The 56,022-nt window shown below is 65.5% G+C and carries 53 protein-coding genes and 2 pseudogenes (2 of these 55 running past the window's edge); 39 read left to right on the forward strand and 16 right to left on the reverse strand.

The window, feature by feature from the left end; translation table 11 throughout:
- The 6 genes from epsC to QX051_RS20610 all read right to left on the reverse strand — a co-directional run.
- Positions 1-394: the 5' end (the start) of a serine O-acetyltransferase EpsC gene (gene epsC / locus QX051_RS20585; RefSeq protein ID WP_315739254.1), read on the reverse strand. 566 nt of this gene lie to the left of the window's left edge; 394 of the gene's 960 nt are visible here — the first part of the coding sequence; it begins with the start codon at positions 392-394; its stop codon lies off the left edge, out of view.
- A gap of 28 nt (positions 395-422) precedes the next feature.
- The gene (locus QX051_RS20590) at positions 423-995 is read right to left on the reverse strand and encodes a flavin reductase family protein (RefSeq protein ID WP_315777393.1); all 573 of its coding nucleotides are present in this window, start codon (positions 993-995) and stop codon (positions 423-425) included.
- 62 nt (positions 996-1,057) lie between these two features.
- Positions 1,058-2,287 carry an acyl-CoA dehydrogenase family protein gene (locus QX051_RS20595; RefSeq protein WP_315777394.1) on the reverse strand — a complete coding sequence of 410 codons (1,230 nt, stop codon included), beginning with the start codon at positions 2,285-2,287 and terminating at the stop codon, positions 1,058-1,060.
- Between the two features lie 40 nt (positions 2,288-2,327).
- A complete protein-coding gene (locus QX051_RS20600; protein WP_315777395.1) occupies positions 2,328-3,344 on the reverse strand; it encodes an NrtA/SsuA/CpmA family ABC transporter substrate-binding protein in 1,017 nt (338 codons plus the stop codon).
- A 24-nt stretch (positions 3,345-3,368) separates the two neighbouring features.
- On the reverse strand, positions 3,369-4,082 hold the full coding sequence (locus QX051_RS20605) for an ABC transporter ATP-binding protein (RefSeq protein ID WP_315777396.1): 714 nt from the start codon (positions 4,080-4,082) through the stop codon (positions 3,369-3,371).
- Positions 4,079-4,936 carry an ABC transporter permease subunit gene (locus QX051_RS20610; RefSeq protein ID WP_315777397.1) on the reverse strand — a complete coding sequence of 286 codons (858 nt, stop codon included), beginning with the start codon at positions 4,934-4,936 and terminating at the stop codon, positions 4,079-4,081. Before QX051_RS20610 ends, QX051_RS20605 begins: the two co-directional genes overlap by 4 nt.
- A gap of 301 nt (positions 4,937-5,237) precedes the next feature.
- Between QX051_RS20610 and QX051_RS20615 the strand changes: the two genes are divergently transcribed.
- From QX051_RS20615 to QX051_RS20645, 7 genes are all read left to right on the forward strand, one after another.
- Entirely contained in the window at positions 5,238-6,332 is a 1,095-nt protein-coding gene (locus QX051_RS20615) for an LLM class flavin-dependent oxidoreductase (protein ID WP_315777398.1), read from the forward strand.
- 251 nt (positions 6,333-6,583) lie between these two features.
- On the forward strand, positions 6,584-7,675 hold the full coding sequence (locus QX051_RS20620; RefSeq protein ID WP_315777399.1) for an ABC transporter substrate-binding protein: 1,092 nt from the start codon (positions 6,584-6,586) through the stop codon (positions 7,673-7,675).
- A complete protein-coding gene (locus tag QX051_RS20625; RefSeq protein ID WP_315777400.1) occupies positions 7,653-8,666 on the forward strand; it encodes an ABC transporter permease in 1,014 nt (337 codons plus the stop codon). Before QX051_RS20620 ends, QX051_RS20625 begins: the two co-directional genes overlap by 23 nt.
- Positions 8,660-9,451 carry an ABC transporter ATP-binding protein gene (locus QX051_RS20630; RefSeq protein WP_315777401.1) on the forward strand — a complete coding sequence of 264 codons (792 nt, stop codon included), beginning with the start codon at positions 8,660-8,662 and terminating at the stop codon, positions 9,449-9,451. Before QX051_RS20625 ends, QX051_RS20630 begins: the two co-directional genes overlap by 7 nt.
- Complete coding sequence (locus QX051_RS20635; RefSeq protein WP_315777402.1) at positions 9,445-10,629, forward strand: acyl-CoA dehydrogenase family protein; 1,185 nt, start codon at positions 9,445-9,447, stop codon at positions 10,627-10,629. Before QX051_RS20630 ends, QX051_RS20635 begins: the two co-directional genes overlap by 7 nt.
- 21 nt (positions 10,630-10,650) lie before the next feature.
- Positions 10,651-11,754 carry an LLM class flavin-dependent oxidoreductase gene (locus tag QX051_RS20640; RefSeq protein WP_315739265.1) on the forward strand — a complete coding sequence of 368 codons (1,104 nt, stop codon included), beginning with the start codon at positions 10,651-10,653 and terminating at the stop codon, positions 11,752-11,754.
- Positions 11,751-12,692 (forward strand): ABC transporter substrate-binding protein, encoded by a 942-nt coding sequence (locus QX051_RS20645; RefSeq protein WP_315739266.1) that lies wholly within the window; start codon positions 11,751-11,753, stop codon positions 12,690-12,692. The genes QX051_RS20640 and QX051_RS20645 overlap by 4 nt, the downstream gene beginning before the upstream one ends.
- A 381-nt stretch (positions 12,693-13,073) precedes the next feature.
- Here the strand turns inward: QX051_RS20645 and QX051_RS20650 are convergent, their stop codons facing one another.
- Both QX051_RS20650 and QX051_RS20655 read right to left on the reverse strand, forming a co-directional pair.
- On the reverse strand, positions 13,074-14,654 hold the full coding sequence (locus QX051_RS20650; RefSeq protein ID WP_315777403.1) for an endonuclease/exonuclease/phosphatase family protein: 1,581 nt from the start codon (positions 14,652-14,654) through the stop codon (positions 13,074-13,076).
- Positions 14,655-14,678: 24 nt separating this feature from the next.
- The gene (locus QX051_RS20655) at positions 14,679-15,416 is read right to left on the reverse strand and encodes a hypothetical protein (protein WP_315777404.1); all 738 of its coding nucleotides are present in this window, start codon (positions 15,414-15,416) and stop codon (positions 14,679-14,681) included.
- A 171-nt stretch (positions 15,417-15,587) separates the two neighbouring features.
- Between QX051_RS20655 and QX051_RS20660 the strand changes: the two genes are divergently transcribed.
- The 6 genes and pseudogenes from QX051_RS20660 (at position 15,588) to QX051_RS20685 (ending at position 19,040) form a co-directional block, all read left to right on the forward strand.
- Positions 15,588-16,238, forward strand: coding sequence for a hypothetical protein (locus QX051_RS20660; RefSeq protein WP_315712575.1), 651 nt, complete (start codon positions 15,588-15,590; stop codon positions 16,236-16,238).
- 643 nt (positions 16,239-16,881) lie between these two features.
- Entirely contained in the window at positions 16,882-17,238 is a 357-nt protein-coding gene (locus tag QX051_RS20665) for a hypothetical protein (RefSeq protein WP_315777405.1), read from the forward strand.
- A gap of 177 nt (positions 17,239-17,415) precedes the next feature.
- A pseudogene (locus QX051_RS20670) lies at positions 17,416-17,664 on the forward strand (PIN domain-containing protein); the annotation flags it as partial.
- A 159-nt stretch (positions 17,665-17,823) separates the two neighbouring features.
- Positions 17,824-18,279, forward strand: a complete 456-nt coding sequence (locus QX051_RS20675; protein ID WP_315777406.1) for an RbsD/FucU family protein — start codon at positions 17,824-17,826, stop codon at positions 18,277-18,279.
- Positions 18,280-18,509: 230 nt separating this feature from the next.
- Positions 18,510-18,764, forward strand: a complete 255-nt coding sequence (locus QX051_RS20680) for a type II toxin-antitoxin system ParD family antitoxin (RefSeq protein ID WP_315777407.1) — start codon at positions 18,510-18,512, stop codon at positions 18,762-18,764.
- A gap of 24 nt (positions 18,765-18,788) precedes the next feature.
- Entirely contained in the window at positions 18,789-19,040 is a 252-nt protein-coding gene (locus QX051_RS20685; protein ID WP_315770961.1) for a type II toxin-antitoxin system RelE/ParE family toxin, read from the forward strand.
- A gap of 327 nt (positions 19,041-19,367) precedes the next feature.
- Here the strand turns inward: QX051_RS20685 and QX051_RS20690 are convergent, their stop codons facing one another.
- Positions 19,368-21,590: a right-handed parallel beta-helix repeat-containing protein gene (locus QX051_RS20690; RefSeq protein ID WP_315777408.1), complete on the reverse strand. Its 2,223-nt coding sequence runs from the start codon at positions 21,588-21,590 to the stop codon at positions 19,368-19,370.
- A gap of 716 nt (positions 21,591-22,306) precedes the next feature.
- Here QX051_RS20690 and QX051_RS20695 point away from each other — a divergent pair.
- Entirely contained in the window at positions 22,307-22,642 is a 336-nt protein-coding gene (locus tag QX051_RS20695; protein ID WP_315777409.1) for a hypothetical protein, read from the forward strand.
- Positions 22,643-22,920: 278 nt separating this feature from the next.
- On the opposite strand, the gene QX051_RS20700 is transcribed toward QX051_RS20695, so the two are convergent.
- Positions 22,921-23,298, reverse strand: a complete 378-nt coding sequence (locus QX051_RS20700; protein ID WP_315770966.1) for a hypothetical protein — start codon at positions 23,296-23,298, stop codon at positions 22,921-22,923.
- 1,052 nt (positions 23,299-24,350) lie between these two features.
- Positions 24,351-25,556 carry a M20/M25/M40 family metallo-hydrolase gene (locus QX051_RS20705; RefSeq protein WP_315777410.1) on the reverse strand — a complete coding sequence of 402 codons (1,206 nt, stop codon included), beginning with the start codon at positions 25,554-25,556 and terminating at the stop codon, positions 24,351-24,353.
- Positions 25,557-25,699: 143 nt separating this feature from the next.
- Between QX051_RS20705 and QX051_RS20710 the strand changes: the two genes are divergently transcribed.
- From QX051_RS20710 to QX051_RS20735, 6 genes are all read left to right on the forward strand, one after another.
- A complete protein-coding gene (locus QX051_RS20710) occupies positions 25,700-26,458 on the forward strand; it encodes an SDR family oxidoreductase (RefSeq protein ID WP_315777411.1) in 759 nt (252 codons plus the stop codon).
- 44 nt (positions 26,459-26,502) lie between these two features.
- Positions 26,503-27,363 carry a sigma-70 family RNA polymerase sigma factor gene (locus QX051_RS20715; RefSeq protein ID WP_409998119.1) on the forward strand — a complete coding sequence of 287 codons (861 nt, stop codon included), beginning with the start codon at positions 26,503-26,505 and terminating at the stop codon, positions 27,361-27,363.
- A gap of 81 nt (positions 27,364-27,444) precedes the next feature.
- Positions 27,445-28,011 (forward strand): cytochrome b, encoded by a 567-nt coding sequence (locus QX051_RS20720; RefSeq protein WP_315770973.1) that lies wholly within the window; start codon positions 27,445-27,447, stop codon positions 28,009-28,011.
- A gap of 140 nt (positions 28,012-28,151) precedes the next feature.
- Complete coding sequence (locus QX051_RS20725; protein WP_315777508.1) at positions 28,152-28,556, forward strand: OsmC family protein; 405 nt, start codon at positions 28,152-28,154, stop codon at positions 28,554-28,556.
- Positions 28,553-29,254 carry a VIT family protein gene (locus QX051_RS20730; protein WP_315739274.1) on the forward strand — a complete coding sequence of 234 codons (702 nt, stop codon included), beginning with the start codon at positions 28,553-28,555 and terminating at the stop codon, positions 29,252-29,254. Before QX051_RS20725 ends, QX051_RS20730 begins: the two co-directional genes overlap by 4 nt.
- Positions 29,255-29,601: 347 nt before the next feature.
- Positions 29,602-30,336, forward strand: a complete 735-nt coding sequence (locus tag QX051_RS20735) for an HlyD family efflux transporter periplasmic adaptor subunit (protein WP_315777413.1) — start codon at positions 29,602-29,604, stop codon at positions 30,334-30,336.
- Between the two features lie 35 nt (positions 30,337-30,371).
- On the opposite strand, the gene QX051_RS20740 is transcribed toward QX051_RS20735, so the two are convergent.
- On the reverse strand, positions 30,372-30,677 hold the full coding sequence (locus QX051_RS20740; RefSeq protein ID WP_315739276.1) for a hypothetical protein: 306 nt from the start codon (positions 30,675-30,677) through the stop codon (positions 30,372-30,374).
- 391 nt (positions 30,678-31,068) lie between these two features.
- A pseudogene (recQ, locus tag QX051_RS20745) lies at positions 31,069-32,875 on the reverse strand (DNA helicase RecQ).
- Between the two features lie 223 nt (positions 32,876-33,098).
- Between recQ and QX051_RS20750 the strand changes: the two are divergent.
- The 13 genes from QX051_RS20750 (at position 33,099) to dhaK (ending at position 44,403) form a co-directional block, all read left to right on the forward strand.
- Entirely contained in the window at positions 33,099-33,986 is an 888-nt protein-coding gene (locus QX051_RS20750; protein ID WP_315777414.1) for a 4'-phosphopantetheinyl transferase, read from the forward strand.
- A 331-nt stretch (positions 33,987-34,317) separates the two neighbouring features.
- On the forward strand, positions 34,318-35,649 hold the full coding sequence (locus QX051_RS20755; protein WP_315777415.1) for an ABC transporter substrate-binding protein: 1,332 nt from the start codon (positions 34,318-34,320) through the stop codon (positions 35,647-35,649).
- A 124-nt stretch (positions 35,650-35,773) separates the two neighbouring features.
- Positions 35,774-36,736, forward strand: a complete 963-nt coding sequence (locus QX051_RS20760; protein ID WP_315739280.1) for a sugar ABC transporter permease — start codon at positions 35,774-35,776, stop codon at positions 36,734-36,736.
- Positions 36,733-37,686 carry a carbohydrate ABC transporter permease gene (locus QX051_RS20765; protein WP_315712568.1) on the forward strand — a complete coding sequence of 318 codons (954 nt, stop codon included), beginning with the start codon at positions 36,733-36,735 and terminating at the stop codon, positions 37,684-37,686. Before QX051_RS20760 ends, QX051_RS20765 begins: the two co-directional genes overlap by 4 nt.
- A 17-nt stretch (positions 37,687-37,703) precedes the next feature.
- Positions 37,704-37,901, forward strand: a complete 198-nt coding sequence (locus QX051_RS20770; protein ID WP_315739282.1) for a hypothetical protein — start codon at positions 37,704-37,706, stop codon at positions 37,899-37,901.
- Between the two features lie 4 nt (positions 37,902-37,905).
- Positions 37,906-39,018, forward strand: coding sequence for an ABC transporter ATP-binding protein (locus QX051_RS20775; RefSeq protein ID WP_315739283.1), 1,113 nt, complete (start codon positions 37,906-37,908; stop codon positions 39,016-39,018).
- Positions 39,011-40,021 carry an ABC transporter ATP-binding protein gene (locus tag QX051_RS20780; protein ID WP_315777416.1) on the forward strand — a complete coding sequence of 337 codons (1,011 nt, stop codon included), beginning with the start codon at positions 39,011-39,013 and terminating at the stop codon, positions 40,019-40,021. The genes QX051_RS20775 and QX051_RS20780 overlap by 8 nt, the downstream gene beginning before the upstream one ends.
- A gap of 3 nt (positions 40,022-40,024) precedes the next feature.
- Positions 40,025-40,630, forward strand: a complete 606-nt coding sequence (gene dhaL / locus QX051_RS20785; protein ID WP_315777417.1) for a dihydroxyacetone kinase subunit DhaL — start codon at positions 40,025-40,027, stop codon at positions 40,628-40,630.
- 2 nt (positions 40,631-40,632) lie between these two features.
- Positions 40,633-41,031 carry a dihydroxyacetone kinase phosphoryl donor subunit DhaM gene (gene dhaM, locus QX051_RS20790; RefSeq protein ID WP_284416623.1) on the forward strand — a complete coding sequence of 133 codons (399 nt, stop codon included), beginning with the start codon at positions 40,633-40,635 and terminating at the stop codon, positions 41,029-41,031.
- A gap of 12 nt (positions 41,032-41,043) precedes the next feature.
- Positions 41,044-41,346, forward strand: coding sequence for an HPr family phosphocarrier protein (locus QX051_RS20795; RefSeq protein ID WP_315739286.1), 303 nt, complete (start codon positions 41,044-41,046; stop codon positions 41,344-41,346).
- Positions 41,347-41,348: 2 nt separating this feature from the next.
- Entirely contained in the window at positions 41,349-42,968 is a 1,620-nt protein-coding gene (gene ptsP / locus QX051_RS20800) for a phosphoenolpyruvate--protein phosphotransferase (RefSeq protein ID WP_315777418.1), read from the forward strand.
- Positions 42,965-43,417 (forward strand): hypothetical protein, encoded by a 453-nt coding sequence (locus tag QX051_RS20805; RefSeq protein WP_315777419.1) that lies wholly within the window; start codon positions 42,965-42,967, stop codon positions 43,415-43,417. Before ptsP ends, QX051_RS20805 begins: the two co-directional genes overlap by 4 nt.
- A complete protein-coding gene (gene dhaK / locus QX051_RS20810) occupies positions 43,414-44,403 on the forward strand; it encodes a dihydroxyacetone kinase subunit DhaK (RefSeq protein WP_315777420.1) in 990 nt (329 codons plus the stop codon). Before QX051_RS20805 ends, dhaK begins: the two co-directional genes overlap by 4 nt.
- A 12-nt stretch (positions 44,404-44,415) precedes the next feature.
- Here dhaK and QX051_RS20815 read toward each other — a convergent pair whose 3' ends face one another.
- The gene (locus tag QX051_RS20815) at positions 44,416-45,192 is read right to left on the reverse strand and encodes a GntR family transcriptional regulator (RefSeq protein WP_315777421.1); all 777 of its coding nucleotides are present in this window, start codon (positions 45,190-45,192) and stop codon (positions 44,416-44,418) included.
- 66 nt (positions 45,193-45,258) lie between these two features.
- Between QX051_RS20815 and QX051_RS20820 the strand changes: the two genes are divergently transcribed.
- The 6 genes from QX051_RS20820 to QX051_RS20845 are packed head-to-tail and all read left to right on the forward strand — an operon-like array spanning position 45,259 to position 52,717.
- Positions 45,259-46,590: a M20 family metallopeptidase gene (locus QX051_RS20820; RefSeq protein WP_315777422.1), complete on the forward strand. Its 1,332-nt coding sequence runs from the start codon at positions 45,259-45,261 to the stop codon at positions 46,588-46,590.
- Positions 46,578-48,128, forward strand: coding sequence for an ABC transporter substrate-binding protein (locus tag QX051_RS20825; RefSeq protein WP_315777423.1), 1,551 nt, complete (start codon positions 46,578-46,580; stop codon positions 48,126-48,128). The genes QX051_RS20820 and QX051_RS20825 overlap by 13 nt, the downstream gene beginning before the upstream one ends.
- 15 nt (positions 48,129-48,143) lie before the next feature.
- Positions 48,144-49,091, forward strand: coding sequence for an ABC transporter permease (locus QX051_RS20830; protein WP_315777424.1), 948 nt, complete (start codon positions 48,144-48,146; stop codon positions 49,089-49,091).
- Entirely contained in the window at positions 49,084-49,914 is an 831-nt protein-coding gene (locus QX051_RS20835; RefSeq protein WP_315777425.1) for an ABC transporter permease, read from the forward strand. The genes QX051_RS20830 and QX051_RS20835 overlap by 8 nt, the downstream gene beginning before the upstream one ends.
- Positions 49,911-51,485, forward strand: a complete 1,575-nt coding sequence (gene nikE / locus QX051_RS20840) for an ABC transporter ATP-binding protein (RefSeq protein ID WP_315777426.1) — start codon at positions 49,911-49,913, stop codon at positions 51,483-51,485. Before QX051_RS20835 ends, nikE begins: the two co-directional genes overlap by 4 nt.
- Before the next feature lie 17 nt (positions 51,486-51,502).
- The gene (locus QX051_RS20845; protein WP_315777427.1) at positions 51,503-52,717 is read left to right on the forward strand and encodes a M20 family metallopeptidase; all 1,215 of its coding nucleotides are present in this window, start codon (positions 51,503-51,505) and stop codon (positions 52,715-52,717) included.
- A 7-nt stretch (positions 52,718-52,724) separates the two neighbouring features.
- Here QX051_RS20845 and QX051_RS20850 read toward each other — a convergent pair whose 3' ends face one another.
- A complete protein-coding gene (locus QX051_RS20850) occupies positions 52,725-53,084 on the reverse strand; it encodes a carboxymuconolactone decarboxylase family protein (protein WP_315739298.1) in 360 nt (119 codons plus the stop codon).
- Positions 53,085-53,093: 9 nt separating this feature from the next.
- Positions 53,094-56,022 carry the 3' portion of an efflux RND transporter permease subunit gene (locus QX051_RS20855; protein WP_315777428.1) on the reverse strand. Its footprint extends 293 nt past the window's final position, so 2,929 of the gene's 3,222 nt are visible here — the last part of the coding sequence; its start codon lies off the right edge, out of view — the gene reads right to left on this strand; it ends in the stop codon at positions 53,094-53,096.

The raw sequence follows: 56,022 nt of genomic DNA on the forward strand, positions 1-56,022 counted from the left end.
GCAGCCCAGCCGCGAAGCGGCGGGTCAGCTCCACAGCCTCGGGCTGGCGGAAGCCCGGGATCAGCTCATCGCCGACGAACAAAGCGGAGCGGTGGATCTGATCCGACAGCAGATCGAGCCCGATGCTGAGCCGGTGGCCGACGAAATAGTCGATGTTCTCGCCGTCGAGATCGTATTGGCCATAGTGGCGCGGGAACATCGCTTCGGTGAGCGCGGAGACGATCTGCGCCAGCTTGTCGCGCGATGGCGGCCGGTGGATGACGCCGTCCTTGCGGATGCTGTGCGTCTCCTCGCGTGACACGCGCAGCTCCGCAACGAGCCGGTCGAGACCCCAGCGTTCGCCTGCAGAGGTGGCGTTGTCCGGACCCGATCCCGTGGTGGGGCGAGAGCTCATGCCGTTTCCTCCGTGCGCATGCGCGTCATCACCGGACATGGGTCAAGGGCACGCTGACCTCGGCGAGCAGGTCGAGATCCGCATTGCGGTCGACCTCGACATACTGGTCGTTCCAATACAGCAGGCTCGACAATTTGGGCGCAAGCTCGACGCTGTCGGGGCGACCGACGATGATCGCATGCGCGTAGCGCTCGATAATCTCGTCGACCTCGCACGCGATCGCTGCCTGGGCGTGCTGCAGCAGCGGGACGCCGGCCGGGCCGCGCGACCAGTCGATGCCCTCGAACTTCTGCTGTCCCGACAGATGCGGCGTGCTGAAGCGATCAGCGAGCGCGAGCTGGTCCGAGCTGAGGATGTTGATGCTGAACCAGCCGTCGCGAGCGATCAGCGGGAACGCTGACGACCGGCTGCCGAGACTGATCATGAGCCGCGGCGGCTCTGATGACAGCGAGATCAGCGAGGCGATCGTCACCCCGGTGATCTCCTCGCCGCGGCCCGCGGTCACGACGCTGACGCCGGCCGCGACACGGCGCAGGGCCGAGTGGAAGTGCTGGGGATCGAACGCGGTCTCAGATACGAGATGAAGGTCACGCTTGCTCATCCGTCGCCTCCCTCGGGCACGCGCCGTATTGGCCGTGTCCCTCGTCGCGGCAGCGCCGTCGGTCAGAAGAAGCCCTTGGCCGGAAGCGGCGTGCCGTTGATCAGATACTGCCCGATCGCCCGCTCCTTGTAGGTGACCGGGTTGTGCGACGACAGGGTGCGGGCGTTGCGCCAGTGCCGGTCGAAATTGGTGGCCTTCTTGGTCGACGAGGCGCCGCCGACGTCGAAGATGTGTCCGCCATTTTTGATGGCCGCATCATCCGCGATGATCTTGGCCTGCGCCGACAGCAGTGCAGCCCGGTGGGCCAGCTCCTCGGCATCGGCGCGTCCGGCATCGAACGCCTCCGTGGCCGCGTCGAGCGCTTCGGCCGCGACAAGGACGACCGTCTCCGCGGCATGCGCCGCGCTCGCGATCTTGCCGATGGTCTCCTGCAGCAGCGGGTCCTCGGTCGGCTTTTCATGCGGCGCATAATAGAACGTGCGCTTGCGCGAGCGGACCAGCGCGATTGCGTCGCGCAGGGCGGCGCGGCTGATGCCGGCGACGGCGGCGGTCAGGAACAGCTGCGCGAACGTGTTCGAATAGGGCACGCCGTAGCCGATGTCCGGAGCGTCGAACACGATCTCCTGCCGCTTGACCCTGACGTTGCGGAAATGGGTGGTGCCGGTCGCCGTCAGCCGTTGCCCCATGCCGTCCCAGTCGTCGATCAGCTCGATGCCGTCGCGGTTGACCGGGATGATCGTGGCGCCGGGACGGCCGCTCGGATCGGCCGCGCGCACCAGCACGAGGTCGGAATATAGGGTGCCGGTGCTATAGTATTTGGTGCCGTTCAGCAGATAGTCGTCGCCATCAGGCGTGAACGTCGTGTTCGGCGTGATGTTGCCGACCTGGGGGCTGTCGAGCTCGGTGGTGGCAAGCCCGATGATCGCGCCGTCCGCGACCGCTTTCTGCCATTCGGCCGCCTGGTCGTCGCGCGGATTGCGGACCAGCCGTTCCACGACGCTGAAATGATTGCGCAGGATGTGCGCCACATTGGCATCGGCCTCGGCGAGCCGGATGACGATCGCGAACAGATCGCGGATCGCGCTGCCGGCCCCGCCTGCCGCGACGGGTAGCCGCAGCGCCCCGAGGCGCGCCTGCTTGATCAGCGCAATCTGCTGGTGCGGCAGGATGCGCTCGCGCTCACGGTCCGACTCGCCCTCGGCGATCGTGGCCAGCAGGGCATCGAGCGCGCCGGGAGTGAGCGGAAGGGTTGATTCGGCGGTGAAGGTCTGGGTGGGCAGCGGCTTGTTCATGACGGACCCGAACGATAGCGAGAAGAGGGGAGAGAGCGGCTCAACGCTGCGGCGCCGGCTCGTCGATCTGGGCGAGATAGTCGGCGACCTTGACCGGCTCGGGCAGCACCTTGCGCTCGACCAGCCAGTCGGCGGCCTTCTGCAGGTCGGCGACGAACTGTCTGTCGTTGACTGAGAAGTAGCGGTACTTGCGGTCCAGCGCGATGAACTGGTCGCGGATCTGGTCGCTGTATTTTCCGGCCTTCTGCGCGATGTATTCGGCGTCCTTGCTGTTCTCCGAGATCCATTTGCCCTCGGCACGGAACGCCTCGTTGACGGCGCGCACCAGGGCCGGGTTCTCGGTCGCGAACTTGCGGGTGGTCAGATAGGACGTGTAGTCGATCTGGAATTCGAGATCGCGTCCTTCCAGGAAGATGTCGTGCGCCTTGTAGTCGAGCCGGGCGATGTCGACGCCGGGGCTCCACATCGACCACGCATCGACCTTGCCGGACGCCAGCGCCGGCGCTGCATCCGGCGGGTTGAGATAGACGAACTTGACCTTGGAGCGGTCGACCTTGTGCTTCTCGAGTGCGGCGACCAGCAGGAATTCGCCGAGGCCGGAGCGGTTGACCGCGACCGACTTGCCGACGAGGTCCTCGACCTTGTTGATGCCGGAATCGTCGCGGGCGATGATTGCTGTCGTGCGCGGCTCGTAGACCACGAACTGCGTGAACACCAGCGGCGAGCCGGCAATGATCGCCGCGAGCGCCGGCGTGGTCGACCCGCCGAACGAGAAATCCGCGGTGCCGCCGGTCACGGCCTGCAAGGTCGGGGCGTGGTTCGGGAACGGGCCGAGCCATTCGACCTTGATGCCGTCCCTGGCGAGCAGCTTCTCGAACTCGCCGCGCTCCTTGGCGATGTTGTTCAGGCCGGCGAGGCCCCAGGTGAGGCGCACGGTGTCGGTGACGCGGCCGGGCGCGGACCAGGCCTCATCGGTCAGCGTGAAGCCGGCGAGTGCGCCGATGCCGAACGCAGCGGTGCCGAGGAACTGGCGGCGGGAGAAGTCATCCGAAGACATGATCGATCCTTCCGGGAAAGAATTTCAAGTGTGGGAGCCGAGCACACCGAGCTCGGCCAGCAGGTCGCCACGGGCGACCGCGCCGTTGCGATCCGCGCGGTGCTCGTAGGCAATCCGTCCGTCGCGCATCACCAGGATGCGGTCGGCGAGCGCGATCGCTTCGTCGACGTCGTGTGTAACCAACAGCACGCCGGGACGATGATTGGCGACGAGCTCGCGCACCAGCGCGTGCATGCGGATGCGGGTCAGCGCGTCGAGGGCCGCGAACGGCTCGTCCAGCAGCAGCAGCTCGGGCTGCTGCACCAGGGCGCGGGCGAGCGCGACGCGCTGCGCCTGACCGCCGGAGAGGTTACGCGGCCAGTCGTCGAGGCGGTCGCCCAACCCGACTTCGGCCAGCGCGGCTGCCGCGCGGGCGCGCGCGTCGGGGACGTCGAGACCGAGCGCGACGTTGCGCCACAGACTGTCCCAGGGCAGCAGCCGATGCTCCTGGAATACGACCGCAGGCCGGCGCGGCGCGATGATCCGGCCGGCCTGAATGGGATCGAGCCCGGCCAGCGCGCGCAGCAACGTCGTCTTGCCGCAACCGCTCTCGCCGAGCAGCGCCACGAACTCACCGCGTTCGATGCGAAGGTCGAGGCCCTCGATCACGGTGCGCTCGCCATAGGCGCGGCGCAGGCCGTTGACGATCACCGCCGGCGCGGCGGCGGCCTGCAGCGGCGGCGCGAACTGGACGGTCATCGCGCCGCTCCGTAGTTCGGGTGCCAGGCGAGCAGCCGCCGCTCCAGCCAGCGCGCGATCAGGTCGGCGCCGACGCCGATCAGGGCATAGATCACGATCGTCAACACGATGACATCCGTGCGCAGGAATTCGCGGGCGTCCATCGCGAGGAAGCCGAGGCCCGATTGTGCGCCGATGGTCTCGGCGACGACCAGCGCGAGCCAGGCCGTGGCGAGCGCATAGCGGACGCCGGTGAGGATCGAGGGCAGGGCGCCGGGCAGGATGATGCGGCGGATCAGCTGCAGCGTCGACAGCGCCTGGACGCGGCCGAGCTCGAGCAGCTTGGGATCGACCTGGCGGATGCCGAGCGTGGTGTTGATGTAGATCGGGAAGGTCACGCCGAGCGCGACCAGAAACACCTTCTCGGCCTCGCCGACGCCGAGCCAGACGATGACCAGCGGCAGCATCGCGAGGAACGGAATCGCGCGGATCATCTGGACGCTGCGGTCGATCAGCGCTTCGGTGATCCGCGAGAAGCCGACGAGAATGCCGAGCGCGAAACCGACGGCGCCGCCAATCGCAAAGCCGGCTGCTGCGCGCAGCAGGCTGACGCCGAGATCGTTCAGCAACGTTCCCTGCGTCGTCAGCCTGAAGGCCGTGCGCACGATCTTGCTTGGGGCCGGCAAGACTTGCGGCGACAGATAGCCGCCCTGCGCCGCCGCTTCCCAGATCACGACCAGCAGGGCCGGCGCGAGCCATGACAGAGCCTGCAGGGCGGCCGGACTCAGCGTGCGGCGGCGGTCCGCGCTGGGGCGAACGCCGTCGCTTTTCCGCGGCAGCTCGATCGTCCCGGCAGCTTGTTCGAGATTGCTCAAGAGTGCGTCGTCCTCGCGATGTCGTACGTCTGCCGGTCGAGATCGTCCGGCAGATCTGCGGATCCATGACGCGCAGGCGATCGGCTGATGCAGCAGCCTCGTTGCGCGCCGGCAAAATGTCCCACGAAACTTGGCTGATCGAAATAGAGCCGTTTTCCAATTGTTGTCACGCCTGGAGGTTTTCGATTTCCTGCGCGGGCCAAAAGCGGCAAGAACTTCTTTTCCGGATTTGTTAGTACGTGCCTAGGATCGCGCTTCGTCGAGATGACGATGCCGGACGCTGATATCGGAAGGCTCGACCATGACATATCCGCTTCGTTTCGGAATCTGGGCCCTGGTGCATGGTCCGCGAGCGGCGCATCAGGATCCGGAAGAGCCTTATGATGCCTCCTGGGAGCGCAATCGCGATCTCGTGCTGAAGGCCGAGGCACTCGGGTTTGATTCGACGCTGGTGGCCCAGCACACCATCAATCCGCATCAGGAGGATCTCGATCAGTTGGAGGCCTGGAGCGCGGCGGCAGCGCTCGCGGCGCTCACCAGCCGGATCGAGATCATCACGGCGATCAAGCCTTATCTTTATCATCCCGTGGTGCTCGCCAAGATGGCGCTCGGCATCGAGAACATCAGCCGCGGGCGTTTCGCCATCAATCTCGTCAACGCCTGGAACAGGCCCGAATTGGAGCGCGCGGGAATAGGCTTTGCCGAGCATGATGAGCGCTACGCCTATGGCCGCGAATGGATCTCCGTGGTGTCGCGGCTGCTTCAGGGTGAGCGCCTGACGCACAAGGGCAAGTATTTTGATGTGCAGGACTATGCGCTGCGGCCGAAGGATCTCTACCGGGCCCGGCCGCGGATCTATGTCGGCGGCGAGTCCGAGCCGGCGCGGGCGCTGGTCGCCGATCATGGCGACGTCTGGTTTATCAATGGTCAGCCGCTCGACGACGTCGCCGGATTGATCCGCGACGTCGCGTCGCGGCCGAGGGGCGCGGCTGCTCAGCTTCGCTTCGGCCTCTCGGCCTTCGTGGTCGCGCGTCCAACCGCGGCAGAGGCCGAAGCTGCGCATCAGCGCCTGCTGCTTCTCGCCGAGAAGGACGCGCCGATGAAGGCGATCCAGAAGCAGAACACCGACCCTAAGGTCGTGATGATGCAGACCATACAGAGGAGCGCTGGTGTCGGCAGCAATGGCGGCACGGCCGCTGGTCTTGTCGGCAGCTATGAGGAGGTCGCCGACCGCATCATCGACTTCCACGCTGCCGGCATCGAGCTGTTCATGCTGCAGTTCCAGCCGTTCGAGGCGGAGATGAAGCGGTTTGCGGAGGAGGTCATTCCGCGTGTGCGGCAGCGGCAGCGTGATCTCGGTCCTGCGAACGCCGATTCCGGTCGTCGCGTGGGATGATCTCGCCTGCGAAGCGCGCAGAAGAACTGATTGCTTTGTGAAGTTCGTTGCGCGGGGAGATATTCGCTCCCCGTCGCGCCACATTCGAAAATCCATTTCATTGACGATGTGCGGGAGCGAACGCATCATCAATTCATCATTGGGGGCGCTGACGACAGCGCACGGTCAACGAGACATCGATGCATTCCGCGGAGGGAGTGCCGGCGCTATGCGCCTGCGCACCGGCGGAGCTTTGTCGGCAGGAGAGGGTGATGGATAACACCGAGAAGACAAGCGCTTTGAGCCGGCGTCGGCTGCTGCAGGCAGGCGCCGGGGCCGCGTTGGTGGCGCCGTTCGGCGGCCTGGCCGCGCAGGCCCTGTCGTTGCGAGCCGTGCCGGAGATTGATCTTTCGCAGTTTCCGATCTGCCGGACGGCGGCTGAAGCGCCGGCGCTCACCGGCGCGCCGCGCAAGCTGAAGCTGTCGTGGAATGCCGGCGCGGTGTGTCTGACGCCGGTTCCGGTGGCGATCGACCAGGGCTTCTTCAAGAAGTACAATCTCGATGTCGAGCTGATCAACTACTCGGGCTCGACTGATCAGCTGCTCGAGGCGATCGCGACCGGCAAGAGCGATGCGGGCCTCGGCATGGCGCTGCGCTGGCTGAAGCCGCTGGAGCAGGGGTTTGACGTGAAGATCGCTGCCGGCACCCATGGCGGCTGCATGCGGGTGCTGACGCGCAACGAGTCCGGCATCACCAAGCTGGCCGACCTGAAGGGCAAGGCGGTCGCGGTCGGCGATCTCGGTGGTCCGGACAAGAACTTCTTCTCGATCCAGCTGGCGCGGCTCGGCATCGATCCGGTGAAGGACGTCGATTGGCGCGTCTATCCCGGCGCTGTCGTCAACGTCGCTGCTGACAAAGGCGAGACGCAGGCGTTCCTGGCGTCCGATCCGCTCGCTTATCTCTGGCTGAAGGACCCGGCCTACAAGGAGGTCGCCTCCAATCTCGACGGCGAGTATCAGAACCGTGTCTGCTGCATCCTCGGCCTGCGTGGCAGCCTGGTGCGCGAGGAGCCGCAGGTCGGGCGCGCCATCACGCAAGCGCTGCTCGATGCTGCGATGTTCACGGCGCAGAACCCGGTCGAGGCCGCGAAGTCGTTCCAGCCTTACGCGCCGAAGCAGGCGTCGCTCGCCGATCTCGAAGGCATGGTGCGTTATCACACCCACCATCATCATCCGCATGGTGCTCCGCTCAAGCAGGAGCTGAAGGCCTATGCCGACGACCTGAAGGTCGTCTCCGTATTCAAGCCGAGCACCGACACCAGTAAATTCGCCGAGCGCATCTATGTCGACATTTTCGCTGTCTGACGTCGCAGCCGGCGAGCTCACGCAAAGCAGCGGGTTGGCCGACAGGCTCCGCGAGGTGGCACCCGGCATCGCTGCGGCGCTGGCTTGGGCTGCCTTCGGCGCATCCTGCGTCGTCCGAGACGACGTCGGCGACTGGTCGCGCACGACGGATCTCGCGATCGCCGGGTTCGTCACCGCGGCGACCCTGCTGGTGGCCAGTCTCGGTGCGCACCTGCTCGGACGTGTGGGCCTGGGCTTGCGCAAGCGCAGTCCTTGGTTCATCGCGCTCGGCGTGTTCATGACGCTGTGGGAGCTCGCGACGGCGAAATACGCCTGGCTGCCGCTGCCGTTCTTTCCGCCGCCGCAGTCCATCGTCGAAGTCTACACCGACGATTTCCCCAAGCTCCTCGATAGCATCTGGGCCTCGATCAAGCTGCAGCTCGGCGGCTACGTCATTGGCGCAGCGATCGGCTTCGTCACTGGCGTCTCGATCGGCTGGTCGACGCGGATCGGCTACTGGGTGCATCCGGTGCTACGCTTCATCGGGCCGCTGCCGGCGACCGCGTGGCTGCCGATCGCCTTCTTCACCTTTCCGACCAGCTGGAGCGCGTCGACGTTCCTGATCGCGCTCGCCACCGGCTTCCCGGTGACGGTGCTGACCTGGTCCGGCGTCGCCAGCGTGCCGAGCGCGTACTACGACGTGGCACGCACGCTCGGCGCCAAGCCGTCGTTCCTGGTGCTGAAGGTCGCGATCCCCGCAGCATTGCCGCATGTGTTCGTCGGCCTGTTCATGGGCCTCGGTGCGTCCTTCGCCGTGCTGGTCGTCGCGGAGATGATCGGCGTCAAGGCCGGTCTCGGCTGGTACCTGCAATGGGCGCAGGGCTGGGCGGCTTACGCCAACATGTATGCGGCGCTCTTGGTGATGTCACTGCTGTGCTCCGGCGCGATTACGCTGCTGTTCAAGACCCGTGACCGCGTGCTGGTCTGGCAGAAGGGTGTCGTGAAATGGTAGCCGTTGCGGAAGCTGCACGGGCGCCGTTCCCGGGTGCCGCGATCGACATTGCCCATGTCGACCACGCCTTCGACATCGACGGCGCCGAGCTGAAGGTGCTCGACGATGTCAGCCTGAACGTCGAGCCCGGCGAGTTCGTCGCGCTGCTCGGACCCTCGGGCTGCGGCAAGTCGACATTGTTGCGTCTGATCGCGGGCCTCGACAAGCCGCGTAGCGGCGTGCTGCGCGAGGACGAGGTCAGCATCAGGGGGCCGCATCCCTCGCGCGTCGTCGTGTTCCAGGATCCGACGCTGTTTCCGTGGCGCACGGTCTGGGACAACGTGGCGCTGGGACTGGAAGCGCAGGGCATCCTGAAGAAGCAGCGCCATCGTGTCGATGCCGCGCTGGACCTGGTCGGCCTGTCCGACTTCCGCAACGCCTATCCGCATCAGCTGTCCGGCGGCATGGCGCAGCGCGTTGCGCTGGCGCGGGCGCTGGTCAACGATCCCAAGGTGCTGGTGCTGGACGAGCCGCTCGGCAAGCTCGATTCGCTGACGCGGATCGCGATGCAGGGGGAGCTCGTGGCGCTGTGGCAGCGCAAGGGATTTACGACCTTGCTGGTCACCCATGACGTCGAGGAGGCGCTGGTGCTCGCCAATCGCGTCATCGTGCTCAGCGATCGCCCCGCGCGCATCAAGGCCGACATCGTTGTGGACCGGCCCTATCCGCGGCATCGCGGTGATCCGCATCTTGCCGATCTGCGCCGGCAGATCCTTGGACTCCTCGGTCTGGAGGCAACATGGTAGCCGTCATCGAAGGCATCGCGCCGCGCCCGGCCGGTGCGGTGGACGACGAAGAGCTGATTGTACGAGCCGTGCGGCTCGTGCCCGTCTTCGCCGAGCGTGCGCCGGCGCATGACCGTGACCGCAGCTTCCCGTTTCAGAATTTTCAAGACCTGTTCGACGCGAGCCTGCTGTCGCTGACCGTGCCGGCCGCGCTTGGCGGGCATGGCGCCGGCGCACGTCTCACCGCGCGCGTGCTCGGGATCATTGCCGAAGCCGATCCGTCGACGGCGCTGGTGCTGGCGATGCACTACATCCAGCACTTGGTGATGGCGCGGCACCAGGAGTATCCGCCGCGGCTTGCGCGCAAGCTCGCGCGGGAGTCGGTCGAGCGCGGCGCGCTGATCAACACGTTCCGCGTCGAACCGGCGCTGGGCTCGCCGTCGCGCGGCGGCCTGCCGGAAACGATTGCGCGGCGCACCGACACCGGCTGGCGGCTGAGCGGCCGCAAGATCTACTCGACGGGTGCGCCGATCCTGAGCTGGTACTCGGTGTGGGCCAAGACCGACGAGGCCGAGCCCCGGCTTGGACTCTTCCTGGTCCAGGCCGGACTGCCCGGCATCAGCATTCTGGAGACCTGGGATCATCTCGGCCTGCGCGCGAGCGGCAGCCATGACGTCGTGTTCGATGACGTCGTGATCCCGCTGGACCATGAGATCGAGCTGCGCAAGCCGGAGGGCTGGCGGGTGCAGAACCCGACGCAGGCGCTGGTTCACGCCGCTTTCGTCGGCGCGATCTATGACGGCGTCGCGCGCGCCGCACGCAACTGGATCGTCGACTTCCTGAGGACGCGGACGCCCTCGAGCCTCGGTGCACCGCTCGCGACCTTGCCCCGGGCGCAGGAGGTGCTCGGCGCGATCGAGGCGCGGCTACAGGTCAATGCGCGGCTGATCGATAGCGTGGCGCGCGATTTCGACGAGGGCAGGGTCGTCAGCCCGGTCGAAGGCAACGTCATCAAGCTGACCGTCACCAACAATGCGGTGGCGGCCGTCGAGGACGCGCTGTCGCTGTCGGGCAATCACGGCCTCAGCCGCGCCAACCCGCTCGAGCGGCACTATCGCGACGTGCTGTGCGGCCGCGTGCATACCCCGCAGGACGACGCCACGCGGATCGCCGCCGGCCGTCTGGCGCTTGGACTCTGAGAACCTGAGGAGAGAGGACACATGTCCGAGATCGAATTCATCGGCTTCATTTCCAACAACAACTCGTCCGAGACCATCGTCCGCAAGGGACCGGTGCTCGACCCCGTCCACATCGAGACGGTGGCGAAGGCGCATGAGAATGCCGGCTTCGACCGCGCGCTGCTCGCGTTCCACTCGACCTCGCCGGACAGCCTGCAGGTCGCCCAGCATGTGCTCGGCGTCACCTCGAGGCTCAACGTGCTGATCGCGCAGCGACCGGGGTTCACGTCACCGACCCTGCTGGCGCGGCAGTTCGCGGTGCTCGACCAGTTCTCCAGGGGCCGCGTTGCGCTGCATGTGATCACCGGCGGCAATTCAACCGAGTTGCGACAGGACGGCAACACGCTCGACGACAAGGAGGCGCGCTATGCGCGGACAGCTGAGTTCCTCGACATCGTCCGCGCCGAGTGGACCAGCGAGAAGCCGTTCAGCTATGCCGGCAAGCACTATCAGGTCGAGAATGCATTCGCGCAGGTGAAGCCGTATCGGAAAGAGGGCATCCGGATCTATTTCGGCGGCGCCTCCGATGCCGCGATCGATGTTGCGGGCCGTCACGCCGACACCTATGCGCTGTGGGGCGAGTCCTATGCGCAGGTGCGTGAGCAGGTCGCCCGCGTCAGCGCGGCCGCCGCCAGGCACGGCCGGCCGGCGCCGCGCTTCTCGCTGTCGGTTCGGCCGATCCTCGCCGAGACCGAGGAGAAGGCCTGGGCCAAGGCGCAGGAGATTTTGGAGCGCGCCACCGCGCTGCAGGATCAGACCGGCTACCGCAAGCCGGCCGACGGACATGCCACGGATGGCGCCAAGCGGCTGCTGGCGATCGCCGAGCAGGGCAAGCGGGTCGACAAGCGGCTGTGGACCGAGATTGCCAAGCTTACCGGCGCCAACAGCAACACCACCGCGCTGGTCGGCACGCCGGAGCAGGTCGCCGACGTATTCGGCGATTACTACGATCTCGGCATCAGCCATTTCCTGATCCGTGGCTTCGATCCGCTGATCGATGCCATCGAGTACGGCCGCGAGCTGATCCCCGCGACGCGCGAGCTGATCGCGCGGCGGCAGGGCGCGAAGGGAGTGGCCGCGGAATGAAGCGCGTTCTGCTTGCCGCGGGTGTTCTGCTCGCGTTCACGGCTTCCGCCTTCGCGCAGGCGACCCTGCGCGTCGGCGACCAGAAGGGTAATGCGCGCGCCGTCATGGAGGCAGCGGGCGTGCTCAAGGACGTGCCCTACAGCATCGAGTGGAAGGAGTTCGTCGCCGCTGCGCCCTTGCTGGAAGCGCTGAGCGCGGGCGCCATCGAGACCGGGCTCGTCGGCGACGCGCCCTTTACCTTCGCTGCCGCCTCGGGCGTGCCGGTCAAGGCGATCGCCGCCATTCGCCAGACCCAGGAGGGTCTTGCGATGCTTGTGCCCGAAAGCTCGGCCATCAAGAGCTTCGACGACCTCAAGGGCAAGAAGATCGCAACCGGCCGCGGCTCGATCGGACATCAACTGGTGCTGGCGGCACTGGAGTCACGCGGCTGGACCACCAGCGACATCCAGCTCGTGTTCCTGCCGCCCTCCGATGCCAAGGTCGCCTATACGCAGGGCTCGGTCGATGCGTGGTCGACCTGGGAGCCGTATGTGAGCCAGGAGGAGGTGCTGTTCAAGTCGCGCCGCATCATCACCGGCGAAGGACTGACGCCCGGCCTGAGCTTCCAGGTCGCGACCCCCACCGCCATCAGGGACAAGCGCGCGGCGCTCGAGGACTTCGTCCAACGGCTTGCGGCGGCGCGTGCGTGGTCGCTCGGCAATGTCGAGAGCTATGCCGAGACCTGGGGCCGGCTGATGAACATTCCGTCCTCCGTACCACTGAACTGGCTCAAGCGTGCGAAGGTGCGCATCGTGCCGGTCGACGATGCCGTCGTCGCCGACGAGCAGAAGACGATCGACCTCTACAGGCGCACCGGCCTGATCAAGGAGCGGCTCGACGCGGCCGGCATCCTCGACCGTTCGTTCACTGCGGCGATCGCGAAGGGGGCGGGGCTTTGAGCTGTCAGCGCGTCACGTGATCTCACCGAACACACGTGACTCTCGGCGGCGTCGGCCGCTGAAAACCATAGCACCCTTCAGCGGTGATCCCACCGTCAGCCTCCACGCTATCAGGCTGACCTTCCCGTAACCGTCCCGGCCCGCGCCGGTGAACTTGGTGCCACACCAGCTACGCCACGTCACGCGGCACGATCGCGGCGCCTCCGCGAACCCGGGAGAAAAGGAGCCCGCTCCGATCCTCGATAGGTAGAGTGCCAAGACGCCTTAACTTGGCTCCCCGCCGTCAAGCGCTGCGCAGACGGCTAGGTCGGCATTGTCGACGGCAAGCGACCTATTCAGTGACTTGGAGCCTGTTGCTGCGCTTCTTGAACGCCCAGTGCGCTAATGCCTTGGGCTGGCGAACAGAGTCGCTTCCAGTCCGATGTGGTCCGAGAGGTAGTCTTGCGGGCCGGGGGTGACGATCCAGCGGATGCGTGACTTGAAAGCGCGCCGGCGCACACGCGAGACGTCGAGATTGAAGCCGTGAACCGCAGTCGCACGTTCGATGAACAGGTAGTCGATCCTGGATCCGGTCGGATTCGCGTCGTCCGGCTGCATTTCGTCGCAGTAGTAATCGACATTGTCCGACATCGTCGGCGTGGCAATGGCCGGATCATAGGCTTGCCGATATGCGTCGCTGGCGCGATAGACCTTACAGTTGGTATTGAAGTCGTTGTAGATCGGCTCGTCGCCGTCGCCGTGACGGTCGGTCAAGCCATCGCTCTTCATCGTATCAAACGGTACGGTCCGTAGGTCATAAAAGCCGGCCTGCTCCATCGCCGCGACTAGGTTGTGGTACTCGTCGGTGTCCGCGCCGATGTTGAGATCTCCGGCGACAATGGCCACGTTGGGTGGAAGGTGCGTCGCCTTGATAAATGCAATCAACTCGTCAATCTGCCTGCGTCTGACGTCGATCTTCTCCGCGTCAGTTGGGCCAGGCGGCAGAAGGCCGCCATCGCCGGCATAAAGATGCGTCGAATATAGCTCGATCGCACCGAAGCCAACCGGGATACGCGTGAGTTGCACCCCTTTGTTCGCCCATTTGTCGGAATCGAACATGTAACCCATCTCGCATCCGCCGGGCATGACTCGCGACACGCCGTCCGCCGCATAGACATGCCCGCCCCCATTTTCGATTGTCCGGGTCGGGCTGAGTACGAGGATCCCACTCTGCAGCTGCTTGTAGGCAAGGGAGCCGGCCGGTCCGTCTAAATGCTGCGCGTTGCCATGTGCCAGGATCGTATCCCTCGTATCCTGGTCCCAAGCCTCGATCAGCGATACGACGTCGTAAGCGAACACCCTTCGGCCGATTTCGTCGGCGCGCTCCGGGATAACCGGCTCTTCCTTGGCAGTTACTTCGAACACGCCAAGCACCGGCGCGACCAGCTGCATCAGCGCCTCAAATACGACCTCCTCCGGGATCGAGAAGAAGCTTATCAGCCAGTCGAGGTCGGAACTGAGATGTTCGATGATGTATCCGCCGAGCGAGAGGCTGTCGCCCACCAGCTTGCAAGTGCCGTTCAGCGGGTTGGCGGGCACGCCGCAGATTTCCACGATCGGCGGGAAGATGCGATCGCAGACATCTCCGACATCGGCCCCAATCATCTCCAGCGTCTTGCCGATGAAGTCAGCCGACGATACCCCAAGACAAGCCACGAAGTGGCCCACCCCTCCTGCAGCGGCGACGATCTCCTTGACTCCGACCTTCGCGCGCAGGCACCAGATGTTGTAGTGCAAGAATGAAATTCGTGTTGTGGAGGGGCCCGACAGGCGCCAAGCTGCGTCGGCAAACGAAGCCGTCGGCAGGGTCGTTCCCGGTGCCGCTCCCGGGTAGCGCAGCCTGGACAAGAGGCTGTGCATCGATTGCGGCGGGTAAAGTGCGTCGGCCTGCTGCGCGAGTTGATTGAACGACGTGGTGGGCATGCGCGCATCCTCCTGACTGGTGAATCAGCTTGCCTGGAACCGGTAGGCGAGCGTTGGCCAGGACAGCCAGCGTTCCGGCGCCCGTCTGACTTCCTGTTCGATCTTCTGGTTCACCCAGGCAGCGAGATCCTCCGGCTGCTTGCCGGCGGTGGGCAGTGTCGCCACCACTTCCACACGGTTGTCCCTAGGCGCTATCAGCGCCAGCGTGTAGCCGTTGCCGATCGCAAGCCTCAGAATGGCGGCCGGGGTCTTGGCGGGGCGCCCGAAGAATGGGCTGCGGACGAACTCGGTGCCCGGATGAATGTTGTCCATCATCGCGAACACGTTGCGGCCTTCGCGCATGTACGCGGCGAGCGCCGACGCACCGCCTTCGGCCCGAAAGTTCAGTGTGGTGCCTGCGTCCTTTAGCTCGGAGAGCCAGGGAGCATCATTCGATACCAGAACGACCACATGCTTTTTTTCCGCAGTGCCGAGCAGGCTCGCAAGCTCCGGGAAGTACCATCCGACAATCAGCAGCTTCTCCGATGCCGGCAGGTTCAAATCGATCTGCCGTGTCTTCCATGCACTTAGATTGCCCATTGCCTCGAGCCAGGCCTGCTGATGAGCCGAGCTGAAATCGGCGCGGGCTCGAGGATGGGGGGCGGCGAGCAGCTTGCCTGCCCAGGCGAAGGCGTGGTCCGCGCAGGCCGGAACCGACCTCGCGACTGCGTCTACCTTCAGTCCGTGAATGCTGCTCAGGACGGTGTGCAGATCATTGGGCATTTCAAGACCCCGCCAGTTCGCATGTTCTGAGCGCGGCCTAGCGCGCGCCAAAACATCCTGTCTCGCAGCTAACGATCGCAGGCGCCAGCCGATCGACCGTTGACGTGAATCAAGCCGCGGCGGCCGAGTTGAAGATATTTGAAAGTACATCTTCAGCGTGAGGCAGCGAACATGACGAGCGACATCAAACTCACCGACACGTCGGTCATCCTAGAAGGATCAACGACTGTGCTGCAGAGCGGCAACGTCAGGGTTCCCGTCGACGCGCAGGGCTATCCCGGCATGCTCAGAATCGAGTTTGACGGCGCGGAGGCCCACGCGGGACGTCTCTTGCTAGCCCCGGCTTGGTTGGGGCGAGCGATAATGGCATGCAACGTCGAGACCGTACAGCTCCAGAGCCCGAAAGTGCCTCCGGCGGCGCGCGCGGCGCTCTCTCACTCCCAGGCTGACGAACTTGTTCTCAACGATGGCAAGCATTACGCCGGGGGCGTTTCGATTCACGGTGCAGCGAAACTCGAAGACGTGACCGTTAAAGGCGCCGCGCGGTTCGAGAAAACCGTTACCGCTCCAGACGGAATTGTCGCGGGTGGCGTTACGATCGCAGTCCCCGCACCGCCCGCATTGCAACCGGGTCTGTCAGTTGCGAGCTCGCGCACCAGCATGGAGATCAGCTCGTCGACCATTCGTGTGACAACGAGCCATGTTGGGATGATGGGGCATCAACCCGCGCCGGACGTCCTTGACCTGGTCGCGGAGATCCGCAGCCTTCGCGACCGGGTGGCCGCGCTGGAGAAGAAAGCCGGGGTTCCCGTGCCGGCCTAGCCTCAAGAGCCTCCTCGCCTTGGTCGCGCTGTGACAAAGCCACATGCGAGTCGTTCGTGTGATCCAACACCGTACTGTCTCGGATGATAGCAAGCGTCATGAACGGCCGCTCCCGGTGCAGAGCTCGCCTCGGTAAGTAGGATGGGTTGAGCCGAAGGCGAGACCCATCAATCGGATGGTTGGTCAAGATGGGCTTCGCTGCTGCTCAACCCATCCTACGAATTGATCGCTATGGAAAACGCGCCTGATAGCTTGTCGTCATGTGCAATTGATGTGCCTCAAGCGGAGGTCGCAGCTCAAAGGATCGGAGGTCCCGAGCAAAATTCCGCCGGGTCTGACGGTAGTCTATTGATCTTGCATTCGGCCGTTCGTATCCGAGCTCCTGCATTGTTGGAAGCATCACGGATAAGGTCAAGAGATGAGACGGGTGGTCTTCTATTCATGGCAATCGGGCCTTCCGTCGAGGGGAAATCGCGGCTTCATCGGCGATGCGCTCGAACGAGCTATTTGATCTGTCCCGCTGACCAGGGTCGATGCCTCACGGCTGCAAACCATCTCTTGGATTGTCCAGTCATTGGCCGTACGTTGGTGGGCGGTGACGGAATAATGCCCAAAGCAAACACCATGGAGAACAGTTGGTCTGATGGATGAAGACGACCCGAGCGATCAAATCTCCCGGATCGAGGCGCGGATCGAAGAGCTTGCCGAGATGGCCGAGCGGTGTCGAAAGATCATCCTGGCCTCGAGGGTCGTGATCTATGTCGGTGCAGGATTGCTGCTCGGCGCGGTGCTGGGCCTGCTGGGATCCAATGCGGTCGTCGCCCTCGGGGCGATTGCTGCGGTGCTGGGCGGCATCGTGTCGCTCGGATCGAACGTCAGCACATTGCGACAGACCATGGCGGCAATGGCCGCCGCCGAGGCGTTTCGCGCCGACCTGATCGGCAGGATCGATCTTCGTCTGGTGGATGACGCGCGCCGAAGCGGATTGCAGCCTCGGTGACTCGCGCCGCCGGGTGTTGCACTCCGAGCGATCCGTTTGCGGGGGGCGGTGACGGTGCGCGAACTGACTGGACCGGATCAACGCGACCTGTCGAGCAAAGCGGGTTCAGGTAGGCTGTATCGCCTTGCCGTGCGCAGCTCGGGCTGCTATATATAAGCAACGCGCAAGAGTGCTGATCTCGCCGAGTGGCTCGAGACGGTCATGCATCTGTACGGTGAGCGCATTCTGTCGTTTGACATGCGGGCAGCGCGGATCGCGGGCCGATTGTCGGATCGGGCGAGGGGGCCTGGACAGGCGCCGGGCTTCGCCGACATCATCATCGCAGCGACCGCGCGCCGGCATCAATTGACGATCCTGTCGCGCAACCTCGGACATTTCGAGCCGCTGGATGTCCCCGTGCTGGATCCATTTGCGGACTTGCCGTGAACGGCGCGGTCCGGGTTCTGATCGGCAAGTAGCGCGGATTCGGCCTCGCGCGATGCCAATCAGCTCAGCCAATCAGCTCAATTGACGTGAGAGGATGGTTTCGCCGGCGCCCGACCTATCCTACGATAGCAATGAAAAAGAAGACGCAGGGAGTAAACCATGCTCAAGGGGATCGATCCGCTGCTCAATGCCGACGTGCTCTATGCTGTCAGGGCGATGGGGCATGGCGACCGTCTCGTGATCTGCGACAGCAATTTTCCGGCCGATGCGATCGCGCGGCGGACCGTGTTCGGCGAGCTCCTGCGCATCGACAATGTCAGCGCGGCCCGGGCCGTCCAGGCGGTGCTGTCGGTGCTGCCGCTTGACACCTTCGTCGACGATGCCGCGGTCAGGATGGAGGTCGTCGGCGAGCCCGAGGTGGTGCCGCCGGTGCAGCAGGAGGTTCAGGCTGTGATCGACCGCGCCGAAGGCAGGTCCTGGCCGCTGGTCGGCGTCGAGCGGCACGCGTTCTATGAAAAAGCCAAGACCGCCTATTGCGTGATCGCGACCGGCGAGCGCCGGTTCTACGGTTGCTTCCTGTTCAGCAAGGGTGTGATCGCGCCGGACGCGCAGTGAGCATACTCCTGGCCGCGCTCACATGGGTGATGCGCGTCGTGTTCTCGTCGCGTCGCCAGGGCGAGCGCCCGCCGATGCCTAACGGTCGTCGGCGGGAGCGGCCCCGGGGAGAGGCCGGCCCCGCATGTCGCTACGCTCGTGGCGGGCTACGGACCGGTCACGGAGGCGGGAGCTGTTGGCTTGCGGTAGCAAATGGTGGCAATTTATGCTCCCCGGTCTTGGAGCATCCGATGGCATCTGTCGAAAAACTCAGCGTTGCGCTGATGAGCGAGCAGGTCTCAGCCCTCAAGACAGCGGTCGAGTCGGGCGAATATGCCACCACCAGCGAGATCGTCCGCGAGGCGGTGCGCGACTGGCAGCTGAAGCGTGAGCTGTGCCGGGAGGACGTCAGGCGCCTGCGGCAGGCCTGGGACGAAGGCATCGCCAGCGGATCTGCTGCCAAGGTCGATATGAAGCAGCTGCGCACGGACGCCCGCGACGGCTGAAGGGAGCGAAGCAAGCCTCCCACAATGCCGATTGAGCTGGTCTGGTCCAACCAGGCCTGGTCCGATCTGCTCGACATCTACCTGCTGATCGGGGTCGATCAGCCAGCCGCCGCTGAGCGTCATCTCGACCGAATCGAAGCGAAATTCGAACTGCTGAGATCGCAACCGCGGATGGGCGCCCGCCGTTCCGATCCGCCCGTCCATGCGTATGCTGGTCGAGGCGCCTTACCTGCTGCTTTACCGAACCGTCCCCGACACGGACGAAGGTCCGGTTGACTCCGTTGAAATCATCCGCGTTATCGACGGCGACGACGTCCGACCGACGGCAAATCCGCCCTCATGGCTTTGCGGGTTCGAGTCCTGCATCACCCATCATCCGGCCGCGGCCGGCCCCATGACGTCTGGGCGATGGGCCAAACATAGCCGCCGCCTGAAGGCTCAGCCAGCGCTGTGGTGTCGGCTTTTCGATCGATGTTGATATGGCCGTAGAAGGGCACTGGCGAGTATCGAGCAGATATTGACGGTCTGCGCGCCATCGCAGTCGCCGTCGTCGTCTTGCTTCATCTCAGGGGGAGTGGCTTCAGTGACGCGGCGTTGCCACCTCTATTTGCTCTCGGATGGCGTCCGGCTGTAGACCGTCTTGGCCGGATAGGTCGAGTTCGTGATCGTCAGCGTACTACCATCGAGATTATAGATGCTGGCGCCGTCGCGCGCCTTGTTCTTGACGAATGCCGACTTGCTGACGCCGACGACTGTCGCTTCCAATTGCGAGGCCCGGCTGATCTCATAGATGGCGCCGCCCTGATGGCGCGCGCTATTGGCCGTAAACCGGGCTTGCTCATAGCTCACATGCGAGCCGTAATCCTCGTAGGTTGCGCCGCCATCCTGCGATGCCCGATTGCCGGTGAACGAGCACTTCTGACATGTGACGACGACGCCCTCGCGGTTGACGTTGGCGCCGCCATAGACGGCCCGATTGCCTTCAAAGACGGTATCGGAGATCGTGAGATTGGCCTTGCCGTAGGCATAAATCGCTCCGCCTTCGAGTGCTTCGTTGTGCTCGAAGCGGCAATTGTGCAGCGTCATCTTGAATCCGATCGCGGCCTCGCGCGGCAGAAATTTCTTGCCGGCATGATAGGCAAGCAACCCGCCGCCCTTGCCGTTGTAAGTCCGGCCGACCGCGCGACCGTCACGCAGCATCAATCCGTCGAGCAGCGCGTCATCGGCGCCATAGAGGACGTGCGCATATCGATAGCCGCCTTTGGCGGCCCTCGCGCTCAGAATTGTCCGCGCGCCGGCGGCGCGACGCTGCTCTAAGGCAGTTTCAGTGCCGGCAAACCCGCCGTACAGCTTCACGCCGTCGTAGAGAATGAAGGCCGCGATACGGCCGTCCTTCTTGGCAGGCCTGTACGTGCCGGCCTTGATCCAAACCGCCGCCTTCGAGGCCGAGGCGAGGTCGATGGCCGCCTGCAAGTCGGAGAACCCGGTTGCCCAGGAAAGTCCGTCCTGTGCCTTGGCCGGGTTGTCCGGGACGACATAGATGACCGGCGCGGATACGGCCTTGGCGCTGACCGCTGGCCGGATGTACTCGCCCTGATATTCGACCGCGCCGCTGTTCTTCACGTAAATCTGGACGAGTTTCTCGACCAAGCCGTTCTTCAGCAGGAGCGCGCCGTCCAAGCCGGGCTGGTAACCGCGCGCATAAGCGGGCGCGGATTTAAGGGCAACGGGTTCCAACTCCCCCTTGAGGTTGCTGATGGGGATGAAGTCGGCCAGCGGCAGCGTGCTTCCCGCAGGAGCGAGCGAGCCGACCTCCGATACAATGTCCTCATGCCAATTATAGACCTTACCGACAACGCTGCGGATGAGGATCGGATTGCTGTTCGCACCTGTCCCCTGATAAAGGTCCGGGCCCAACGCGCTGCTGGCCTTGTTGCCCACGATTGTCACGTTGACGAGCAGTGGTGCCGAGCCGCCGTCGTTGCCGACGCCGCCGGCGCTCACGGCCGAGTTGCCTGTGAACAGCGTGTTGAAGACAAGCGGCGACGCGGCAAAGTCGTTGTAAAGGCCGCCGCCTTTGTCGTTGCTGCGGTTGCCGATGAAGCGGCAGTTGATGAAGCGCGGCATAGCGCCGAGATCGTTGCTTACGCCGCCGCCGCGCAGCTCGGCTACATTGTCGATGAAATCGACATTGATGAAGGCGGCCTGGTCCGCGCCCGCCTTGTGCACATTGTAAACGGCGCCGCCCTTGGGCGAGTAGTTGTTCTTGAAGACGACGTTGCGCACAATGGGGCTGGTCATGAAGTTTCTCATGCCGCCGCCAACGACCATGTCGTTCTTGAGAATGTCGGCCGGCACGAGATGCATGCGGGGCTTGTCCGTCCCGTAAGAATCCGAGACCGTGAAGCCATCCAGAATGGCTCGGTTAGCGCCCATAATAATGGTCTTTGTGTTTTTCGTCTTGTCGCCCTTGCCGATATTGCCGCTGAGTATGGTTACATTCCTTCGAAAATCCCTTTGCTGCCGCGCCGTTTCGTTGCCTGAGAAGCCCCCATAGACGGCGATGTCCTCCTTGAGGACAAATGACTTGGTCTGATCGGTCGCATCGGGATAATACGTGCCACGCGCCACCCAGATTTCGTCGTTCTTAGAGGCCGCTGATAGTGCATCCTGCAGGGATTGGAACGGGGCATTCCAGGCGTGCCCGTCCCCCGCACTCTTGCTTGCCTGATTCACGTACCAAGTTTTTCCGGAATCGGCTTGCGAGACGCCCGAAGCTAAGGTGACGATTGCAGCCGCAAAAAGTGCCGTGAAAAGGTGCTTCATCTTCATTCCTAATCGGGGATTGATCCGCGGCGCGTCGGCTGGCTCCGTAGGCGTTCCAGCGAGCAGGGGGTCTCTATCGAGCAGAGCGCAGTTCTATGGTGGGTCACAACAGCATGCTCTCGACGTCAATCGTTTGTGTTGATCTGAGTCAATCCGGCGCGAGCTCGGGGCCTTCGCTGCGATTTGGCTCTTTCTGACCTCTATGGGTTGGCTCGCCAGCCTGCGTTGCCATCAGCAGCGAACGGTTCTCGTTGTGGTGAATATGAAGCGGTACGCTGTCGCCAAATATCCGCGGTAAGGCATCTCAAAAATGCCGAGAACATCGCCGGACTGTTAGCAGGTCCGCTTACGCAAATGATGGTCAAAGCCACGATGTGCCTGTCCTCCGCTCGACTCAGGGTAGATCGTAGCAGAAATGCGGCGCGGCGAGATTGCGGGTGACAGTGCACTAAATCGTGCTGGGCCATCCGATGAAGTTATTTCGTTCGATGGCCGATATTCGTCGTCTGTTCGATGAAGGATGACCAGCTCGCTCTCGGTGCGTTCGCGCCAGCGATTGCGGGATTGCGCTGAAAGTGCACTTGACTATCCCGCTGACCAAGGTCGATGCCTCACGGCTGCAAACCATCTCTTGGATTGTCCAGTCATTGGCCGTACGTTGGTGGGCGGTGACGGAATAATGCCCAAAGCAAACACCATGGAGAACAGTTGGTCTGATGGATGAAGACGACCCGAGCGATCAAATCTCCCGGATCGAGGCGCGGATCGAAGAGCTTGCCGAGATGGCCGAGCGGTGTCGAAAGATCATCCTGGCCTCGAGGGTCGTGATCTATGTCGGTGCAGGATTGCTGCTCGGCGCGGTGCTGGGCCTGCTGGGATCCAATGCGGTCGTCGCCCTCGGGGCGATTGCTGCGGTGCTGGGCGGCATCGTGTCGCTCGGATCGAACGTCAGCACATTGCGACAGACCATGGCGGCAATGGCCGCCGCCGAGACGTTTCGCGCCGACCTGATCGGCAGGATCGATCTTCATCTGGTGGGTGACGCGCGCTGAAGCGGATGGCAGCTTCGGTCGCTCGCGCCGCTGGGTGTCGCCCTTCGAGCGATCCGTTTGCGGGGGGGGGACAGCGCGCGAAACTGACTTCGCCGGCTCAGCGCGACGAGGCTCAACGGGCTTCGGGGAAGCGACGCCGGGGAGAGATCTGTCCCGCATGTCGCTGCGCTCATGGCGGGCTACGGGACTGGTCACGGGGGCAGAGAAGGGAGTCCAGCGCCGGGCGAGCGCCGCGAGACCTCGCCCGGTGCCACGCCGCGGTTTCAATCAGAAGCGGCTCAACGGCAATTCCAGGTCGTTCCTTGCGCGCAAACCGCGTTCGGGCTGTCGCCACCATAGATCTGATAGGGGTATTCGCCTTTGCGGTAATAGCCATAGGCGTGGGGGTTCACTCCGTAGTAGGCGGGCGCCTCGTAATACGCCGGGCCGCCGTAGACCGGACCATCATAGTAATCATAGGCGTCGCGGCTCGCGGCGATCGCAAGACCGGTGCCGATGGCACCCGCCGCAAGCGCCGCGCCGACCGCAGCGCCGCCGCCGCCGTGCCAGCGCCCATTTCGCGCGTCGGCACTGGTCGGGGCCAGGGCGCCGATCGCGAGTGCAGTCAATGAAGCAATTGCGGCCGTGCGGCCGAGCAGAGCTGTTTTGGTCGACATATCAGGCCTCCAGTGAAGTGCGCCGTGATCGGCGGATGTCTCCGGTGTCCGGCTCTGCCAAGAACGGTTGACGAATGTCAGAGCCGAACAAGGCCGGCAAACGGATGATCGATTGCGGTTCTTGATCCGACCTCGCTCGAGGAGCTGGCGACAGTCCAAAGCGAATGTCAGGTCCACCACACTAGAACCGCTGCTGCGCTTCGGAGTTCCGGCCCCGCCCGAACTTCCATGCGATCGGACCGGTGCCGCTGGGCACGCGGAGGAGGGGAATGGCTCGTGCTTTGCCGACCCGGCAGCCCGGAGCCAACTCATCACCGTGACGGTGCATTCCAACAACTGAAGACGTTTGAAGGGCGTCGATGATGCTGGCCGCTATGACCCGATGAGCTCACGCCATCCCGAGTTGCACGACGGGCAATCTCTGCATGGCGCGCATGCGCCAACTGCCCGTCGAGCCAGTTTGTCGCGGACTCATCACTTGCCACGTCGGGCAAATCACCTCCACATTTCCGCGCATCCCGGCTCGCTGAAGAGGGACGTTTCGCGATCGTCACGAGCGTCGAGTCGGGGAGGCGATGGGCGCGTTGCTCTGCAGCCGGGTGTCACAGCCCGCGCCGACGAACAGAGCGATGCGACGGCGAAGTGGTGTGGTCCTGGCATCGCGGTGCTGATGCCAAGCCGGCGGTGATGATGATCCGCCGGCGACGGGGGCAAGACAGCCGATCCCCGGGGAGAGCGCCTATAACCCGTTCAAACCGTCGCGCAGGGAAGGCCGGATATTGGGCTGAACCTGTGGTTCTGCCGCGTGCTTTCTGCTGCACGCGGACCGCGGGTATCAGCCGATACCCGGTCTTCCCTGCGCCTCTTCTTCGAGGAGAAGAGGACCAAAGGACGCAAAGCCCGGGTGCAATCCGCCGCGGGAGCGCGACGTCATGGCCTCGCTGTTCGACCTGTTCGGAACATGCGCGTTTGCCGGCAAGCCCGTCATCACGACGTTGCGCGGGAGCAGGGAGGTTGCAGCCATTCCGCCTGCGTGTCCGGACGGCGTCGTCTCACCCCATCGTTGCCAGCCTGACCGCCAGCGCACACGCCCGATCGTATTCGTCCAGGTTGATCCATTCGTCGATCGTGTGCGGCTCGTTCTGGCCGGTGCCGAAGGTCACGGTGGGGATGCCGTGGCGGACCATCCAGTTGGCGTCGAGGCCGCCATTGCCGGCGCGCAGGGTCGGCGCGGCGCCGATGTCGGAAACGGCAGCCATGGCGCGCTTGACGACGGGAAGGGTCTCCTTCATCCGGAACGGATGATAGTCGGTCTCGGCCTTGAACTTGACGCGGCCGGACTTGCCCTCGCTGTTGGTGACGCGCTTGGCGGCGGTCTCGAATGCCGCCTTGTAGGCGTTGGTGATCTCGCGGATGAACTTGGCATCGTGGCTGCGGCATTCGCCGCGGACATGGATGTAGTCGGTGACGACGTTGGTGGCGTCGCCCGCGGGGCGGCCTTCGCCGCCGGTGACCGGACCGACATTGCTGGTGCCCTGCTTGGCATCCTTGCCCTTGCCCTTCACCACCTTGCCGAACCAGCCGCCGGCTTTGACCTCGGCGAGCGCGAGCGCCAGGATCATGGTGGCGCTGATGCCGCGCTCCGGCGCGACGCCGGCATGCGAGGCGCGGCCGAAGATCTCGACCTCCCAGCGGTCGGCGCCGACGGCACCGATGGTGACGCTGGAGGCCGAGCTGCCGTCGAAATTGAAGGCCATCTCGGGCGCGCCGAGGTCATCCGTGTTGACGTGGCGCGCGCCATGGAGCCCGCTCTCCTCGCGCACGCAGAACAGCAGGGTGATCGGCGGATGATCGAGCTTTTGCCTGACAAGCTCGGCGGCGAGCGTGACGAGGATGCCGCAGCCGCAGCGATTGTCGCCGCCGAGCGCGGTCTTGGCCTGATTGACGATCTTGCGACCAGCGATCTTCGGCTGCGCGCCGGCGCACAGCGGCACCGTGTCCATATGGGTCATGAACATGATCCGCGGCTGATTGTGCTGGCTGCCGCGGCCGGGCAGCTCGACGATCAGGTTGCCGGTCTCGGTCGGCAGCGGAATGCGCGTATTGGCATCGTCGAGCCGCATCGCCTTGGCAGGCACGCCGGCCTGCTTCAGCGCCGCCATGATCTCGCGTCCGATCGCCTTCTCCTGTCCGGTCACGCCCTGGACGGCCAGAAAACGCATCAGACGATCGGTGGCGGCGGCGGTGTCGACGGACATGAAGCGATTCCCATGATGAACGATGTGCCCGGAGCATCCAGCCCAGCGCTCCGTTGCGCAAGGGGGGCACCGGTGGTTTCGCCGCCTGACTCTTTTCCGATGCCTCGATCGTCTTCATGTCATCTCGACATTGGAGCATCATCATGAGCCTGAAAGACAAGACGATCGTCGTGACCGGCGGAAGCCGCGGCCTTGGCCTGGGAGTCGTGGAGGCCCTCGTCGATCGCGGCGCCAAGGTGACCGTCGTCGCGCGCGGAACCGAGGCGCTGAACGCGATTGCTGCGCGCCTGGGTGTGGCCACGATCGCGGCCGACGTCACCGACGAGGCCGCTGCGCATCGCATCGTCGGCGATATCAGCCCCGACATCCTGATCTTGAACGCCGGCACAACGCCGCTCATGGGCCGGCTGGATCGGCTGACCTGGAGGGATTTCTCGGCTGCCTGGGAAACGGACGTCAAGGCGGGCTTGTACTGGATCCAGGCGGCGCTCAAGCTCCCGCTCAAGCCAGGAAGCCGCGTGCTGGTCGGATCGAGCGGCGCGGCGGTGGGTGGTTCACAGATGTCAGGCGGCTACGGCGGCGCCAAGCGCATGCTCTGGTTCATGGCGAAATATGCCAACGGCGTGTCGCAGGACGACAGACTCGGCATCCGCTTCCAGGCGATCGTGCCGCGCATGATGATCCTCGGCACGGGAGTGGGGGATACGGCCGCGGGCGCTTATGCCGGGTCCATGGGCATCACGCCGGAAGCGTTCGTCGCCCGTTTCGGCGCGCCGATGCCGCCGCGCGCGTTCGGCGATCGCGTCGCCTCCGTGCTGGAGGACCCGCGATTCGCCGATGGTGTCGTGTTCGGTCTGAATGGCGACGACGGTGTGACGGTGATGGAAGGAGCGGCAGCTTGAGTGACGGACCACAGGATCAGCAAGACGCGCGCAGGGCCGAGCTCATGGCCCTGGCAGAGAAGTTGCGGCCCGAGCTGCATCGCTATTGCGCGCGGCTGATGGGGTCGGTGATCGACGGCGAGGACGTCGTGCAGGACACCCTGACGAAGGCGCTCGTCGCCGTGGGCGAGATGCGGGACCTCGCGATGCTGCGCGCCTGGCTGTTCCGGGTCGCGCATAACCGGGCGCTGGACCTGCTGCGCAGCCGTGCGATCCGGGCGGTCGAACCGATCGAGGCCGCTGACGACGTCGCCGATGACGCCGCACCGGATGCCGTGGAGGTGATGATGCGCGACGAGGCGATCAGGACGGCGGTGTCACGCTTCACGGAGCTTCCGATCCCTCAGCGGAGCGTCCTCGTTCTGAAGGACGTGCTCGATGAGCCGCTCACCGACATCGCGGCTCTGCTCGGCCTGACGGTCGACTCGGTGAAGGCGCATCTCGCCCGCGCCCGCGCGCGGCTCTCGGGGATCAACGCCGTGGCCGAGGCCCGGCCGGCGGCGAGACCGGCGTCCGATGCGGTGGCGCGCTATGCGAGCCTGTTCAACCGGCGTGATTGGGACGGCCTGCGCGCGCTGCTGGCGCACGACGTCAAACTGCACCAGTCCACTCATCCCATCCGTGTCGGCCCGGCCGATGTCGGGATGTTCTTCAGCATCTACGCCGGGATGGACGGCGTCTGGCTGGCGCCCGCCTGGCTCGAGGGCCGGGAAGTGATCGCCGTGTTCGAACGCCACGGCGATCCGCAGCCCAGCTACTTCATGTGGCTGAGCTGGCGCGACGGCAAGATCAGCTTCATCCGCGACTACCGCTACGTCCGCTATGTCATCGCCGATGCAGAGCTGGCACTCGTCTCGCCAGTCTGAGCACCCAGGCCGGCAAGGGCTTGATCCACGTCAACGAGGGACGGTCGCGCCAGGACCATATTCTGACGAGAGAGGTCCGAGATGCAGCTCTTCAACTCGACGCGAAGCTACGGCGCAATTCCGCAGACGTTGCATTGGCTGACGGTCGTGCTCGTGGCCGTCGCCTGGGCGCTTGGTGTCTTCGGTGACGTGCTGCCCAAGGGCGCACCGCGCGAATCCGGCCTGTTCATCCACGTGACGGCTGGGATCGCGATCCTCGCGCTTCTGGCCGCGCGCCTGGCCTGGCGGCTGGCCGATCCATCTCCGCCGCCCGAGACGACCGAATTCGCCACATGGATGGGAAAGTGGCAGGATCCGGCCGCGCGTTTTGCGCACTACGCCCTCTATGCGCTGCTCCTTGCCGTCCCTGTCGTTGGAATCGTGTTGCAGTTTGCACGCGGTGATGCCTTGCCGCTGTTTGGCATCGCCGAGATCGCGTCGCCCTGGCCCAAGGACCGCGCGTTTGCTCACAACGTCAAGGAAGTGCACGAAATTCTCGCCCACGCCCTCGTCATCGTGGCCGCAATGCATGCGGCCGCCGCGCTGATCCATCACTGGATCTTTCGGGATCGGACGCTCCTGCGCATGCTGCCTCATTCGGACGACTAGGGGAGGCGACAGGCCTGTCGGGAATGACGGATTGCGCCGTCGCTTCAGGCGCCGCGACCGAACGGTCGCGATCCGATCGATCACTCCGCTCATGGTTCGGATTGCCAATCCCCCAGGAAACACGGCCGGGAGACTCGCCAATGCTGGAGTATCGCGTCAACGCCCGACGGATCGATGCGCATGAAAGCGTCGCAGACTGCAAGGATGCGACCGTGGTGCTCGATACCGACGTCAAGGGACGGCGGGATGCATTCAACCCGGCCGAGCTTCTTCTCGCCGCGGTTGCCGCCTGCATGATCAAGGGAATCGAACGCGTGACGCCGATGCTCAAGTTCCATGTTCGGGGCGTCGAGGTACGGCTGATCGGCGTCCGTCAGGATAGCCCGCCGATGATGGCGTCGATCGATTACGAGCTGATCGTCGACACCGATGAAGATGACCGCCGGCTCGAGCTGCTTCATCAGAATGTCAGGAAGTATGGAACGATTTCCAACACCGTGGCCGCCGCGACGAAGCTGCAAGGCGTGATCAGGAGAAAGACATGAGCCGTCTTCACGTCCACCCTGAAAGCCACCTGGTGGCGCGGATCGGATGGCTCAGGGCGGCCGTTCTGGGAGCCAATGACGGCATCATTTCGACTGCAAGCCTGATCGTCGGTGTTGCTGCGGCAGCAGCGACACGAAACGACGTCCTGATCGCGGGTGTCGCGGGATTGGTCGCGGGAGCGATGTCGATGGCCGCCGGTGAATATGTCTCCGTCAGTTCGCAGTCGGATACGGAGCAGGCCGACCTTGCACGGGAGCGCAAGGAGCTGAGCGACAACCCCGCATTTGAACGCGACGAGCTTGCCGATATCTACGTCAAGCGAGGTGTGGATCAATCCCTTGCGCGGCAGGTGGCCGAGCAGTTGATGGCGAAAGACGCGTTGACGGCTCATGCGCGCGACGAATTGGGAATCTCGGAGATCACCGCAGCGCGGCCCATCCAGGCCGCCGTGACCTCGGCCATGATGTTTTCGGTGGGAGCCGCCATGCCCTTGCTGATGGTCGTCGTGTCGCCCGCCAATTTGCTGGTCCCGATCGTCTCCGCGGCTTCTCTCGCCTTTCTCGCGGTGCTGGGAGCGATCGGCGCAAAGGCAGGCGGGGCCAACATTCCGCGCGCCACCTTTCGCGTGACGTTCTGGGGGGCCTTCGCCCTGGGTCTCACCGCAGGAATCGGAAAGTTGTTTGGGGCCGTCGTTTGAAGCGCGGGCAAAGCTTGCGTGACGATCAACGGCGTTACCGCCGTCTCGTGTCGAGGTTGCGGCGGTGTCGCGGTGTCGTCGACGCCGGCATTGTTTCGAGAAATTGAAGACCCAATTCGGTCCAGGCGCCATTATCAACCGGCCCGCGAGCCGCCACATCGGCGTCACGAGCATTCGATGGGCGCGACCCTCACGTCACGAGGACGCCGCCGAGGCGGCAATGCGCCCGATGCCGTGGTCGTGAGGAGCGAGCGGTGGACGGACAGCAAGCGCCGGGCGGATCCCGGCTGACGATTCTGCATGAGGAGCGTCCCCCGGCGGACCCGCGCGCCACATCCAGGGCGTCCGTGGGACGTGCGCTGTGGTCGCTCGTCGGGCTCGGCCTGATGATCGGAATGCTCGTCGCGCTGCCATGGATGGTCGAGTATGTGACCGTCGGCCAATATCTCGTCCACACCGATGATGCCTATGTCAGGATGAACGAAGTCCCGGTCAGGTCGGCGGTGTCCGGCCTGGTCAGGGACCTGCTCGTGACCGACAATCAGGAGATTGTTGCGGGACAGGTTCTGGCGCGGATCGAGCACCGGGACGAGCGCGCCGCGACGGTCGCGCTGAACGACGTCATCGCTCCCGTCGCCGGCGTCGTGGCCGCAAGCGGTCTCCATGTCGGGGACGCCGTGACGGCAGATCGGTCGTTGATGGCGGTGGTCACGCCGGGCGAGTCCCACGTCATCGCTGCCCTCGCGGTCTCCGAGATCACCTATGTCGCGATCGGACAGGCGGTCACGATCGACGTGCCCGGTCTGCCCTCCGTCCGGCTCTATGGGCATGTCGCGGATGCCGAATTGATCGGCGCGGCGTCCGGCTCGCCAGACGGCGAAAGCCGGATTGCGCTGAAGATCAGCCTGCTGAAGGCGGCCATGCCCGCCGGATTGCGATCCGGCATGGCTGTCGGCGCGACGATCCTGACCGGCCTGACCGGGACGGAGCGGATGGTCTCGCAGATCCTGCAGAAGAGGGCGCAGAGGACCTGCCGCTGCGAGCAGGATCTCCAACCCGCGTCGGTGCAGCGGCGCATCTGACCACGGCATCCCCACGCGACGCGCGGCGCCCGCGATCAGCCGCGGCTGAGCTCCTGCACGCCGTCGTGAACCTGGTAGACGACCTTGCCCTCGCGCCAGGCGAACGCGCCGCCGGGCTCGCGGCAGACGATGCCGGCTTCCGGAATCAGCTTGTCGCAGAGCATGACGATGATGTCCTCCAGCGGTGCGCTGGTGTCGTTCTCCTCGGTCATCCGGTCGATCGAGATCTCGCCGCCCTCGACGCCGTCGTCGATGTGGACGATGAAGATCTCCTCATGGCCATGGATGCCATGCGCCGTCACCCGAAACACTTCCCCCTTGTACTCGAATTCCCGAACCATCGCGTCCGCCCATATGAGTTTGTTGATTGCCGTTTCAAGCGGGGACGGAAACTAAGAGCGTGCCGCGCGAGGGTCAAGAAAAGTCGGTGTCGGGAATCCGACAAAATACAACGGGTGCGAACGCATGCTACGGGTGTGCGCGCATGTTCGCTGCACGACGGCAATCCGTGCATGCCGCTCATGCGCGAACTGCCCGTGGAGCCGATTTGTCGTAAACTAATCAATTGCACTCGGCAAATCACCGTCACATTTCCGCGCATCCGGCTCGCCGAAGAGGGACGTTTCGCGATCGTCACGAGCGTCCGGCCGGGATCGCGAGCCCATGTGTGAGGCCATGTGTGCCGTCTGATAGTCGAGCGAAGGAGTCGCGGTGCTGCGGGACGATGCGGGCTCAGGCGCCCGCATCATGCGCTTTGATGACCGCCACGAATGCCTCGCCGTAGCGCGCGAGCTTGACCGTACCGGCGCCGGGGATGCTCGCAAGCTCCGCGACGGAGCGCGGATGGCGGGCCGCCATTTCGGCCAGCGTCTTGTCGTGGAAGATGACGTAGGGCGGCACGTTCTGGGCCTTGGCGAGCTCCATCCGCCGGACGCGCAGCTTCTCGAACAAGTCGCGGTCGAGGTCAGGAAATGTCGTCGTGGTCTGCCGCTCCCGAGCCTTGCGGTCGCGCCTGGTCTTCTTCAGCACGCGCAGGCTGAGTTGCGGCTTGTCGCGTAGGAACTGGCGGCCCTCGGGCGAGATCGACAGGCCGCCATGGCCGGCGATGTCGACGCTGATCAGCCCATGCGCGACGAGCTGGCGGACGATGGAGCGCCAGGCGTTGCGGTCGTGCTCCTTGCCGATGCCGAAGGTGGAGAGCTTGTCATGGCCGAGCCGTTCGATGCGCTCGTCCGTCTCGCCGAGCAGCACCGCGACGACGTGGGCCTGGCCGAAGCGCTCGCCGGTGCGGTGGATGCAGGACAGCAGCTTCTGCGCGGCGATGGTGCCGTCGAAGGTCTCGGGCGGGTCGAGGCAGATGTCGCAATTGCCGCACGGCGCGCAATCGTCGCCGAAATAGCGCAGCAGCACCTGGCGCCGGCATTGGCAGGTCTCGGCGAAGCCGAGCAGCGCATCGAGCTTGCGGCGCTCGGTGCGCTTGCGCGCATCGGGCGCGTCCGACTCATCGATGAAGCGGCGGCGCAGCGCGATGTCCTCGGCGCCGTACAGCATCAGGGTTTCCGATGGCAGGCCGTCGCGGCCGGCGCGGCCGGTCTCCTGATAGTAGGCCTCGATGCTGGACGGCAGATCGGCATGCAGCACGAAGCGCACGTCGGGCTTGTCGATGCCCATGCCGAAAGCGATGGTGGCGACCATGATCAGCCCCTGCTCGAGCTGGAAGCGACGCTGGTTCTTCTCCCGCGCCTTCATCTCCATGCCGGCATGATAGGGCAGCGCCGGAAAGCCGTGGTCGCTGAGCGAGGCGGCGACCTCCTCGGTCTTGCGCTTGGACAGGCAATAGACGATGCCGCTCTCGCCCTCGCGGGATTTCAGGAAGGCGAGCATCTGCTGCATCGTGCTGGTCTTCTCCGCCGCGCCGTAGCGGATGTTCGGCCGGTCGAAGCCGGCGATGAAGCTGCTGCCGTCGCCGATCGAGAGATGCTCGACGATCTCGGCCCGCGTCGGCGCATCGGCGGTGGCGGTGAGCGCGATGCGCGGGATCGTCGGGAACAGCCCGGCGAGACAGTCGAGGGCGCGGTATTCGGGCCGGAAATCATGGCCCCATTGCGAGACGCAGTGCGCCTCGTCGATGGCGATCAGCGACAGTTGCGCGGCCTTGAGACGCTCCAGGTTCTCCGGCCTGAGCAGCGTCTCGGGCGCCATGTAGAGCAGGTCGAGCTCGCCCGCGTTCGATGTCCTGCCACAGCAGGTCCTTCTCGGCCCCCCAGAGCCGCGAGTTCAGCGCCGCGGCCTTCACGCCGGCCTGCCGGAGCGCCGTGACCTGGTCCTCCATCAGCGCGATCAGCGGCGAGATGATCAGTCCGAGGCCGGGACGCGCCAGCGCCGGGATCTGGTAGCACAGCGACTTGCCGCCGCCGGTCGGCATCAGCACGAAGGCATTGTGTCCGGCGATCACGTGCTCGACGATGTCGCGCTGCCGCCCGCGAAAGCTGTCATAGCCGAACACGGCCTTGAGGATCGAGAGCGGATCGGCGGTCATGGGAACGCACTTCTTCGGCAGACGGAGGGACTGGATAAGTCCCGTTGCGGGACGCCGCCGTCAAGCGAAAGCTGCCCGGTGACGCGCATTTCAGCGGCGCGGAGAAGCATGGCGGGGACAGTGGCAGGGGCGCGTTGGACAAGCCGACGAGTTATGGCAGAATCGACTTGCATCGCATTATGTTCCGATCCTGATACGAGCATGGGCTGCCGGGGCGAGCTGGGTGCCTTGGCACCTCGCCGGGCGCAAGGTGGTGCTGGTCGATGCCGATCCGCAGTGGTCGGTGGTGCGGCTCGCCGAGCGGCAGCGTGCGCTCGCCATGCAAAGCTCGGGCGCGTGGCGCCGCGAGATCGCGAAACATGTTGAACCGTTGGAATTCGCTTCGACGTCGCCGTGTCGTATACGGTGGCGGTCGGTCGAGGCCGGTCCGCAAAGAGACGCGCGCGCAGAGTTGGTGACGAGGGTGCTTGCAGATCTGTTTGAAGGCCCGGTCGTGGTCGTGGCCTCCAGCCTCTCGCTGGCGGACGACGAACTGTTTGCCGAGGAGCGCGCTCATGTTCAAGCCGCGGTCGCCAAGCGGCGGGCCGAGTTCGCGACCGCGCGGGTCCTGGCGCGCAGGGCGCTGGCCGCGCTCGGAGCTCCGCCGGTGGCGCTCGTCCCGGCGCCGGATCGCGCGCCGGTGTGGCCGCCGGGCTATGTGGGAAGCATCTCACATTGTGCCGATCATTGCGCCGTGGCCGTAGCCCGAAGCAGGGATGTCTCGTCGCTCGGACTGGATGTCGAGGACCTGCGCGAGCTCGATCCGTCGATGCGCGACCTGGTGCTTACGCCGGCCGAGCGGCGATGGCTTCGCGCGCAGCCGGACGCCTTGCAGCCGATGCTGCCGATCGTGATCTTCAGCGCGAAGGAAGCCTACTACAAATGCCAATATCCGATCACGCGCGGCTTCCTGGATTTCCAGGACGTCGAGCTCACGATCGCATGGGCGGCAGGCACGTTCGAGGCGCGCGTCGTGAGAGAGGGATGGCCGGCTGCCATTGCTCGCCTCGCCGGACGCTTCCTCATCGCTGACGGCCGGGTCAGTTGCGGCGTGACGTTGGCGAAGGGCTGATCGCGCGGATGCAGCCTGGAGTTGGGCCGAGCCTGCGTCCTGGCGGCTGCGCCGGAGAGCCGCGCCATCGCCATCCCGGCAAACCTCCGGACGACGAGCAGCTTACCGCAGTCGCTAAACATGATGCGCTGCAAACGTGGCGAAAATGCGCTTGACATGTTTAGTCATTCGCAATCTACTAAACAAAATACTTAACTCGGACGGATGGTCCGGGGCCACGGGGAAACGCTTGCGGCTCGCGCTGTCGTTGTGACGGCGCCGCTCGCCGCGGGCCATGCATCGCCGTCACCCACGCGAAGCGGGGACGGCGCCAACAGGGAGGGAGTGCCAGATGAAGTTGCTGCAGACATTTGCACTGACGGCGACGGTCGCCGCCGCGACCGTGCTCGGCGCATCCGCGCCGGCACGCGCCGAAGGAAAGACCATCACCTTGTGCTGGGCCGCCTGGGACCCGGCCAATGCGCTGGTCGAGCTGTCCAAGGACTTCACCGCCAAGACCGGCGTCAGCATGAAGTTCGAGTTCGTGCCGTGGCCGAACTTCGCCGACCGCATGCTCAACGAGCTGAACTCCAAGGGCAAGCTGTGCGACCTGATGATCGGCGACTCCCAGTGGATCGGCGGCGCCGCCGAGAACGGTCAATATGTCAAGCTCAACGAGTTCTTCGATAAGGAAGGCATCAAGATCTCCGACTTCATGCCCGCCACCGTGGCCGGCTACGCCGAATGGCCGAAGGGCACGCCGAACTACTGGGCGCTGCCGGCGATGGGCGACGCCAACGGCTGGACCTATCGCAAGGACTGGTTCTCACGGTCCGAAATCCGCGAGGAGTTCAAGAAGAAGTTCGGCCGCGAGCTCGACGCGCCCAAGACGCAAGCCGAGCTGAAGGACATCGCCGAGTTCTTCCAGAAGCGGGTGATCGACGGCAAGACCGTCTATGGCGCGGCGATCTTCACCGAGCGCGGCTCGGAAGGCATTACCATGGGCGTCACCAACGCGCTCTATCCGTTCGGCTTCAAGTATCAGAACCCGAAGAAGCCGTATGACATGCAGGGCTTTGTCAATTCCGACGACGCCGTGAAGGGCCTCGAATTCTACAAGGCGCTGTACAAGTGCTGCACGCCGCCCGGCTATTCGAATGGCTACATGCAGGAAGGGCTCGACGCCTTCAAGTCCGGCCAGGTCGCGCTGCAGATGAACTGGTTCGCCTTTTTCCCGGGCCTCTACAAGGACCCCAATGTCGGCGGCGACAAGATCGGCTTCTTCGTCAACCCGGCGCAGAAGGAGAAGGGCTCGCAGCTCGGCGGGCAGGGCATCTCGGTGGTGGCCTATTCGCCGAACCGTGCCGAGGCGCTGGCCTACATCAAATGGTTTGCCTCGCTCGACACCCAGAAGAAATGGTGGGCGCTCGGCGGCTATAGCTGCCACAAGGGCGTGCTCAACGACCCCAACTTCAAGAACACCGCGCCGTTCGCCGCCGACTTTCTGGTGGCGATGGACCAGGTGGTCGATTTCTGGGCCGAGCCGTCCTACGCGCAGCTCCTGCTCGCCATGCAGAAGCGCGTCCACGACTATGTCGTCGCCGACCAGGGCACCGCCAAAGGCACGCTCGACGGGCTGATCGCCGACTGGACCAAGGTCTTCAAGGAGGACGGCAAGCTCTGACGGCCGCGGCACCTCGCGCACACGCGGGCTGTGCCACGACAATCCCTCCGGCGAGCTTCGGCTTGCCGGGCGGACCAACCAGTCTCACCGCCAGCCAGAAGCAGCCAGTGAAGCAGTCCCTCGCATGACCGACCAAACCGGACTGAGCAGCCTCGTCGACCGCGCCGCCCTGGTGACGCCGCCGGTCGTGGCGGGGCGCGTGCGCGGCCTGTCCGAGCGCGCCATCGCCTGGCTGTTCATCACGCCGACCATGCTGCTGCTGCTCGCGATCAACATCTTCCCGTTGATCTGGACCATCCGGCTGTCCTTCACCAATTATCGCGCGAACCGTCCGAACGCCACCGTGCTCGATGTCGGGCTCGCCAACTACCAGTCGATCCTGACCGATCCGGACGTCTGGGCGGCGATGACGGTGACCGCGCGCTTCGTGTTCTGGACCATCCTGATCCAGACCGTGCTGGGCTTCACCCTGGCCTGGCTGATCGACAAGAAATTCCGTGGCCACGGCCTTTGGACCACGTTGATCCTGCTGCCGATGATGCTGTCGCCAGCCGTGGTCGGCAATTTCTGGACCTTCCTGTACCAGCCGCAGATCGGCCTGTTCAATTACGTCATCGCCGCCGTGACCGGCATGCCGGCGTCGTCGTTCCAGATGCTGGCGCAGGTGCCGCTGGCGCCTTGGGCCATCGTCGTCGTCGACACCTGGATGTGGACGCCCTATGTGATGCTGATCTGCCTCGCAGGCCTGCGCTCGATTCCCGACTACATCTATGAGGCGGCCGAGGTCGACCGCGCCTCGCCGTGGCGGCAGTTCTGGTCGATCACGCTGCCGATGGCGCTGCCCTTCATCATGCTCGCGGTGTTGTTCCGCGGCATCGAGAACTTCAAGATGTTCGACATGGTCAACCTGCTGACCGGTGGCGGTCCAGGCTCGACGACCGAGGTCGCCTCGATCACCTTGAAGCGCGAGGCGTTCGAAAAGTGGCGCACCGGCTATTCCTCGGCGTTCGCCATCATCCTGTTCGTCACCGTGTTCGGTCTCGCCAACATCTACGTCAAGGCGCTCAACCGGGTGAAAAGCCGATGACCGGTCTCGCAACCGCCCATTCCGTCGTTGATCCGTCGCCGCTGACCAAGCGGATCGCGGCAACCGTGGTGATCGCCTATGCCCTGATCACTTTGGTGCCGCTGCTTTGGATCTTCATGACCGGCTTCAAGTCGCCGTCGGACGCGATCGCCTATCCGCCGAAGCTCGTCGCCGAGCCGAGCCTCGAGGGCTATTGCAACCTGTTCACGACCCGGACCCGGCAGGCGCCGGAGTACATGGCCAAACTGCCGCCGGCTGCCAGTCTGTGCGACCGCATCTCGCGCGGCCGCAACATGGTGGTCGCGGGTCCATCGAACTACATCCCACGCTACGTGAATTCGCTGGTGATCGCGTTCGGCTCGACCGCGCTGTCGGTCGTGCTCGGCACGCTTGCGGCCTACGCCTTCTCGCGCTTCAAGGTGCCGCTGAAGGATGATCTGCTGTTCTTCATCCTGTCGACCCGGATGATGCCGCCGATCGCGGTCGCGATCCCGATCTACCTGATGTATCGCGAGCTCGGCCTGTCCGACACGCGGCTCGGCATGATCCTGCTCTATACGTCCGTCAACATCTCGCTCGCGGTCTGGCTGCTCAAGGGCTTCATGGACGAAATCCCGCGCGAATACGAGGAGGCGGCGATGGTCGACGGCTACACCCGGCTGCAAGCCTTCTTCAAGGTCGTGTTGCCGCAGGCCACCACCGGCATCGTCGCCACCGCGATCTTCTGCCTGATCTTCGCCTGGAACGAATATGCCTTCGCGGTGCTTCTGACCTCGGGCACGGCGCAGACCGCGCCGCCCTTCATTCCGATTATCATCGGCGAGGGCGGCCAGGACTGGCCGGCGGTTGCGGCGGGCACCACGCTGTTCCTGATCCCGATCGTCGTGTTCACGGTGCTGCTGAGGAAACACCTGTTGCGCGGCATCACCTTCGGAGCGGTGCGCAAATGAGCGAGTCGATCCGGAACATGCCTGCCGATGTGGCCACCACGCGCTGGCCACGGGCGCTGCGGCGCGGCCCGATGGAGACGCTGGCGACGATCCTCATTGCGGCGGGCGTGCTGATGCTGCTGCAGCCGTTCGCGCTGGTGCTCTACACCTATTCCTTCATCACCACGCTCGCTGGTGTCGTGATGTTCACCATCGTCTCCAAGTTCCCGGACTGACGCCATGGCCGAGATCCGGATCGAGAACCTGTTCAAGGAGTTCGGCGGCTTTGCCGCCGTGCGCGGCCCAAGCTTCACGATCGCCGACGGCGAGTTCTTCTGCCTGCTCGGTCCGTCCGGCTGCGGCAAGACCACCACGTTGCGCATGATTGCAGGCCTGGAGCTGCCGACGTCGGGGACCATCAACCTCGGCGGCGAGGACGTCACCGTCCGGCGCGCGCGTGAGCGCGACATCGCCATGGTGTTCCAGCTGTTCGCGCTCTACCCGCACATGAACGTGCGCAGGAATATCGCCTTTCCGCTGGTCTCGATGGGGGTGCCCAAGGCGGAGATCAGGCGGCGGGTCGAGGAGGCGGCGCGCATCCTGCGCATCGACCATCTGATCGACCGTCCGGTGAGCGGGCTCTCAAGCGGCGATCGCCAGCGCGTCGCGCTCGGCCGCGCCATTGTCCGCGAGCCCAAAGCGTTCTTGATGGACGAGCCGCTCGGCGCGCTCGATGCCGAGTTCCGTCACATCATGTGCGGCGAGCTGCGCGCGCTACACGACCGGCTCAAGGCGACCACTGTGTTCGTGACTCACGACCAGCTCGAGGCGATGTCGATGGCCGACACGATCGCGGTGATGAATCGCGGCGTCGTGGAGCAGCTCGGAACGCCCCAGGAGATCTACGACCGTCCCGCCACCATGTTCGTCGCGGACTTCATCGGCTCGCCGGCGATGAACTTCATCCGCTTCGAGGGCAGGCTAGGCGCCGGCACGAACTGCGTGCGCATCGACGACGCCGAGATCGGCGTGCCCGAGCTGCGCGAGGATGCCGGGAGCGACGAGCTGGTTCTCGGCGTGCGGCCGGAGCAGGTGGCGCTCAGCGCGGAAGGCGGGCTGCGCGGCGAGGTGTTTGGCACCGAATATCTCGGCACCACCCAGATCATCACCGTCATGACGGCTCGCGGCACCGTCAAGGCGCGCGCGCCCGCGGCGGTCCGGATTGAGCGCGCCGAGCCGGTCGGACTCAGCTTCCGCGCCGACCGGCTATCGCTGTTCAACGCCGCCACGGGCCGTGCAATCCGCACGGCGCTGTATGAGCAGCCGGTGAGAGGAGGGCGCCATCATGGCTGAGACGCGTCTCAACGCCGTCAGCAAGTCGTTCGGTTCCAAGCCGGCGGTTCGGGATTTGTCGCTGATCATCCGCGATGGCGAGCTCGTGGTGCTGCTCGGGCCGACCGGCGCCGGCAAGACCACGACCTTGCGCCTGGTGGCAGGCCTCGACATGCCGGATGGCGGCAGCATCACCATCGGCGGCGTCGATCAGACGAAAGCGACGCCGGCCGCGCGTGACGTCACGTTCGTGTTTCAGCAATATTCGCTCTATCCGCATCTTTCGGTGTACGACAATCTCGCCTTTCCGCTGCGCTCGCCGGTGCGCAAGATTCCGGAGGCTGAGATCAAGCGCATCGTCGGTGACGTCGCGGGGATGCTGCGGATCGAGGACAAGCTCGGCAACCGCGCTACTCAGCTCTCGGGCGGTCAGATGCAGCGCGTGGCGATCGGCCGTGCGCTCGTGCGCAGACCTGCGATCGCGTTGCTCGACGAGCCGCTGTCCTCGCTCGACGCCAAGCTGCGTTCCGAGCTGCGCATCGAGCTCAAGCGCATCCAGCAGGATCTCGGCGCCACCATGCTCTATGTCACCCACGACCAGATCGAGGCGATGACACTTGCCAACCGCATCGGTGTGATCGAGCAGGGCCGGCTGGTGCAGGTCGGCAGCCCGCGGGAGGTCTATGAGGATCCGGCCAATGCCTATGTGGCGACCCGGCTCGGCAGTCCCGGCATCAATCTGCTGCCGCGTGGGCTGTTCCCGGATCTCGCAGTGCCGGGCGACGTCGCGACGATCGGCGCGCGCACCGAGCACATGACGGTCCGGCGCGCCGAGACCCGTGCGAACGCACGGGTGAAATGGATCGAGCACCTCGGCGATCAGAATCATCTGCATATCACGCTGCAGGACCAGACCATCGTCAGCCTGGTCGAGCCGGATACGGAATTGAAAGTCGGCGACGCCGTCGCTATCGAGTTCACCCGGCCGCTGCTGTTCGACCGGGCGGGCCAGCGGGTGAGATAGACAATGGACCAGGCGTTCAAGCGCAGGCTGATCATGGCGATGGCCGATGCTATCATCGCGCATGCCGAGGAACTGACCGCGCTCGATTCGGCGATCGGCGACGGCGATCACGGACTCAACATGAAGCGCGGCTTCGAGGCCGTTCTCGCCGACGTAGAGAACATTTCAGCCAAGCCTCTTCCCGAGGCGCTGAAGGCGGTCGGCATGGCGCTGGTGATGAAGGTCGGCGGTGCGTCCGGTCCGCTCTACGGCACGCTGGCGATGGGACTCGGCAAGGCGTTGCCACCGGTGCCATCTGCCGCTGAAGCGGCGGCGGCGCTGGGGCGTGCCATTGCGGACGTGAAAGCCCGCGGCAAGTCGGAAGCAGGCCAGAAGACCATGCTCGACGTCTTGATCCCGGTGCAGGCAGCTTTTGCGGCCGGTGGCGACGATCTCGCCACCCGGCTGCCCGCGATCGCTGCCGAAGCCGCCGACGCCACCGTGCCGATGCTGGCGATCCGCGGCCGTGCTTCGTTTCTCGGCGAGCGTTCGATCGGGCACATGGATCCCGGCGCGCGCTCGTCCAGCCTGCTCGTGCAGGCGATCTGCAGCGTATTCAATGAGGCCTGATCATGAGTGAGCAGAAGAATGTCGGCATCGTCATCGTGTCGCATTCCGCCAAGGTGGCGGAAGGCGCGGCCGACATGGTCAGGCAGATGGTCGGCGACAGCGTGCCGCTCGCAGCGGTCGGCGGCAATGCCGATGGCGGACTCGGCACCGACGTTGGCGCCATCATGGGCGCGATCGACAAGGCATGGTCGGAGTCAGGTGTTGCGATCCTGGTCGATCTCGGCGGCGCTGAAACCAACAGCGAGATGGCGGTGGAGATGATGCCCGAGGAGCGGCGCGAGCGCATCGTGATCTGTAACGCGCCGCTGGTCGAAGGCGCGGTGATGGCGGCGACGGAAGCCTCCGGCGGCTCGCCGCTCGATGCGGTGCGCGCAACCGCCGAAGAGCTGATGGGCGGATGAGCAGGAACGAGAATGGCTGACGGTGGAGAGATCGGCATGCAGGAAGCGAAGGCGCATGCGCTGCTGACCAACGAGGTCGGGCTGCATGCGCGGCCCTCGGTCAAGCTGACCCAGCTCGCCAAGCGCTTTGCGTCGACCATCGAAGTCGCGATCGCGGCCGACGGGCCCTGGACCGATGCCAAGAGCCCGGTGAAGATCATGCGCGTCAAGGCCGCCAAGGGCGAGACGCTGTTCCTGCGCGCCAATGGAACCGATGCCGAGGCCGCCATCGCCGCGCTGGTCGATCTGGTGAACCGCAAGTTCGACGAGGAGTGACGATGGAGCGGCGTATCTTCGGGCGGGCGGCGTCGGACGGGCTGGCCATCGGGCCCGCGGCGATCCTGCATGCGCTGGAGGGCGCCAGCCGGAGGAAAGGGACGATCGCCGAGGAGCATGAAGCGCTCGCCGTAGCGGTCGCGCATGCGCGCGAGGCCGTGGCCGAGCTGATCGACAGGCTCGAGGGAGACGCCGCCGAGCTGATCGGCTTTCAGCTCGCGCTGCTCGAAGACGATGCGCTGACCGAGGCGGCTTACGTCCAGATCGAGGGCGGCGTCGCTGCGGATGCGGCCTGGCGCGCGGCGATGGCGGAGGAGATGGCGGGGTATGAGTCCGCCGAGGACGAATATTTCCGCGCCCGCGCCGGCGACCTCGCCGACATCCGGGATCGCGTGCTGCGACACTTGTTCGGCTTGCAGCAGAACGGCAAGTTGCCGAAGGGGGCGATCGTCGTTGCGCGTGATCTGGCGCCATCGGCTTTCCTCGCCATCGAGTGGACGAATGGAGGGGGCATCGCGCTCGGCGAGGGCAGCCCGACCAGCCATGTCGCGATGTTGGCGCGCAGCCGCGGCGTGCCGATGGTGGTTGGGCTCGGTCACGATTGGGACAAGCTGACAGGGGATTTGCTGGTCGATGGCGGTCGCGGTGTCGTCATCGTCGATCCCAGCGCGCACTCTGTCGCCGCCGCGCGGGCGGAGGACGAGACGGTCTCGCGCCGCAGGGCGGAGGCAAGGGCGCGGCAGCACGAACCGGCACTGACGCGCGACGGCACCTTCGTTTCCGTGCTCGTCAACATCTCCGGTCCTGGTGATATGACGGCGCTGCCAGCCGCAGCGTGCGATGGCGTCGGTCTGGCGCGCACGGAGTTTCTCACCGGCAACCTGCTTCACGATGAGGAGGCGCAATATCACGCCTATGCCGAGCTCGTGCGCTGGGCCGAAGGCCGGCCGGTCACGATCCGCACGCTCGACGCGGGCGGTGACAAGCCGATTCCGGGCTACACGATCGATGGTGAGAGCAACCCGTTTCTTGGCCTGCGTGGCCTCCGTCTGTCGTTGCGTCATCCCGAGATCTTCCGTGTTCAACTGCGCGCGCTGGCGCGCGCCGCTGCGCTCGGACCGCTCAAGGTGATGCTGCCGATGGTGACCAATGCAGCGGAGCTGGACGTCGCGCGTCGCCATCTCCGCGCCGTGCTCGCCGAATTGGCCGCCGGCAACGTCGCGTTCGCCGCGCCGGCCTTCGGAATGATGGTCGAGGTGCCGGCTGCTGCGTTGGCAGCGCATGACTTCGCTGCGGACTTCTTCTCGATCGGCACCAATGACTTGACCCAATACGCGACCGCTGCTTCGCGTGACGGCGCCGAGGTCGCCGACTATGCCGACGTGCTGCATCCCGGGGTGTTGGCGATGATTGCCCATGTGGTGCGCGCTGGTCGTGCGCGGGGCGTGGAAGTCTCGATCTGCGGCGACGCCGCCGGGGATGTCAGAGCCATTCCGGCGCTGCTTGGGGTCGGCGTGCGCGCGCTGTCGGTCGCGCCGGGCCTGCTGCCGCTGGTGAAGTCGGCGATCCGCGAGCTTGACCTCGCCAAGGGCACGGAAAAGGCCGCGGGAGAGGGCGCATGAGTGACCAGGATGCATCGGGGGGCGCAAGCCCGCTCGCCGAATACAAGGCGATCCTGCGCGCGGTGATCGACAGCCGTCCCTCCGGCACACGGCAGCGGTTGGCGGAGGCGATCGGCAAGAATCGCAGCTTCATCTCGCAGATCGTCAATCCGGCCTATGCGACGCCGATCCCACTGCAGCATCTCGAGACCATCTTCCACATCTGTCACTTCTCGCCGCATGAGCAGCAGGCGTTTCTGACCGCCTACCGCGCCGCGCATCCGGGCCGGCTGGACGAGGCCGAGGCGCAGCGGCCGATGCGGCGCCTCGTGGTCGAACTGCCGGACTTCGGCGACTCCGCGCTCAACGCCCATGCCGACCGCATCATCACTGGCGTCGCGCGCGGCATCACCGCGCTGATCTCGGCCAACGAAAACAACGACGACGCCGAACCCGGAGGGAAGCCATGAAGAAGCTGATCAACGCCGTTTCCGACGTGCTGACCGAGAGCCTGCAGGGTTTTGCCGCCGTGCATGGCGACATCGTCACGCTGGGCGAGGACAACAAGTTCGTTCGCCGCAAGAGCCTCAAACCGGCCAAGGTCGCGCTGATCTCCGGCGGCGGCTCCGGCCATGAGCCGCTCCATGCCGGCTTCGTCGGGCCGGGCATGCTCGATGCCGCCTGTCCGGGCCAGGTGTTCACCTCCCCGACGCCTGACCAGATGCTCGCGGCCGCGCAGGCCGTGGACACCGGCGCGGGCGCGCTGTTCATCGTCAAGAACTACGAAGGCGACGTGATGAATTTCGCGATGGCCGCGGAGATGATGGAGGGCAAGGTCGCGACCGTCATTACCGACGACGACGTCGCGGTCGAGACCTCGACCTATTCGACCGGCCGCCGCGGCGTTGCCGGCACGCTGGTCGTGGAGAAGATGCTTGGCGCCGCGGCGGAGCAGGGGCGCGATCTCGATGCGCTCAAGGCGCTCGGCGACAACGTCAACAAGCGCACGCGGTCGATGGGCGTGGCGCTGACCTCTTGCACCGTGCCGGCCGCCGGCAAGCCGACCTTCACGCTCGGCGAGGACGAGATGGAGATGGGCGTCGGCATCCATGGCGAGCCCGGCCGCCGCCGGGTCAAGCTGGCCTCCGCGGACGCCATCGCCGAGGAGATGATGGGCGCGATCCTGGCCGATCTTGCAGCGAAGCCCGGAACTCCATGCCTGCTGCTGGTCAACGGCTTCGGGGCCACGCCAGCGATGGAGTTGTACGTGATGGCCAATGCGGCGCGGCGCATCCTGGAAGGCCGCGGGCTCGCCATCGCGCGCGGGCTGGTCGGCTCCTACGTCACCTCGCTCGACATGGCCGGCTGCTCGCTCACGGTCACCGCGCTCGATGAGTCGACGATGGCGCTGTGGGACGCGCCGGTGCACACGGCCGCCCTGCGCTGGGGCTGCTGAACCGAGGTCCGCTCAGCGGATCTCGTTGGAGTAGTAGTGCTGCGCCGTCGTGGCGCGGTGCTGGCTGAGGATCGCCAGCGCGCCGGTCTGGTCATAGGCTTCCTCGTCGATGACGAGCACGGCGGCCGGCGCGGAGAGGCCGAGCAGCTTGCGGTCCTCCTTGGTGGCGACCTCGGCCGTCACCTTCTCGCGCACCGCGGCGATCCGGAGGCCATAGGCCTCGAGCAGATGGCGGTAGATCAGGGCAGGGACCTTCTTCGGCTCGCGCGGAAATCCCGCCACGCGGCTCGCGACCATCGAGATCCGCGAATGCAGCACCGGCGCGCCGGCGACGCGGCGGATGCGATGAAGATGCAGCAGCGGCTCGCCGTCGGCCACGCCGAACAGCGCTGCTTCGGCCGGCTCGGCGGTGCAGGTCGTCACCGACAGCACCTCGGCTTGCGACTGCAGCAGGCTGCCGTCCGCGCCGAGCAGGCGGAAGTACTGGAAGAAGAAGCTGAGCCCATGCTGCGACGCGCGGCCCGTCACCACCGTGCCGGTCTTGCGCCGCCGCATCAGCATGCCGCCAGCTGTGAGGTCGGCCAGCGCCCGGCGGATGGTGCCGACGGCGACGCCATATTGGTTGGCGAGCGCGACCTCGCCGGGCAGCACCGTGCCCGGCGGCATGTCGCCGATCAGGATCGCCTCGGCGATCTGCCGCTTGACATGCTCGTAGAGCGGCACCGGCAGCGCGCCCGGACCCGCACCGACTCCGTCTGCCGCTTTGCTGGCCACAGCTGCCTTTTTCATGGAATTGACAAATGCCGCGTCGTGAATTCTATTTCTATATAGAATATAGGATTGAGCAGACGGCAAATGATTTCTCAGGGCATTCCAGTAGATCGGAGCCAGCCCGGCCTGGCCGGCGCCTTCGCTGCGATCGACGGCATGGCCGAGACTGCCGTCGTGGACCTGCGGAAGCTGGTGGCGGTCGATACCAGCTTTCCGCCGGGCGCCGGCTACGATACCTTTGCCGACGTGATGGAGCAGCTCGCTAGGCCGCTGGCGCTGGATTGCGAGCGCGTGATTGTCCCGGAGGATCTATGGCGCGCACCGGGCGCGCGCGGACCGCGTACGAATCTGATCGCACGGCGCCGCTCCGGCAGACCGGTGCTCGGGCTCTATTTCCATGTGGACACAGTACCGGCGGCGCCCGGCTGGGCGACCGATCCGCTGCAACTGAGCCGCGACGGTGACCGTCTGACCGGACTCGGCGCAGCCGACATGAAGGGATCCGTCGCGGCAGCGCTGCTCGCGCTCCGCGCCGCGCAGCAGACTGGATTGTCGCTGGCCTATGATCCGATGCTGCTGCTGTGCACGGACGAGGAGGCGGGGCTTTATCCCGGAGTGCGCTACCTTGCCGAACAGGGGCGCCTCGAAGGGCATATTCTGAATTTCAACGGCAGCGCCATGCCGCGGATCTGGGCCGGCTGCTTCGGCCTGTTCACGCTCACGGTGCGCGTTCACGGCACGGCGGCCCATGCCGGCGAGCAGCGCCGTGCCGGCGCCAACGCGATCGAGGCGGCCCTGCCGATCCTCAATGCGCTCGCCGCTTTGAAGCCGCTCGTCGCGCAGCGGACATCGACGTTGCCGCCACCTCCGCAGACGGCTGGACCGCTCACCGCGAGCCTCGACATCTCGGCTATTCATGGCGGCCAATGCGGCGGACAGATCCCCTCGCTGGTCGAGATTCTCCTGTGCCGCCGCTATGCGCCCGAGGAGGACTTCGCCGCCGCGCGCCGCGAGATCGAAACGGCGATCCGGCAGGCGGCCGGCATGCTCGACGTCGAGATCATCCTCACCGGTCATCTGATGCCGACATCCGATCCCGGCGGGCCGCATTGGCCGCGCTGGCAGCAGGCGCTGTCGGCCGGTTTCGGCTACGCGGCCGAGGACTTCGCCCGATGGGGGGCGTCCGGCTGCTCCGATTTCGGCTGGGTGCAGCAGGCCACGGGCCTGCAGGAGGTGCTGCTCACGGGTCTCGGCAGGCCCGATAGCCGCATCCATGCGCCGGGCGAATCGACGACGCTCACCGACATCGTCGCATTGGCGAAGTCGGTGCTCGCCTATCTTGCGGCCGAGTTCTGTCCCGAGCTCTCTCCCGAAGCCATCACGCCCGAAAAGGACTTCGCCCGATGCCGTCCGTGACTCGTCGTCATTTCCTTGCCGGCTCCGCGCTCGCGCTTGGTGCCCTGCCGCAAGTCTCTCTCTCCGCCGAGGCGCCCAAGCGCGGCGGCGTGTTGCGGATCTCGGTCGATCAGGGTGCGGCCGTCATTCACCCGCTGCTCGCGCGCGTCAATCCGGAATACCTTATTACCGAGCTGCTCTATTCCAACTTGACCCGGTTGAAGCCGGACATGTCGGTCGAGCCGGACCTCGCGTTGTCGTGGCAGGCCGGCGCGGGGCTCACCGAGTGGACGTTCAAGCTGCGGCCCAATCTCAGCTTCCACGACGGCTCGCCGCTGACGGCGGAGGATGTCGTCGCGACCTTCAAGGCGATCCTCGATCCGAAGACCGCGTCACCGGCGCGTACCAATGTCGGCCCGATCAAGGATGTCGCCGCCGTAGATGCGTCGACCGTGCGGTTCACGTTATCGGTTGCCTTCGCCGATTTTCCGGTCGCGCTCGCCTACAACAATGCGCGCATCGTGCCTGCGAAAGTCGTTGCCGCCGATCTCGCCAGCCTCGCCACAAAGGCGAATGGTTCAGGGCCGTTCAAGCTCGTGTCCTATGAGCCGGACCGCAAGATCGTCGTCGAGCGCAACCCGGTCTATTACGATCCCGCGCGGCCCTCACTCGATCGCGTCGAGATCCTCGTCTATCCCGACCGCACCGCCGAGGCATCGGCTCTGATTTCGGGCGACATCGATCTCATGTTGTCGACCACGCCCGGCGAATATGAGCGGCTCGGCAAGGCCAGCGGCGTCAAGGCGGTGCGGATCCCCTCGGGGCAGTTTCTGAACGTCAACATGGGCTGCGACCAGAAGCCGTTCAACGACGTTCGCGTGCGCCAGGCGCTGGCGCTGACCATCGATCGCGAGGCCATGGCCGGCTTCGTGGCCGGCGGCTATGGCACGCCCGGCAACGACACGCCGCTGAGCCCCGCCTACCGGTTCTATCAGGGCAGCAAACTGAAGAAGCCCGACATCGCCAGAGCCAGGCAATTGCTCGCCGATGCCGGCTATCCCTCCGGCATCGACCTGACGATGGTGGCATCCGACAAGCCGGACACGCGCACGCAGCTCGGCGTTGCGATCCGTGAGATGGCGGCGCCCGCCGGCTTCCGCATCAACGTTCAGACGATGCCGCACGCAACCTATCTCGATCAGGTCTGGAAGAAAGGCAATTTCTACGTCGGCTTCTACAACATGCAGTCGACCGCCGACGCGATCTTCAAGCTGCTCTATACCTCGGATGCGGCCTGGAACGAGACGCGCTGGAACAATGCGCGCTTCGACGAGATCGTCAATGCGGCGCGTAGCGAGACCGACGATGCCAATCGTGCCGCGCTCTATGCGCGGGCCCAGACGATGATGAGCGAGGAGGTGCCGTCGGTCATTCCGGTCTTCTTCGACATCCTGGCGGCGCAGCGCGCCTATGTGGAAGGCTACCAGCTGCATCCGCGTGGGTCGGTGTTCCGGCTCGATCTCGTCTCGCTCGGCGCCGGCGCGCCCAAGCGCAGCTGAGGCAGGATCCGAGCGGTGTCATTCGCTTGGCTGCTACGGCGGCTGCTCCTGATGGTCTACACGGTCGTCATCGTCAGCGTGCTGGTGTTCGCCATCACGCAGGCGCTGCCGGCTGATGCCGCGCAGACGCTGCTTGGCGAGAACGCCTCGCCAGAGGCGCTGGCAGCCGTTCGCAGCCGGCTCGGGCTCGACGATCCGGTCTGGCTGCAATTCGCGCATTGGGTCGCGCACGCGGCCACGGGCAATTTCGGCGTCTCCATGCGCACCGGCCTGTCGGTCGCGCCGGAGATGCTGACGGCGCTGTCGCGCTCTCTGCTGCTGGCAGCTGGCGCGCTCGTCGTCACTCTTCTGATCGCAGTCCCGCTCGGAATCCTCGCGGCGCTCCGCAAGGGCCGGCCGACGGATACGACGACCAGCGTGATCGCGTATCTCGGGGTCTCGCTGCCGGAATTCGTCACCGCAACCGTGCTGGCGCTGCTGCTGACCGACATCCTGCCATGGCTGCCGGCGACCGGCTACGTGTCGCCGCTGGAGGATGCCGGGCTGGCGCTACGCCATCTGATCCTTCCGGTCCTGACGGTCTCGGTGATTCTCGTCGCGCATGTCATGCGCATGATGCGCTCGGAGACGCTGGACGTGCTGCAGTCCGACTACGTTCGCGCGGCGCGGCTGAAGGGCCTGCCCGAGCGGACGGTGCTGGTGCGGCACGTGATGCGCAACGCGCTGCTGCCGGTCATCACCATCGTCGCGCTCGACGTCGGCTATCTCCTGGGGGGCATCATCGTCATCGAGGAGATTTTCGCCATCCCCGGCATCGGCCGCGCATTGATGATCGCCATCACCACCCGCGATCTGCCGTCGATCCAGGCCGGCGCGATGATCATGGCGGTCACCTACGCGATCACCAACACGCTGGCGGATGTCGTCTACGCGCTGCTCGACAAACGGATCAGCTATGACTGAGCTGTTCGGCAGGATGATCCGCAAGCCGCAGGGGGCGATCAGCGTGATGCTGCTCGTTGCCCTCGCCATCGTCTGCATCCTCGGCCCGTGGCTCGCGCCCTATGGGCCGGAGAAGATGGATTTTTTCGGCCGTTTCCGCCCGCCGGGATGGCAGAACTGGCTGGGCGCCGACCAGTTCGGCCGCGACGTGCTGAGCCGCCTGCTGTCCGGCGCGCGCGCCACCGTTCCGATGGCGCTCGCGGCGACGCTCGCCGGCAGCGCGATGGGCGCCGTGATAGGCGTCGCATCGGCCTATCTCGGCGGCAAGGCCGACGAATTCATCATGCGCACCAACGATGCTGTGATGGCCATTCCCGGTCTCCTCACGGCGCTGCTGCTGGTCAGCACGCTCGGCAATGGGGCTGTCAACGCGGTGATCGCGATTGGCTTTGCGTTTGCGCCTGGCATGGCGCGGGTCACGCGCTCCGTAGCCCTTGCGGTGCGCAATCAGGACTACGTCAAGGCCGCCATCGCGCGCGGCGAGGCGGCATCGCAGATCATCTTTCGCGAAATGCTTCCCAACGTGATGGGCCCGATCATCATCGAGGCCACGATCCGGGTGTCGTTTGCGGTGATGCTGTTCGCTACGCTGAGCTTCCTTGGCCTGGGAGCGCAGCCGCCGGCATCCGAATGGGGGCTGATGGTGGCCGATGCGCGGCAATACATGCACCAGGCGCCGTGGATCCTGATCGCGCCCTCGGCGGCGATCGCGCTGTCGGCGATCGCCTTCAATCTCGTCGGCGATGCGCTGCGCGACGCGCTGCATCCGCGGGACGATCGATGAAGCCGGCGCTCGCCATCACCAATTACGGGCTGGACTACGTCACATCGGCGGGCGCCGTCGAGGTGCTGCGCGACGTGTCACTCGAGATCGCGCCGGGCGAGGTGCTCGGCCTCGTCGGCGAATCCGGCTCCGGCAAGAGTTCGCTGGCCTGGGCGCTGATGCGGCATCTGCCGGCCAATGCCCGCGAGATCTCGGGATCGCTGCGCCTCGGCGATATCGACCTGCGGTCTCTGAGCCCGAAGCAACTCACCGAGGTGCGGGGCCGCCGGATCGGCATGGTGTTCCAGGACCCGTCGACCGCGTTGAATCCGACACTGACCATCGGCCATCAGATCACCGAGACGCTGATGCGTCATCGCGGTCTGAACGCGCGGGCCGCCAGGGATCTCGCGATCGAGCTGCTCGGCCATGTCGAGCTGCGTGACCCCGCGGCGGTGCTGCGGCGCTATCCGCACGAGATCTCCGGCGGCGAGAAGCAGCGGGTGATCATCGCGACGGCCTTCGGCTGCCGGCCCGATGTCATCCTGTTCGATGAGCCCACGACAGCGCTCGATGTCATCACCGGTGCCCGTATCATCGAGCTGTTCGCGCGCCTGCGCGCGGAAACGGGCGTCGCTGCGCTCTACATCTCGCACGATCTCGCGATGATGACCCGCGTCGCCGATCGCGTCGCGGTGATCCGGCACGGCCGCGTCGTCGAGCAGGCGGGGGCATCTGATATATTTCGGACGCCGGAGCACGACTATACCAAGGCACTCATCGCCGCGGTGCCGCGTCCGGAGCGGCGGCTCGTGAATGATCAGCCGGGCGCTGCCGTGGTGCTTGAGGCGCGTGGCATCGAGGTGCATTACGGCCGGGCCAGCCTGTTCCGCGCGTCGCCACCACCGGCAACCAAGGCCGTCGATGTCGACATCCGCGCAGGCGAAATCGTCGGCCTCGTCGGCGAATCCGGCTCGGGGAAATCGTCCATGGCGCGCGCCCTGACCGGGCTCGCCCGCTTCGACGGTACCATCAGTTTCGACGGCCGGATGCTGCGCGGGGCCCGCGACATGAATTCCGCCTATCGTCGCGATGTTCAGATCGTGTTCCAGCACCCGGATTCCTCGCTCAATCCGCGTCACCGCATCGGCGAGATCCTGTCGCGTCCCTTGAGGCTCTACGGCGGTGATGTCGCCTCAGTGCCGCGCCTTCTCGATCAGGTCCGGCTGCCAGCGTCCTATGCGATGCGCTGGCCGCACCAGCTATCCGGCGGCGAGAAGCAGCGCGTCGCGATCGCGCGTGCTTTTGCGGCGCGACCGCGCCTGGTGATCTGCGACGAGATCACGGCGCCTCTCGATGTCTCCGTCCAGGCCCAGATCATCGAGCTGCTGCTGGCTTTGCGCGCCGAGACCGGCGCGGCCTATCTCTTCATCACCCACGATCTCAACCTCATCAGGCAGATCGCGCACCGCATCGTCGTGATGCGCCACGGCCGGCTGGTCGACAGCCGTGCCGTCGATGCCTTCGGCGCAGACGACGTTCACCCTTACACCCGCGAGCTGATGGCGGCCTCGCCAGCGCCCGTTGGCTGACCGCAAGGATTGCCCCCATGGATCGCAACGACCTGCTCGCCCGTATCTCCGTCCCGGAGTCGCTCGCACTGCTGTCGCGCATGGTACAGCATAAGAGCTATTCGAAGACCGAAGGCGAGAGGCAGCTCGCGACGTTCATGGCCGAGCAGATGAGCGAGATCGGCCTGGATGCGGCCGTCGCGCCGTTCGGTGCCGAAGGCCGCGTCAACGCCGTCGGCCGCTGGAACGGCACCGGCGGCGGCAAGAGTCTGCTGTTCAACGGCCATGTCGATACCAATCCGGTGACGGAAGGCTGGACCGTCGACCCCTGGGCAGGGAAGGTGGACGACGACTTCGTCTACGGAATCGGCGTGTCAAACATGAAGGCCGGCGACGCCGCCTATTTCTGTGCGGTCAAGACGCTGATCGAGGCCGGCGTCAAGCTGAGGGGCGACGTCATCCTGACCTATGTGGTCGGCGAGCTGCAGGGTGGGGTCGGCACCTACTCGTTGCTGAAGCAGGGGCTGCGCGCGGACTATTTCATCAATTCTGAGCCAACCGACCTCAAGGCGATGACGATGCATGCCGCGGCATTCATGTTCATCATCGAGCTCGTCGGCAACACGCGGCATCTGTCGAAGCGGGAGGAGGCGGTTGACGCCATCACTGCCGCCTGCGATCTCATTCCGCGTCTCAATGCGATGCGATTCTCCGGCGCGCGTTCGCCGGCACATGAGGCTATCAACCGCGTTCATGTCGGCGTCGTGCACGGCGCGCTCGGTCGCGAGCTGCACGAGTGGCGGACGCCGCAGGTCGCGGATTTCGTCCGCATCAAGGGTTCCGGCCGTTATGCACCAGGGCAGACCGAGCAAGGCGCGCTGGCGGACATGCGGCGCGAGCTCGATGCGCTGGAGGCGCGTTTTCCCGGCCTGAAGGCTCATCTGATGTCGGAGGATCGCGCCGGCGTACCGACCATGCCGCCGTTCGAGGTCGCGCCCGAGAGCGCGATCGTCCGTGCCGTCAACAATGCGTATCGCGTCGTGCGCGGCGCCGCCCAGCCGACGGGCCCGGTGGCGCCCAGCTGCTTCTATGGCACCGATGCTGGCCATCTTTATACCTATGGCGGCATGGAGGGTATCGTCTGCGGGCCGGGCGGCCGCTACAACACGATGCCTGACGAGCGCGTCGACATTCCCGACTATCTCGACATGATCCGCATCTACATGCTGGCGATTCTCGACATCTGCGGCTGATGCCGCGTCAGGCGGCGGCTGTCGCTTGTTCCTGGAACTGTTCGAAGGCCGCGATCGCATCGGCGGCATACATGAGCGACGGTCCGCCGCCCATGTAGATGGCCATGCCGAGCGTTTCCTCGACCTCCTGGCGGGTCGCGCCGAGACGCACAAGCGCGTCGGCATGGAAGCCGATGCAGCCGTCGCAGCGGACGGCAACGCCGATCGCCAGCGCGATCAGCTCCTTGGTCTTCTTGTCGAGGGCGCCGTCGCGACTCGCGGCCTGAGCCAGTGCAGAGAAGCCCTGCATGACCTCAGGGATGTCCTTGCGCAGCGTTCGCAGATTGCCGGAAATGTCCTTGCAGAGCTCGGGGTAGTTCTTGTCCATCATCATCTCCTAGGACATCTTCGTGGTGGGTTTGCCGGGCTCGCGCAGCGCGATGTAGATCGCGGGGATCACGAGCACGGTGAGCAGGGTGGATGAGGCCAGGCCGAACAGCAGCGAGATCGCCAGCCCCTGGAAGATCGGGTCGAGCAGGATCGTCGCCGCACCGATCATCGCCGCGAGCGCCGTCAGCAGGATCGGCTTGAACCGCACGGCGCCGGCCTCCAGCACGACGTCGCGCAACGTCTTGCCCTCGCCGCCGCTGTGGCGGATGAAGTCGACCAGCAGGATCGAGTTGCGGACGATGATGCCGGCCAGCGCGATGAAGCCGATCATCGACGTCGCCGTGAACGGCGCGCCCAGCAACCAGTGGCCGAGCAGGATGCCGATCAGGGTCAGCGGGATCGGCGTGAGGATCACGAGCGGCAGCCGGAAGCTCTTGAACTGCGCCACGACCAGAACGTAGATGCCGAGGATGGCGGCGCCGAATGCGGCGCCCATGTCGCGGAAGGTCACGTAGGTGATCTCCCATTCGCCATCCCACAGCAGCGTCGGACGGGACTCGTCCTTGGGCTGGCCGTGGAAGCCGATCACGGGCTTCGGCAGCTTGCCCCAGTCATGGGCGTCGATCCGGTCGGCGACCGCGAGCATGCCGTAGAGCGGAGCCTCGAAGCGGCCGGCGAGTTCGGCCATCACCATGTCGGCAAAGCGTCCGTCTCGGCGGAAGATCGTCGGCGACCCCTCTTCCATGGTGGCCTTCACGACCTGGCCGAGTTCGACGACGGTCTTGCTGCCAGGCACCGTGTTGGCGGGCACCGGCGTCGATGCCAGGGCCTGGCTCCAGCTCTTGTCGTGCTTCGGCAGACGCACGGCGATCTCGATCGGATTGCGGTCTTCGCCGCGATGCGAGTAGCCGACCGAGACGCCGCCGAACAGCGTCTGGATCGTGTCGTAGACGTCGCGCTGCTCGACACCGAAGAATTCGAGACTGTCCTGGTCGATCGACAGTCGCAGCCGCGGCCGGCGCTGACCGATGGAATCGTCGATGTCGACGATGAAGGGAACGTCGGCGAAGACCTTCTTGAGTTCGGTGGTGACGGCGCGCCGAGTCGCCGCGTCCGGACCGTAGATCTCCGCCAGCAGGGTGGCGAGCACCGGAGGCCCGGGCGGCACTTCGACCACCTTGATGCTGGTGCCGGCCGGCACAGGGATGCTCTTCAGCCGCTGGCGCAGCTCGAGCGCGATGTCGTGGCTCGCGCGCTTGCGGTCGCCGCGCGCGGCGAGATTGACCTGGAGCTCGCCGAGCTCGGGCCGCTCCCGCAGATAGTAGTGCCTCACGAGACCGTTGAAGTTGAACGGGGCCGCCGTGCCGGCATAGCTCTGCACGGTCGTGATCTCCGGCAGCCCATGCGCGATGTCGGCGGCCGCGAACAGCGTGCGCTCGGTATCCTCCAGGCTCGCGCCTTCGGGCAGATCGACCATCACGGCGATCTCCGACTTGTTGTCGAACGGCAGCAGCTTGACGGTGACGGACTTGGTGGCGAACAGGGTCATCGACAGCAAGGTGGCGATACCGACGCCGAGCAGGAAGATCCAGGCGGAGCGCTTGCTGGCGACGATCGGGCGCGCGACGCTTCGGTAGATGCGTCCGAGACGGCCTTCGCCATGCGCGTCATGAGAGTCCGCCGAGGCGCTGGTCGACCTCGGCGCCAGCCGCAGCATCAGCCACGGCGCCACCACCATGGCGACGAAGAACGAGAACAGCATCGCCGCCGAGGCGTTGGCCGGGATCGGCGCCATGTAGGGGCCCATCAGTCCCGACACGAACAGCATCGGCAACAGGGCGGCGACCACGGTCAAGGTCGCGACAACGGTGGGGTTGCCGACTTCGGCGACGGCCTCGATGGTGGCCTGCAGGCGCGGCCGGCCGTCATGCATGCCCCAGTGGCGGGCGATGTTCTCGACCACGACGATGGCGTCGTCGACCAGGATGCCGATCGAGAAGATCAGGGCAAACAGGCTGACACGGTTGATCGTGTAGCCCATCAGATTGGCGGCGAACATCGTCAGCAGGATCGTGGTCGGAATCACCACGAAGGTCACGAGGGCCTCGCGCCAGCCGATGGCGACCGCAATCAGCACGACGATCGAGATCGTGGCGAGGCCGAGATGGAACAGTAGCTCGTTGGCCTTCTCGTTGGCGGTCTCGCCGTAGTCGCGCGTCACCGTGACCGCGACGTCGCTCGGAATGAGACTGGCCTTCAGCCCTTCGAGGCGCTGCGCGATGTCGTGAGACACCACCACGGCATTGGCGCCGGCGCGCTTGGCGAGCGCGAGGCTCACCGCCGGTACCCGGTGCCAATCGCCCTTGTCGTTGCGGGCATCGTCCCAGACGCGATGCTCCGCGAGATTGGGGCCGATGACGACGGTGGCGACGTCGCGCACATAGACGGGACGACCGTCGCGCGTCGAGATCAGCAGCAGGCCGATGTCCGGGATACCCGTGAGCGTCTGGCCCGCGGCGACATTGCGCACGATGCCGCCGTCGCGAACGTCTCCGGCCATGAACGATCGGTTCGCGTCCTTTACCTTGGCGACGAGCTGCTGCAGGGTCACGCCGAACAGCGACAGTTTTTCCGGATCGGGCTCGACCCGGATCTGCTGGGCGCCGCCGCCGGAGATATAGGTCAGACCGATATTGTCGACCTTGGTCAGCTCCGCCCGCAGCTTGTCGGCGAGCTCGTAGAGGTCCTTGTCGGACCAGCGCCCGGCGGCTTCAGGCTTCGGCGACAGCGTCAGCACGGTGACGGCGACGTCATTGATGCCGCGGCCGACGATCAGCGGCTCGGGAATGCCGACGGGGATGCGGTCGAGGTTGGCGCGTAGCTTCTCGTGGACGCGCAGGATCGCGTCCTCGAACTTGGTCCCCACCAGGAACCGC

Source organism: Bradyrhizobium sp. SZCCHNR1053 (assembly GCF_032381235.1).
Taxonomy (GTDB): Bacteria; Pseudomonadota; Alphaproteobacteria; order Rhizobiales; family Xanthobacteraceae; genus Bradyrhizobium.

What these genes read in the sequence shown, in the direction of transcription:
- QX051_RS20590 (WP_315777393.1), bottom strand. Translation starts at nt 995, where the DNA reads ATGAGCAAGCGTGACCTTCATCTCGTATCTGAGACCGCGTTCGATCCC.
- QX051_RS20595 (WP_315777394.1), bottom strand. Translation starts at nt 2,287, where the DNA reads ATGAACAAGCCGCTGCCCACCCAGACCTTCACCGCCGAATCAACCCTT.
- QX051_RS20600 (WP_315777395.1), bottom strand. Translation starts at nt 3,344, where the DNA reads ATGTCTTCGGATGACTTCTCCCGCCGCCAGTTCCTCGGCACCGCTGCG.
- QX051_RS20605 (WP_315777396.1), bottom strand. Translation starts at nt 4,082, where the DNA reads ATGACCGTCCAGTTCGCGCCGCCGCTGCAGGCCGCCGCCGCGCCGGCG.
- QX051_RS20615 (WP_315777398.1), top strand. Translation starts at nt 5,238, where the DNA reads ATGACATATCCGCTTCGTTTCGGAATCTGGGCCCTGGTGCATGGTCCG.
- QX051_RS20620 (WP_315777399.1), top strand. Translation starts at nt 6,584, where the DNA reads ATGGATAACACCGAGAAGACAAGCGCTTTGAGCCGGCGTCGGCTGCTG.
- QX051_RS20625 (WP_315777400.1), top strand. Translation starts at nt 7,653, where the DNA reads ATGTCGACATTTTCGCTGTCTGACGTCGCAGCCGGCGAGCTCACGCAA.
- QX051_RS20630 (WP_315777401.1), top strand. Translation starts at nt 8,660, where the DNA reads ATGGTAGCCGTTGCGGAAGCTGCACGGGCGCCGTTCCCGGGTGCCGCG.
- QX051_RS20635 (WP_315777402.1), top strand. Translation starts at nt 9,445, where the DNA reads ATGGTAGCCGTCATCGAAGGCATCGCGCCGCGCCCGGCCGGTGCGGTG.
- QX051_RS20640 (WP_315739265.1), top strand. Translation starts at nt 10,651, where the DNA reads ATGTCCGAGATCGAATTCATCGGCTTCATTTCCAACAACAACTCGTCC.
- QX051_RS20645 (WP_315739266.1), top strand. Translation starts at nt 11,751, where the DNA reads ATGAAGCGCGTTCTGCTTGCCGCGGGTGTTCTGCTCGCGTTCACGGCT.
- QX051_RS20650 (WP_315777403.1), bottom strand. Translation starts at nt 14,654, where the DNA reads ATGCCCACCACGTCGTTCAATCAACTCGCGCAGCAGGCCGACGCACTT.
- QX051_RS20655 (WP_315777404.1), bottom strand. Translation starts at nt 15,416, where the DNA reads ATGCCCAATGATCTGCACACCGTCCTGAGCAGCATTCACGGACTGAAG.
- QX051_RS20660 (WP_315712575.1), top strand. Translation starts at nt 15,588, where the DNA reads ATGACGAGCGACATCAAACTCACCGACACGTCGGTCATCCTAGAAGGA.
- QX051_RS20665 (WP_315777405.1), top strand. Translation starts at nt 16,882, where the DNA reads ATGGATGAAGACGACCCGAGCGATCAAATCTCCCGGATCGAGGCGCGG.
- QX051_RS20675 (WP_315777406.1), top strand. Translation starts at nt 17,824, where the DNA reads ATGCTCAAGGGGATCGATCCGCTGCTCAATGCCGACGTGCTCTATGCT.
- QX051_RS20680 (WP_315777407.1), top strand. Translation starts at nt 18,510, where the DNA reads ATGGCATCTGTCGAAAAACTCAGCGTTGCGCTGATGAGCGAGCAGGTC.
- QX051_RS20685 (WP_315770961.1), top strand. Translation starts at nt 18,789, where the DNA reads ATGCCGATTGAGCTGGTCTGGTCCAACCAGGCCTGGTCCGATCTGCTC.
- QX051_RS20690 (WP_315777408.1), bottom strand. Translation starts at nt 21,590, where the DNA reads ATGAAGCACCTTTTCACGGCACTTTTTGCGGCTGCAATCGTCACCTTA.
- QX051_RS20695 (WP_315777409.1), top strand. Translation starts at nt 22,307, where the DNA reads ATGGATGAAGACGACCCGAGCGATCAAATCTCCCGGATCGAGGCGCGG.
- QX051_RS20700 (WP_315770966.1), bottom strand. Translation starts at nt 23,298, where the DNA reads ATGTCGACCAAAACAGCTCTGCTCGGCCGCACGGCCGCAATTGCTTCA.
- QX051_RS20705 (WP_315777410.1), bottom strand. Translation starts at nt 25,556, where the DNA reads ATGTCCGTCGACACCGCCGCCGCCACCGATCGTCTGATGCGTTTTCTG.
- QX051_RS20710 (WP_315777411.1), top strand. Translation starts at nt 25,700, where the DNA reads ATGAGCCTGAAAGACAAGACGATCGTCGTGACCGGCGGAAGCCGCGGC.
- QX051_RS20715 (WP_409998119.1), top strand. Translation starts at nt 26,503, where the DNA reads ATGGCCCTGGCAGAGAAGTTGCGGCCCGAGCTGCATCGCTATTGCGCG.
- QX051_RS20720 (WP_315770973.1), top strand. Translation starts at nt 27,445, where the DNA reads ATGCAGCTCTTCAACTCGACGCGAAGCTACGGCGCAATTCCGCAGACG.
- QX051_RS20725 (WP_315777508.1), top strand. Translation starts at nt 28,152, where the DNA reads ATGCTGGAGTATCGCGTCAACGCCCGACGGATCGATGCGCATGAAAGC.
- QX051_RS20730 (WP_315739274.1), top strand. Translation starts at nt 28,553, where the DNA reads ATGAGCCGTCTTCACGTCCACCCTGAAAGCCACCTGGTGGCGCGGATC.
- QX051_RS20740 (WP_315739276.1), bottom strand. Translation starts at nt 30,677, where the DNA reads ATGGTTCGGGAATTCGAGTACAAGGGGGAAGTGTTTCGGGTGACGGCG.
- QX051_RS20755 (WP_315777415.1), top strand. Translation starts at nt 34,318, where the DNA reads ATGAAGTTGCTGCAGACATTTGCACTGACGGCGACGGTCGCCGCCGCG.
- QX051_RS20760 (WP_315739280.1), top strand. Translation starts at nt 35,774, where the DNA reads ATGACCGACCAAACCGGACTGAGCAGCCTCGTCGACCGCGCCGCCCTG.
- QX051_RS20765 (WP_315712568.1), top strand. Translation starts at nt 36,733, where the DNA reads ATGACCGGTCTCGCAACCGCCCATTCCGTCGTTGATCCGTCGCCGCTG.
- QX051_RS20770 (WP_315739282.1), top strand. Translation starts at nt 37,704, where the DNA reads ATGCCTGCCGATGTGGCCACCACGCGCTGGCCACGGGCGCTGCGGCGC.
- QX051_RS20775 (WP_315739283.1), top strand. Translation starts at nt 37,906, where the DNA reads ATGGCCGAGATCCGGATCGAGAACCTGTTCAAGGAGTTCGGCGGCTTT.
- QX051_RS20780 (WP_315777416.1), top strand. Translation starts at nt 39,011, where the DNA reads ATGGCTGAGACGCGTCTCAACGCCGTCAGCAAGTCGTTCGGTTCCAAG.
- dhaL (WP_315777417.1), top strand. Translation starts at nt 40,025, where the DNA reads ATGGACCAGGCGTTCAAGCGCAGGCTGATCATGGCGATGGCCGATGCT.
- dhaM (WP_284416623.1), top strand. Translation starts at nt 40,633, where the DNA reads ATGAGTGAGCAGAAGAATGTCGGCATCGTCATCGTGTCGCATTCCGCC.
- QX051_RS20795 (WP_315739286.1), top strand. Translation starts at nt 41,044, where the DNA reads ATGGCTGACGGTGGAGAGATCGGCATGCAGGAAGCGAAGGCGCATGCG.
- ptsP (WP_315777418.1), top strand. Translation starts at nt 41,349, where the DNA reads ATGGAGCGGCGTATCTTCGGGCGGGCGGCGTCGGACGGGCTGGCCATC.
- QX051_RS20805 (WP_315777419.1), top strand. Translation starts at nt 42,965, where the DNA reads ATGAGTGACCAGGATGCATCGGGGGGCGCAAGCCCGCTCGCCGAATAC.
- dhaK (WP_315777420.1), top strand. Translation starts at nt 43,414, where the DNA reads ATGAAGAAGCTGATCAACGCCGTTTCCGACGTGCTGACCGAGAGCCTG.
- QX051_RS20815 (WP_315777421.1), bottom strand. Translation starts at nt 45,192, where the DNA reads ATGAAAAAGGCAGCTGTGGCCAGCAAAGCGGCAGACGGAGTCGGTGCG.
- QX051_RS20820 (WP_315777422.1), top strand. Translation starts at nt 45,259, where the DNA reads ATGATTTCTCAGGGCATTCCAGTAGATCGGAGCCAGCCCGGCCTGGCC.
- QX051_RS20825 (WP_315777423.1), top strand. Translation starts at nt 46,578, where the DNA reads ATGCCGTCCGTGACTCGTCGTCATTTCCTTGCCGGCTCCGCGCTCGCG.
- QX051_RS20835 (WP_315777425.1), top strand. Translation starts at nt 49,084, where the DNA reads ATGACTGAGCTGTTCGGCAGGATGATCCGCAAGCCGCAGGGGGCGATC.
- nikE (WP_315777426.1), top strand. Translation starts at nt 49,911, where the DNA reads ATGAAGCCGGCGCTCGCCATCACCAATTACGGGCTGGACTACGTCACA.
- QX051_RS20845 (WP_315777427.1), top strand. Translation starts at nt 51,503, where the DNA reads ATGGATCGCAACGACCTGCTCGCCCGTATCTCCGTCCCGGAGTCGCTC.
- QX051_RS20850 (WP_315739298.1), bottom strand. Translation starts at nt 53,084, where the DNA reads ATGGACAAGAACTACCCCGAGCTCTGCAAGGACATTTCCGGCAATCTG.